Raw genomic sequence first — 51,478 nt, forward strand, 5'->3', positions numbered from 1 at the left:
ATCTGCGAGTGAGTGACTCTGGGCAGAAAACAGGACGACGCCGACTGACAAAACGGGGTTGCTCAGAAATCCGTCGCTTGCTGCACAATGCAGCGATGGCCGCTAGCAAGTCTACGGCCTGGAAAGGCATCTATGAACAACACCGCAACAGCGGCAAGGCAACGACCCAGGCCCTCGTGATCCTGGCAAGAAAGCTTGCTCGCGTAGCATTCGCCCTGATGAAAAATCAGGACGAATATGTCACCAAAGCGAGCAAACCGGCTTGCTGAAAACCATAGAGTCTCCCACAACGCCAAACCTGTGGGAGCGGGTTTACCCGCGAAGAGGCCGGTTCAGGCAACTAATGCCTTGAGGCCCTGCAGTTCCTGCTCGGTCAATGCCACGCCCTCTTCCTCGGCCACCTCGCGCTCGCGGTAACGCCGCTCCCCGGGCATCCGCGTCAGGCCCACGGCCTGCATCTGCTCCACCAGCTCGCGGCTGCGCTGGGCAAACCGCTCGCCTTCGGCCTTACTCGGGTCGATGACGATGATCAACTGCCCGGTCCAGGGCGTCTTGGCCCCAGGGTGCCCGGACCAGTCGAACTCCCAAGAGAAGTTCCCGCCCGTCAGCGCCGCCGCCAGCAGCTCGACCATCATCGACAACGCCGACCCCTTGTGCCCGCCAAACGGCAGCAAGGCGCCGCCTTCGAGAATGGCCTTGGGGTCGGTGGTCGGCTGGCCGTTGGCATCTACGCCCATGCCCTCGGGCAACTGCTGGCCGGCCCGTGCAGCGATCTGCACATCGCCATGGGCCATGGCGCTGGTGGCCATGTCAAAGACGATCGGGTCATGTTCGGCACACGGTGCGGCAAAGGCGATGGGGTTGGTACCAAACAGCGGTTTGCGTGCACCATGCGGCACCACGCAGGTCATGCTGTTGACCACACTCAGGGCCACCAGGCCCTCTTCGGCGAACGGCTCTACATCCGGCCACAGCGCCGCGAAGTGGTGCGAGTTGTGGATCGCCAGCACTGCGATGCCGGCATTGCGTACCTTGGCCACCAACAGCTCACGGGCCGCCGCCAGCGCCGGCTGAGCAAATCCGCCCGCTGCATCGACACTCACATAGCCAGCCGCCACGTCGCTGACCTTCGGCCTGGCCTGGCCATCGACCCAGCCACTGGCCAAGGTCGAGACATAGCCCGGAATACGGAACACACCATGGCTGTGAGCGCCATCGCGCTGGGCGCTAGCGCAGTTGTGGGCCAGCACCTGGGCCACGGTTTCGCTGCAGCCATGACGCTGGAGGATTGCCTGCAACAGGTTCTGCAGCTCGGTAAAAGGCACACGCACGGCAGTGCCAGTGGAAGGTGCGGACATCTGAAGCTCCTTGTTGGAATTAGAGTGGCTACAGCGTTGCAACGACAAAAACTTTCCTGCATGTGACAGCTATCTGTCAAATATTGACTTGATGACAGAAAACATTCATTTTCTATCGCAAGCCTCACCCCCGGAGAAACAGCATGAGCCAACCGATCAAGCAACGCCTGGAAAACAGCCTGCAAGGGGCTGCCGCCTCAGGCCGCACGATCGCCAGCTACATGCTCGCCAACCTGCACGAACTGCCCTTTCAGACCTCGGCCAGCATCGCTGCCAAGCTGGGTGTCAGCGAATCCAGTGTCGGCCGTTTCTGCCGCTCGTTAGGTTATGCCCACCTCAAGGCGCTCAAGCAAGACCTGCAGAACGACCTGGGCGATGGCCCGTGGCTGGTTGGTGACCGCTTGCAAGACTACCGCCAGAACCATGATGCCAGCGACAACGCCGGCAGCCTGGAGCTGGAAATCGCCGCCCTGGTGCGTGTGCACGAGTACCGCCAGAGCGAGCCCTGGCACCGCGTGGCACAGCGCCTGGCAAGCAAACCACGGGTGTTCATCGCCGGCTTTCAGACCGAGCGCGGCGTCGCCATGTGCATGAGCCACCTGCTGCAGTACCTGCGCGACGGCGTGCAACTGGTCGACCTCAGCGCCGGGCACTTCGGTGAGGTGCTGTTGGGCCGCGCCGAAGACAGCGCCCTGGTGGTGTTCGAGGCGCGTCGTTATTCCCGCCACGCCCTGCAGCTGTGCCAGAAGGCGCGCGAGGCTGGCATTGCGGTCACCCTGGTGACCGATACCTTCTGTGACTGGGCCGATGCCAACGCCGACGAGGTGTTCCGCATCCCCACCGAATTCAACCTGTTCTGGGAATCCACCGCGACCATGCTGTCGTGGGTGCACCTGATGGTCAACGAGGTCTGCAAGAAGCTCGGGCCGGATGTTGAAAAACGCTTGGAAGCGACTGCCGCTCTACATAACGAATTCGTCGGCTACACCTCGTGGCCGGCGGGAAAACAACAATAGCAAGAGTGCAAGAGGTGCGAGATGAACAAGACCATGGCTATGGTAGGTGCGTGTGCCCTGCTGCTGGCGGGCGCCGCCAGTGCTGAAACCCTGCGTTTCGCCACCGAAGGTGCCTACCCGCCCTTCAACTATGTCGACGCCGATAACCAGCTGCACGGCTTCGACATCGACATCACCCACGCCCTGTGCGAACAGATGAAAGTCGAATGCACCCTGGTCGCCCAGGATTGGGAAGGCATCATCCCGGCCCTGATGGCGCGCAAGTACGACGCCGTGGTCGCGTCGATGATCAATACCGAAGAGCGCCGCAAGAAAATCGCCTTCACCGATCATTACTACCGTACCCCGCTGACTGTGGCTGTGGCCAAGGACAGCAAGATCACCGATGCCCAGAACAACTTCGTCGGCTACACCGTGGGCGCCCAATCCTCGTCGACCCAAGCCATCTATGCCGAAGACGTCTACGGCAAGGCCGGTGCCGACGTGAAACTCTACCCGACCATGGATGAAGCCAACGCCGACCTGGCCGCAGGCCGCCTGGATGGCGTGATCGCCGACAAGTTCCCCCTGCACGAGTGGATGACCAAGAACGGCCAGGACTGCTGCAAGATCCTCGGCGACGTGGCCGACACCAAGGCCGACGCGGCCATCGCCGTGCGCAAGGATGACGAGGCGCTGCGCCAACGCCTGAATACCGCGCTGCAACAGATCGTTGCCAACGGTACCTACCAGAAGATCGCCAGCAAGTATTTCGCCTTCGATATCTACAACTGATCTTCAGGAAACGACGCAATCCTGTAGGAGCAGCCTTGTGCTGCGAAAGGGCCACAAAGTGGCCCCCTGCAATCTGTGCCGCGGCATACACCCTGGGGCTGCTCCGCAGCCCTTTCGCGACACAAGGCCGCTCTTACCAAGAGAACGCGTTGCTCACCTTAGGGGTTTGTCATGCTCGATCAATTGTCCTTGCTGTCCTTCGCCAGCGGAGGCTGGGGCCAGGCGTTGCTGGCCGGCGCCCTGGTCACCGTTTCGCTGGCCCTCGCCTGCCTGCCCATCGGCCTGCCGCTGGGCCTGGCCGTAGCGTTTGCCGCACGTTCGCGCAAACGCCTGCCACGGGCCTGGGCCACAACCTTTTCTACCGTGTTCCGCGGCCTGCCCGAACTGCTGACGCTGCTGATCATCTATTACGGCTGCCAGATCGCCGCGCAAAAAGTGTTGGCCGCCCTCGGCTATCAAGGCGAATTCCTGATCAACACGTTCCTGGCCGCCATGATCGCCTTCAGCCTGGTGTTTGCCGCATTCTCCAGCGAAATCTGGCTGGCAGCCTTCAAGACCCTGCCCAAAGGGCAACTTGAAGCGTGCTCGGCACTGGGCCTGAGCAAGCGCACAGGCTTCTTCAAGGTGGTGCTGCCACAACTGACGCGCATCGCCCTGCCCGGCCTGTCCAACAACTGGTTGTCGCTGCTCAAGGACACCTCGCTGGTGTCGACCATCTCGCTGGTCGACCTGATGCGCCAGACCAACCTGGCTGTCAGCGTGACCAAAGAGCCGATGTTCTTCTATGGCGTTGCCTGCCTGGGTTACCTGCTGTTCTCGGCGGTCTCGGGACGGGTCTTTGCCTTCATCGAACGGCGCAGCAGCCGTCACCTGCAAGGAGCCCGGGCATGAATATCGAACAATGGCTGGCAGTCGTCCTCGACCCGGACCTGCTGGAACGCTACGGCCCGCGCTTCGTCGATGGGCTGCTGGTGACAGCCAAGCTGGTGGCGATTTCATTCACCCTGGGCGCCGTACTCGGCCTGCTGCTGGCACTGGCACGCTTGTCGCGCAGCCAGGTGCTGCAGCGCATGTCGGCCGGTTATGTGTACTTCTTCCGCGGCTCGCCGCTGCTGGCGCAGTTGTTCCTGCTTTATTACGGCCTCGGCTCGTTGAAAGGTTTCTGGCAGGACGTCGGCCTCTGGTGGTTCTTCCGCGAAGCGTGGTTCTGCACGTTGCTGGCATTCACCCTGAACACCGCCGCCTACCAGGCCGAGATCTTCCGCGGCAGCCTGATGGCCGTCGCGCCTGGGCAGCATGAGGCGGCGCGGGCACTGAACCTGAGCCGCTCGACCACCTTCTTCAAGGTGATCTTGCCGCAATCGCTGCTGGTGGCCATCGGCCCACTGGGCAATGAACTGATCCTGATGATCAAGGCCAGCGCGATTGCTTCGCTGGTGACCATCTACGACCTGATGGGCGTGACCAAACTGGCGTTCTCGCGCAGTTTCGACTTCCAGATCTACCTGTGGGCCGCCGTGCTCTACCTGGTGATCGTCGAGCTGGTACGTCGCCTCCTGAAACACCTGGAAGCCCGCCTGGGCCGCCACCTGAACTGACCGAAGGATACGTTCCATGCATTGCCAGACTCTCGTTCTCGGCGCCGGCATTGTCGGCGTCAGCACCGCGCTGCACCTGCAGGCGCGCGGGCGCCAGGTGATTCTGATCGACCGCGACGAACCCGGCAGCGGCACCAGCCATGGCAACGCCGGGCTGATCGAGCGCTCCAGCGTGATTCCGTATGCCTTCCCCCGGCAAGCGGGCGCGCTGCTGCGTTACGGCCTGAACCGCCAGCCCGACGTACGCTACAGCTTGCTGCACTTGCCCAAGGCCGCACCGTGGCTGTGGCGCTACTGGCGCCAGTCGGCGCCGGGGCGCCTGGCGGGTGCCGCCGCCGACATGCTGCCGCTGGTGCAGCGCTGCGTCGAAGAGCATGACGCGCTGATCGAAGCCGCCGGCCTGGAAGGGCTGGTTCAGGCCAAAGGCTGGATCGAGGTGTTCCGCGACCCGGCCCTGTTCAAGCAGGCGAAAGAGGACCTCAAAGGCTTGAGCCGTTACGGCCTGCAGTACGAGATTCTCGAATGCGGGCAGCTTCAGGCACGCGAACACCAACTGGACAGCACCGTGGTGGGTGGCATTCATTGGCTCGACCCGAAGACCGTGAACACCCCCGGCGCCCTCACCCGCGGCTATGCGGCGCTGTTCGTCCAACGTGGCGGGCAGTTCCTGCATGGCGATGCGCGCAGCCTGCGCCAGGTCGAAGGGCAATGGCAGGTCGACAGCCGTCGCGGCCCGGTCACCGCCGACGAAGTGGTGGCCTGCCTCGGCCCACAGTCGGCCGACCTCTATGAAGGCCTTGGCTACCAGATCCCGTTGGCGATCAAGCGCGGCTACCACATGCACTACGCCACCCGTGACGGTGCGCAACTCGAGCATTCGATCTGCGATACCCAAGGCGGCTATGTGTTGGCGCCCATGGCCCGGGGCGTGCGCCTGACCACCGGTATCGAGTTTGCTGCCAGCGACGCGCCAGGCAACGAAATCCAGCTGCGCCGCTGTGAAGCCTTGGCCCGGCGGTTGTTCCCGGCACTCGGCGAACGCCTTGATGACACGCCGTGGCTGGGCCGGCGCCCGTGCCTGCCAGACATGCGCCCAGTGATTGGCCCAGCGCCGCGGCACAAAGGCCTGTGGTTCAACTTCGGGCATGCACACCATGGCCTCACCCTGGGCCCGGTCAGTGGCCGGCTGCTGGCAGAACTGCTGACCGGCGAGCGCCCATTTACCGACCCTGCGCCCTACAGCGCGACACGTTTCGACTGAACCCTGCGGAGAACAACAATATGACCGCCCCTTTGAGCCTTGCCAGCCTTGCTCCAGCACCCGACCCGCGCCCGGTACTGATCCGTATCGAGGGTTTGAACAAGCACTATGGCGCGTTTCATGTCTTGCGCGACATCGACCTGCAGGTCCGCGAAGGCGAACGCATCGTCCTGTGCGGCCCGTCCGGTTCGGGCAAGTCGACGCTGATCCGCTGCATCAATCGCCTGGAAGTGGCCGAAAAAGGCAGCGTCCAGGTGGATGGCACCGACCTGGCCGCCACCACGCGCCAGGCGGCGCAGATCCGCAGCGAGATCGGCATGGTGTTCCAGCACTTCAACCTGTTCCCGCACATGAGCGTGCTCGACAACTGCCTGCTGGCACCCACCAGCGTGCGCGGGCTGTCGCGCAAGGACGCCGAGGAACGCGCGCGCATGTACCTGGCCAAGGTCGGCATCGAAAGCCAGGCGCACAAATACCCCAGCCAGCTGTCCGGCGGCCAGCAACAACGCGTGGCCATCGCCCGCGCCTTGTGCATGAAACCCCGCATCATGCTGTTTGACGAGCCGACCTCGGCGCTGGACCCAGAGATGGTCGCCGAGGTGCTGGATGTGCTGGTGAAACTGGCCGACACGGGCATGACGATGCTCTGCGTCACCCATGAAATGGGCTTTGCCCGGCAGGTGGCCGAGCGGGTGCTGTTCCTTGAAGGTGGGCAGATCATCGAGGACAGCCCGCCGCAGGTCTTCTTCAACCAACCGAAGACCGAGCGGGCCAAAGGGTTCCTGGCGCAGATACTGCACTGAATCCGTGTAGGAGCAGCCTTGCGCTGCGAAGAGGCCAGTGCAGACACGAAGATTTACGCTGCTGCCACTGGCCTCTTCGCAGCACAAGTCCATCGATTACAGGTGGCGTGCCAATGCATACGCCGCCTTCATTGCACCGCTGCAATGAACCAACTGCGTCGTTAAATATAATTGACCTCACCCCCTGCCAAACCCTTGCCGCCACAGGCCTGCAACGGTTTAACCCCCCTGAAATCGGCGTATACCCCCCTCTAAAGCCTCTACCAGTCGTTTGACATATCGAACGGCTCTGGCAAGCTAGCAACAAGTCCCGACCGGAATCGTCGCCTCTGACGAGCCGGCAGTGCTCGGGGCTTCAGGTCGCACTCAAGGCCCCGGCCGTGCGCCTGCACAACAACGACAGGTCGAACCTGTCCCAAGGTGACATATGTCCAACAGCAACATTGGCAACAAGCAACCTTCCCTGCGCAAACCCGTCGTTCTGATGACCATGGGCAGCCAAGAGCGCAAAGGCCATGACTATCAGGTCATGACCCACAAATACATTACTCCGCTGGTCGACTTCGCCGGTTGCGTCCCGGTCCTGGTGCCCACCTGCTGTGGCACTGAAGACCTCGAGACCTACCTGGACATGGCCGACGGCGTCTACCTGACCGGTGCCGGCAGCAACATCGACCCGGCCCTGTACGGCCAGGAGAACGAAACCCCCGGCAAAGGCCAGGACAAGGCACGCGACCTGTTCGACATCCCGCTGGTCAAGGCAGCCCTCAAGCGTGGCCTGCCGATCTTCGGCATCTGCCGTGGCATGCAGGAAATCAACGTGGCGCTGGGTGGCGACATCTACCAGAAGGTGTACGCCGAGCCAGGCTTCAACGATCACCGCGAAAACCCCGAAGACCCGGTCGACGTGCAGTACGCTCAAGTGCATGCCGTGAAGGTCAAGCCAGGCAGCTGGCTGCGCGACACCCTGGGCTGCGACGAGATCCGCGTGAACTCGCTGCATGGCCAAGGCCTGCGCAATTTGGGTATAGGCATCGAGCCGATCGCCCTCGCCGAAGACGGCCTGGTCGAGGCTATTCATGCCCCGAGCATTTCGCCCTTCCTGTTCGCGGTGCAGTGGCACCCCGAGTGGCAAGCCGCGAAAAACCCTGATTCGATCAAGATCTTCCAAGCCTTCGGCGACGCTTGCCGCGCCCAGGTTCGCAAGTCCCAGGTCAAGCACCATCAGGCTGCCTGACACAAAGCTTCGTTAGCTTTGATCGCGGGGCGGCGCAAGGCCGCCCCCGCTTCCCCGGTCACCCTCTGCTGGTCCCAGAACACTTCCCGTGGATGCGGGCGGCGGGCTTGTGCCTGTCTCCGCGATCGTTTTTTCCTCCCCCCTCAAGAGATACGATGACTGTTTGCCATGAACCTGAGTGCCAGGCTTCATGCATGATCGGTTGTCGCCTACTACGCACCATCCGCGGGCAAGCCCGCTCCCACAGGGTTTCCTAGGTGCTGAATGTTTGCCCTTTCCCTGTGGGAGCGGGTTTACCCGCGAAAGGGACGCCTGCAGAAACACGCCTTCCTCAGCCCACCAGGGAAAAAAAATGCATCGAGGGACTAGTCATCGTACAAGTTGTACGATAACTTACCTCCATCGCTTCTACACACCCTCACCCAAGCGCCACAGGATGCCTATAACAATGAATCCACAAGAACTGAAATCCATCCTCTCCCACGGCCTGCTGTCTTTCCCGGTCACCGACTTCAATGCCCAGGGCGACTTCAACCAGGCGGGTTACATCAAACGCCTGGAATGGCTGGCCCCTTATGGCGCCAGCGCCCTGTTCGCAGCCGGCGGTACCGGTGAGTTCTTCTCCCTGGCGGCCAGCGAATACAGCCAGGTGATCAAGACTGCCGTCGACACCTGCGCCACTTCGGTACCGATCCTCGCCGGCGTTGGTGGCTCGACCCGCCAGGCCATCGAATACGCGCAAGAAGCCGAGCGCCTGGGTGCCAAGGGCCTGCTGCTGCTGCCGCACTACCTGACTGAAGCCAGCCAGGACGGCGTCGCCGCCCACGTCGAAGCCGTGTGCAAATCGGTGAAGATCGGTGTAGTGGTCTACAACCGTAACGTCTGCCGCTTGAACGCCGACCTGCTGGAAAAACTCGCCGAGCGTTGCCCGAACCTGATCGGCTACAAAGATGGCCTGGGTGATATCGAGCTGATGGTGTCGATCCGCCGCCGCCTGGGCGATCGTTTCAGCTACCTGGGTGGCCTGCCGACCGCCGAAGTGTATGCTGCTGCCTACAAGGCCTTGGGTGTGCCGGTCTACTCGTCGGCCGTGTTCAACTTCGTGCCAAAGACCGCGATGGACTTCTACCACGCCATCGCCCGCGAAGACCACGCCACCGTTGGCAAGCTGATCGACGACTTCTTCCTGCCGTACCTGGACATCCGTAACCGCAAGGCCGGCTACGCAGTCAGCATCGTCAAGGCGGGCGCCAAGATCGCCGGTTACGACGCAGGCCCGGTGCGCACGCCGCTGACCGACCTGACTGCTGAAGAATACGAAATGCTCGCAGCCCTGATGGACAAGATGGGTCCGCAATAAGCGAACCCCCGCGGCCTGTCTCAGCCGCACCCGGAGTGGGAAGCCCCCACTCCGGTTACACCTCGTGAGCCCGCACAAAAATAACTAGTGGGAGTACTACCAGCATGCAAGCGACTAAGAAGACGCATGTGCGCTACCTGATCCTGTTCATGCTGTTTCTGGTGACCACGATCAACTATGCCGACCGCGCTACCATTGCAATCGCAGGCTCCAGCCTGCAGAAAGACCTCGGCATTGACGCCGTCACCCTCGGTTATATCTTCTCTGCCTTTGGATGGGCTTACGTGGCTGGCCAGATCCCTGGTGGCTGGCTGCTCGACCGTTTCGGCTCCAAGAACGTCTACGCCTTCAGCATCTTCACCTGGTCGCTGTTCACCCTGTTGCAAGGGTTTGTCGGTGGCCTGCCGGTGGCATGGGCAATCGTGACGCTGTTCACCCTGCGTTTTCTGGTTGGCTTTGCCGAAGCCCCGTCGTTCCCGGGCAACGCCCGCATCGTCGCGGCCTGGTTCCCCACCGCAGAACGCGGCACGGCCTCAGCCATCTTCAACTCGGCCCAGTACTTCGCCACCGCACTGTTTGCCCCGATCATGGGCTGGATTGTCTTCAGCTTCGGTTGGGAACATGTGTTCGTGGTCATGGGCGGCCTTGGCATCCTGTTCTCGTTCGTGTGGATGAAGACCATCTACAACCCCAAGCAACACCCGCGCATCAGCCAAAGCGAGCTCGAGCACATCGAGCAGAACGGCGGCCTGGTGGACATGGACCAGAAACGCGGCAACGACGGCCCGAAATGGGGTTACATCAAGCAGTTGCTGACCAGCCGCATGCTGCTGGGCGTGTACCTGGGCCAGTATTGCATCAACGCCATCACCTACTTCTTCCTGACGTGGTTCCCGGTGTACCTGGTGCAAGAGCGTGGGATGACCATCCTCAAGGCGGGCATCATTGCCTCGCTGCCGGCCATTTGCGGCTTCATCGGTGGCGTGCTGGGCGGGGTGCTGTCGGACTGGCTGCTGCGCCGCGGCAATTCGCTGACCTTCTCGCGCAAGCTGCCGATCGTCTGCGGCCTGTTGCTGTCGACCACAATGGTCTTCTGCAACTATGTCGACGCTGAATGGATGGTGGTCGGTTTCATGACCTTGGCCTTCTTCGGCAAAGGCATTGGTGCACTGGGCTGGGCTGTGGTCGCCGATACCTCGCCCAAGCAGATCGCCGGCCTTTCGGGCGGCCTGTTCAACACCTTCGGCAACATCGCCTCGATCACCACGCCCATCGTCATCGGCTACATCATCAGCGCCACCGGTTCGTTCAAGTGGGCCCTGGTGTATGTAGGCGCCAACGCCCTGGTCGCGGTGTTCAGCTACCTGGTGATCGTCGGCCCGATCAAGCGCATCGAGCTGCATGAACCCCCAAAGGCTGAAGCCGACGTCACCGCCAATGGTGACCTGGCAAGCGCCCGACACTGAGTGAACACGCCCGCGCCCGGCACCTGCCGGCCGCGGGCGGATGTATAAAGCCTGAGCAATCACAAGAAGGGCCCGAACATGCAGTTGATCGAACATTCCGACTCGCCCCGCTACGTCCGCCTGCACGATGACGACAATGTCGTGGTAGTGGTCAACGACGGCGGCCTGGGCGAAGGCGCCCGCTTTCCCGACGGCCTGACCCTGGTCGAAGGCGTGCCGCAGAGCCACAAGGTCGCCACCGTACTGATCGCCAAAGGCGAGCCGGTGCGCCGCTATGGGCAGATCATCGGTTACGCCCTTGAAGACTTGCCCCAAGGCAGCTGGGTTCAGGAAAGCCAGCTGGCCATGCCAGAAGCCCCAGCGCTGGACAGCCTGCCGCGCTGCGACGCCGTCCCTGACGCCTTGCCGCCACTCGAGGGGTTTACCTTCGAGGGCTACCGCAATGCCGACGGCACCGTCGGCACCCGCAACATCCTCGGCATCACCACCACCGTGCAATGCGTGACCGGCGTGCTGGAGCATGCGGTCAAGCGCATTCGTCAAGAGTTGCTGCCGTTGTACCCCAACGTCGATGATGTGGTCGCCATCACCCACAGCTACGGCTGCGGCGTGGCGATCAACGCCCGCGATGCCTACATCCCGATCCGCACCGTGCGCAACCTGGCGCGTAACCCTAACCTTGGCGGCGAAGCGCTGGTCATCAGCCTGGGCTGTGAAAAGCTGCAGGCCGGCCAGGTCATGCACGACAACGACCCCTCGGTAGACCTCAGTGACCCGTGGCTGTATCGCCTGCAGGACGCCAGCCTGGGCTTCGGCGAAATGATCGAACAGATCATGGCGCTGGCTGAAACCCGCCTGAAGAAGCTCGACCAGCGCCGTCGCGAAACGGTGCCCGCCAGCGAGCTGATCCTGGGCATGCAGTGCGGCGGCAGCGATGCCTTCTCTGGCATCACCGCCAACCCCGCGCTGGGCTATGCCTCCGACCTGCTGGTACGCGCCGGCGCGACCGTGCTGTTCTCGGAAGTGACCGAAGTGCGTGACGCCATCTACATGCTGACCTCCCGCGCCGAGAACCAGGACGTGGCCGATGCGCTGGTGCGCGAGATGGACTGGTACGACCGCTACCTGCAGCAAGGTGCGGCCGACCGCAGCGCCAACACCACGCCGGGCAACAAGAAAGGCGGCCTGTCGAATATCGTCGAAAAGTCCTTGGGCTCGATCGTGAAGTCCGGCAGCGGCGCTATTCAGGGCGTGCTCGGCCCTGGCGAGCGAGTCGCCCGCAAAGGCCTGATCTTCTGCGCGACCCCGGCCAGCGACTTTGTCTGCGGCACCTTGCAGCTCGCAGCTGGCATGAACCTGCATGTCTTCACCACCGGCCGCGGCACGCCGTACGGCCTGGCCATGGCACCCGTGGTCAAGGTGTGCACCCGCACCGAGCTGGCCGAGCGCTGGCCTGACCTGATCGACATCGACGCCGGGCGCATCGCCACAGGCCGCTCGAGCATCGAGGAACTGGGTTGGGAGCTGTTCCACTACTACCTGGACGTGGCCAGCGGCCGCAAGCAGACCTGGGCCGAACAACACCGGCTGCACAACGACATCACCCTGTTCAACCCGGCGCCGATTACCTGATGTAGCGGTTTGGCATGGCCCCTGTGGGAGCGGGCCATGCCGTCCTTCAGCTTTTTATTTCATCAAAGGAGCACCCCATGCCTGAGATCCTCGGCCACAACTTCATCGCCGGCCAGCGCAGCGCCGCTGGCGCGCAACGCCTGCAGAGCCTGGACGCCACCACTGGCGAGGCCCTGCCCTACAGCTTTGCCCAGGCCACCGAGGCTGAAGTGGACCAAGCCGCCCAAGCCGCCGCTGCCGCCTTCGCCGAATTCCGCCAACTGGCCCCGGCGCGCCGCGCCGAATTCCTCGATGCCATCGCCGCCGAACTGGATGAGTTGGACGACGCCTTCGTCGCCATCGTCTGCCGCGAAACCGCCCTGCCTGCAGGGCGTATCCAGGGCGAGCGCGGGCGTACCAGTGGCCAGATGCGCCTGTTCGCGCAAGTCCTGCGCCGCGGTGATTACCTGGGGGCACGCATCGACCTGGCCCTGCCGGATCGCCAACCGCTGCCTCGTGTCGACCTGCGCCAGATGCGCATTGGCGTAGGCCCGGTTGCCGTGTTCGGTGCCAGCAACTTCCCGCTGGCCTTCTCGACTGCCGGTGGCGACACCGCCGCCGCCCTCGCCGCAGGCTGCCCGGTAGTGTTCAAGGCGCACAGCGGCCACATGGCCACAGCCGACCTGGTCGGTTGTGCCATCCAGCGCGCCGCTGAGCGCACCGGCATGCCCAAGGGCGTGTTCAACATGGTCTTCGGCGGCGGGGTCGGCGAATGGCTGGTCAAGCACCCGGCGATCCAGGCCGTCGGCTTTACTGGCTCGCTCAAGGGTGGCGATGCGCTGTGCCGCATGGCCGCCGAACGCCCACAGCCGATCCCGGTGTTTGCCGAGATGTCGAGCATCAACCCGGTGATCATCCTGCCCGGTGCCCTGGCCAAACGCGGCGAAGCCATCGCCCGCGAACTGGCAGGCTCAGTGTGCCTGGGTGCCGGCCAGTTCTGCACCAACCCTGGCCTGGTGATCGGCCTGCAATCGCCGCAATTCAGCCAGTTGCTGGCCGACCTGGGCCAGCACCTCGACCAACAGGCTGGCCAGACTCTGCTCAACGCCGGCGGCCTGCGCAGCTACGTTGGCGGCCTGGAGCACCTGCACGCCCACGCTGGCATCGAGCACCTGGCCGGCCAGGCACAGGAAGGCAACCAGGCCCGCGCCCAGCTGTTCAAGGCTGACGCCCGCCTGCTGGTCGACGCCGACCCGTTGCTGCAAGAAGAAGTGTTTGGCCCAACCACTGTGGCCGTCGAAGCCCAGGACAACGAACAACTGCGCGCCGCACTGCTCGGCCTGCGCGGCCAACTGACCGCGACCCTGATCGGCGAGCCGGAGGATTTCGAAGCGTTCGCCTGGCTGGTGCCGCTGCTGGAAGAAAAGGTCGGCCGGATTCTGGTCAATGGCTACCCGACGGGTGTCGAAGTGTGCGACGCCATGGTGCATGGCGGGCCGTACCCGGCAACCTCGGATGCACGCGGCACGTCGGTCGGCACCTTGGCCATCGACCGTTTCCTGCGCCCGGTGTGCTACCAGAACTACCCGCAGGCGTTGCTGCCTGAGGCGCTGCGCGATGGCAACCCGCTGGGGCTGCGTCGCCTGGTGAATGGGCAGTGGAGCGAAGAGGCGATCTGATCGTCTTTAGAATGGAAAAAGCCCCGCACATGTCGGGGCTTTTTCTTTTGTCTGTACCGGCCCCTTCGCGGGTGAACCCGCTCCCACAGGGGTGGCACAGATTTCAGGGCTGCAGTGATCCTGTGGGAGCGGGTTTACCCGCGAAGGGGCCGGCCTGGGCGACAGAGGGCTCAGACCCCCTGCGCTTCCGCCTCTTCATGCGCCTGACGCAACCGCTCGCGGCTGTTGCTCAAGTGCATGCGCATGGCCATCTTCGCCCCTTCGCTGTCTTGCCGGGCAATCGCTTCGTAGATCGCCTCGTGCTCATGCATCAACCGGCTCATGTAGTGCGCCTGGTCATCATGGGCCAGGCGTGCCGAATTGAGCCGGGTACGTGGAATGATGCTGGTACCCAGGTGGTTGATGATGTCGGCAAAGTAGTGGTTGCCGCTGGCCTGGGCGATGCGCAAGTGGAACTGGAAGTCCGCGGAAACGGCATCGGTCGCATGGGCCGCGCCTTCGTTGAGCTCGTCCAGCGCTGCGCGCATGCCAACCAGCTGTTCATCGCTGCGCCGCTGCGCCGCCAACCCTGCCGACTCGATCTCCAGGGCAATGCGCAACTCCAGCACTGCCAGCACTTCGCGCAGGGTCACCACGGTCGCCGGGTCGATGCGGAAACCGCCCGTAGCCGGTGCGTCCAGCACAAAGGTGCCGATCCCATGGCGGGTCTCCACCTGGCCTGCGGCCTGCAGCCGCGAGATGGCCTCGCGCACCACGGTGCGGCTAACGCCCTCTTCCGCCATGATCTGCGATTCGGTCGGCAGCTTGTCGCCGCGCTTGAGCTGGCCGCTGCGAATTCGCTCGGTCAGCACCGTGACCAGTTCCTGGGCCAGACTGCGCGGCTTGCGCCGGGTCCTTGCCTGTACCTGCTGCTCTGTCATGCCCTGTATTTCACCTTGAAAGACAGCGCCCATGATAGCGCAAGCAGTTGTACGATCACATACACCCAATGCGGTATTTCACACTGTGTCTGCGACACGCGGAATGCGAAAAATCAGCGCCACATGCTGGCCCAAAGCCAGCGAAAGGCTGTACCGTGCGGCTTCGCGCTCACTTATCCATGGAAGGAAACGACAGCATGAAACCGCTCGACCGAATTCTGCTCGCCACTGGCCTGCTGATCCCCCTGTGGCTACTGGCTGGCGTCTGGCTGACCGCCCAGGCGTACCCCGGCTATGACCACCTGCAACAGGCCATGAGCCAACTCGGCGCCGTGGGTGCAGCCACCCAGCACTGGTCTGCGTTGGTCAACAACTTCCCACTGGCCGTGTTGTTCGCACTGTTTGCCTGGGGTCTGGCCCGTCGCTGGCAGGGATCGACCCTGGCGCGGGTCAGCGCGGCCCTGGTGCTGCTGCATGGCCTGGGCAGCCTGGGCTCCGGCTGGTTCCCCTGCGACCAAGGGTGTGCACCGGCACAGCCTTCGCTGTCGCAGCAGTTGCACAACCTCTCAGGCTTGCTGATGTTCCTTTCGTTGACTTGGGCCAGTGCGCTGTGGGCCTGGCTAGGCAACCGGGTGGCCGGCTCACGGGCCTTGAGCCTGTTCTCCTTGGCAGCCGTAGTGCTGGCGATCGTGACCGTCGCGCTGATGGGCCAGGCTGTTGAAAGTGGCCATCTGTTCGGCTTGTACCAGCGCTTGAACTACGGCGTATCGGTCATCTGGGTGGCAGGCCTTGCCTGGGCCAGCCTGCGTGCCCCCGCCTCAGCGCGGTTGCGAATGGCCACCGCCTGACGGCAAATTGCTGGCCCCCAGGCGTTTGAAGGGAAGGCAAACTCCCTTCTCCTTCAGATGCTTAGGACAGCAACATGCGAGTACTTCTAGCAACGATGGCCGGCTGCCTGCTGGCCACGGCCGCCTTCGGCGTGCAGGCCAGGACGCTGAGCCAGAATGATCGCCAGACCTGTGGCTGGGGCGCACAGATCGCCGCAGAAGCCCAGCAGGCCAAGCTATCAGGGGTAACCCTGTATGCCACGCGCAAGAAGTTACAGGCGCGCAAGTTCGCCAAGCCGTGGATGCGCATGACCGCCTTCGGCATTACCGAGCAGACTTACAACAGCCGTTCGCGATTGAAACCTGCGGCGATCAAGCAGACCTATTACGAGCAATGCGTGCAGCATGCCGTCGCAAGGCGATAAATCTATATTTTTCAGTAGGTTAGCCTGATTATTTTTAGCAAAACCTTAATAGTAGGCAGAAGCGACAAAATTAGTTTTATCGTTTATTTTCAATTACTTAAAGAATAAGATTAAAGCGAAATCTAAAGATGATCGCCCTGGTGCCGCCAGGGCGCTCCCGCACTGAACTGCTCAGTCACCCACGCCTTGAAAACCCCGAGTGCAGCGGTGTTCAACCGTGACGTAGGCCGCACCAGGTAGATCCCTGCCGCCACGTCGAGCTGCCACTGCGGCAGCACCCGCACCAAGCGCCCACTGGTCAAGTCCTCGCCCATCAGCCAGTCGCCGCCAGCCAATATGCCCACACCCCGGCGGGCAGCTTCGAGCAAGGCTTCATTGTCATTACTGCGCAACGAACCAGTGACTTTGACACTGACTTGCTGCGCTTGCCGGGTGAGGCGCCATTCGGGAAACGAACGCAAGCCGCTGAAGCCGAGGCAGTTATGCCCGGCTAGCTGCTCAGGCTGCTGCGGCGTGCCATGACTGGCCAAGTAGCCCGGCGAGGCGCAGAGGATGCGGCGGTGATCGCACAGCTTTTGCGCCACCAGGCGGTTATCGGCCAACTCGCCAATACGGATGGCAGCGTCAAAGCCCTCGCCGATCAGGTCAACGAAGCGATCGGCGTATTCGGCCTCCACTGTGACCTGCGGATAGGCCAGCACAAAATCCGCCAACATCCCGCTCAACCAGCGCCGCCCCATGGCCGCCGGCAAGGCGAGGCGCAAACGCCCCCGCACCGTTACCGCCCCTTGCGTGGCTTCCTGTTCGGCTTCGGCGATCAGCCGGCTGGCCTCGCGCACCCGCGCCACCAACCGCTCACCTTCGTCGGTGAAGCGCAGTTGCCGCGTGCTGCGCTCAACCAGGCGGATGCCAAGGCGTGCTTCGAGTGCGCTCAGGCGCTTGGACAGCACCGTGGGGTGGCGCGCCAGTTGCTGTCCAGCAGCCGCGAACGACCCCTGCTCGTGCAAGGCCAGCAAGGTGGCAAGTTCATCGGCGCGGCGGCTGTCGAAGGCGTCCATGGCAAGGCTCGGCAGAAGGTAGGAAAGTCAGGCAATGAGAATCAGCGCCCCTTCCGACAGCCCTTGCTCCAGGTCCGCGTGGGCCCTGGCCGCTTCGGCCAGCGGGTAGCGACGCCAGACCCGAGGCTGGATGATACCTGCGTCGACCGCCGCCAGCACATCGGCGGCGCGCTGCTGGTACTCCTCGACGGTGCGCGTATGGGCTGCCAGTGACGGGCGCGTCAGGTACAGGGAGCCCTTGGCATTGAGCGTGGCCACTTCAATGGCCGCCGGCGCGCCGGAGGTGCCACCAAACGACACCAGCAACCCGCGCGGGCGCAGGCTGTCCAGCGAGGCCTCCAGCGACACCTTGCCGACACTGTCATACACCACGTCCACGCCCTCGCCGTGCGTCAACTCACGCACCTCCCTGGCCAACGTGGCCGCCTCGAACACCATCACGTGATGGCAGCCCGCCGCCCGCGCCCGCTCGACGCTCTGCGGTCGCGACACCACGCCAATCACGGTCGCCCCCAGGTGCCTGGCCCAAGACGCCATGAGCTGCCCCAATGCCCCGCCCGCGCCATACAGCAGCACCTGGGTACCCGGCCCCACGCGGTAGGTGCTCTTCAGCAGGTACTGCGCGGTGATGCCCTTGAACAATACGGCTGCGGCGGCTTCGTCATCCAGTGAGTCCGGCAGCTTGACCAGGCGCTCGGCAGGGAACAGCCGCCCGCTGGCATAAGCGCCTACCGGGCCCATCGCATACGCCACCCGGTCCCCCACGCGCACATTGCTCACCCCTTCACCCACCGCGCTCACCCGCCCGGCGCCCTCCAGCCCCAGGCCAGACGGCAATGCCAGGGGCGCCCCGCCCTTGCGCTGCAGTACGTCCAGCGGGTTGACGCCCATGGCGGTCTGCTCCAGCCAAACCTCGCCTGGCCCTGGCACTTGCGGTTGGACGTGCTGCACCTGCATGACATCGGCAGTACCGGTGGCGTTGAGTGTTATACGGTTGGCCATGATCGACTCCTGTGAGGATGACGGTTTCGATACAGGCTAATTAGGCATGGCAAGTTGAACAATACGGCGCAGTGCAGATGATTTCTGCAACCCGTGCAGCAATAGCCGACCGCCATGCGCACCGCCGCGCACCCAAACCAGAGCATCTGTTAGGCTGATCAAAGCCCGCCCAACCAGCCTCGACTATTCGCCCCATGGATGAACTGCGCAAGATCGACCTCAACCTGCTGCTGGCCTTGCATGCACTGCTGACAGAGAAGCACGTGACCCGCGCCGCCCTGCGCCTGCACCGCAGCCAGCCGGCGGTGAGCCATGCGCTGGCACAATTGCGCAGGCACTTCGATGACCCCTTGTTGATTCGCCAGAACGGCCGCATGGCCCTGACCGCACGTGCGCAGGCACTGGCCAAGCCGCTGCAAGATGCCTTGGGCAACCTCAACGCGCTGCTGGCCGCTCCGCTGTTCGACCCTGCCAATGCGCAGCGTCGGTTCCGTTTGTCGTTGTCCGACTATGCTTCGCGCATCATCCTTCCGCCCCTGGTCCGCCACGTGCGCCAGGTAGCACCCGGTGTAGACCTGGCAATCAGCCAGGCCAGCCGTGAAACCATGCTGGCCCAGCTGCTCGACGGGGAGCTCGACCTGGCCTTGGGCCTATTCCCCGAGCTGCCGCAGAGCATCACCGCCCAGCCCCTGTTCGAGGAACACTTCATCAGTGTTGCCGACCGCCAGGTGCTGCCTGCCAGTGGGGGCCTAGCGTTGGCCGACTGGCTGGCTCGCCCCCATGTGTTGATGGCCATGCACCCCGATGCCCATGATGAAATAGAACGGGCATTGGCCGCCCACGGCCTTCAGCGGCGGATAGCCCTGGCACTGCCGCACTGGAGCGCAGCGGTCGAGGTGCTTGCGGGCACCGACCTGATTCTCACAGTGGCCAGCCGCGCGGTAGGTTCATTGCGCCAGCATCAGGCGTTGCGCCGGTTTGAGCCGCCACTGGCCATTCCTTCGTTTGCCTATCAGCAGGCCTGGCACAGCCGCAAAGACAGCGACGCCGGGCATCGCTGGCTGCGCGAGGCCGTGTGGGCCTGCAGCCAGCCAGGCACTTGATCAGCGCTGTGACTGCTCGAGCACCACAGGCTTGGCCGCAGCGCTGCTCCCCCAGTTCCCCTGGACCAGAAACACCCCACACAGGATCAGTACCACGCCGGCCACCCGAGCCAGGCTGACTGGTTTGCCCCCCAGCCCCATTACCCCGAAATGGTCAGCGATGACCGCCGTCAAGATCTGCCCTGCCACCACCAGCACCAGAAAGCCTGCAGCGCCCAGTTTCGGCGTCAGTGCTGCCGCGCCGGCCACGTAGAGCGCGCCCAGCACGCCGCCAATCCACAGCCACCACGGCCCTTGGAGGGCCTTGCCCAGATCTGGCGTTGGCACCCGCAGTATCAGCAGCGCCGCAATCACCACCACTGAACTGACCGTCAGCGAGGTGAACGCCCCCCATAACCAGTGGCCCAACGCCCGGCCAACAGCGGCGTTGCCAGCTGCCTGAAACGGCAGCACGGCACCCGCCAGCAACGCCATCGCCACAGGGATACCCAACAGAACCATCGACTTGCTCAACATGACTTGCCTCACCTTGTAGTGTGATGGAGGCCATGATCGATGGATCTGCACCGGTTATGGAAATCAAACACATGCACCCCGACTATTCGCCGCGTGAATAGCCGGGCACCTCACACGCCGAACCTAGCGTGAGGTCTCCACGCGCAGCACTTCGGTGTAGATGGCATCGACCGTCTGGCCGACCTTGAGGTTCTTCATGCGCGCCTGCAGGTCAGGGTTCTCGACCTTCACCACCTGCAGCTTGCCTTCCGGCGGCAGCAGGCTCACCTCATGCTTCTTGAGGTCGATCTTCTTGATCTGCGACGTGACCTTGACCTGGCGGAACGCCTCACCGCCGGGGTTGGGGTTGTCCTTGGTGGCGCGAATGCTGCCGGACTCATCACTCACTTTAGGCGCGCCGCCCACGTCGGTATTGAGCACATAAGCCACAGCGCGGGTCACGTAGATGTCGACCGTGTCGCCGACCTTGAGGTTGGGCAGCGCCTTGGCCTTCTCGGTCAGTTGGAAGGTCACAGGCTTGCCGTTGGCGCCCTCCACCGTGACCTGGCGGCTGGCCAGGTCGATAGCCTGCACCTTGGTGGTGACATGGCTTTCCAGCGCTTCGCTACCAATCGGCACATCAGCGGCCTGGGCCGTGAAGCTGCCAGCGAAGACCAGCGAGGCGAGTGCGACAGCGCGAGCGAGTGAGCTAATGGGTTTCATAGGCCTGCTTCCCTGTATTCGTTTCCGGGTTGGCGCGTGAAAGGTTCACGCGCCAACAAGCATAGTCATTACTGGCTGCGCGTCACCCGCCAGACCGTATTGGCCAGGTCGTCGGCAATGATCAAGGCACCGCGCGGGTCGACGGTGACCCCCACCGGCCGCCCACGCGTCTTGCCGTCCTCGCCCCGGAAGCCCGTGGCGAAGTCGATCGGTTCGCCTGCCGGCTTGCCATTGCTGAACGGCACGAAGATCACCTTGTAGCCCACGGGGTTTGGCCGGTTCCAGCTACCGTGCTCACCCACGAACACCCCGTCGGCGAAGCGCTCGCCCATGGCCGGTACCGAGAAGTCGACCCCCAATGCAGCCACATGCGAGCCAAGGCTGTAGTCCGGCTTGATTGCCGCCGCCACCTTGTCCGGGTTCTGTGGCCTGACCCGGTCATCGACGTTCTGGCCCCAATAACTGTAGGGCCACCCATAAAACCCACCTTCACGCACCGACGTCAGGTAGTCCGGGACCAGATCAGGGCCGAGCTCATCACGCTCGTTGACCACCGCCCACACCTGCCCGCTCTGCGGCTGAACAGCCAAGGCCGTCGGGTTGCGCAAGCCGGTCGCATAGGGCCGGTGAGCACCGGTCTGGGCATCGACCTGCCAGACCATGGCCCGATCGATCTCCACTTCCAGGCCGCGCTCGGTGATGTTGCTGTTCGAGCCGATACCCACATAAAGGAAGCGCCCATCAGCGCTGACGGCCAACGATTTGGTCCAGTGGTGGTTGATTTCGGCAGGCAGGTCGGTGACCTTGACCGGCGCACCGCTGGCCTTGGTCTGGCCCTCCTGGTAGTCGAAACGCACCAATGCATCCTGGTTGGCCACGTACAGCTTGCCGTTGGCAAACGCCAGGCCGTAAGGGGCGTTGAGGTTTTCAGCAAACACCGTCTGCACCTCGTAGGTGCCATCGCCGTCGGCGTCGCGCAGCAAAGTCAGGCGATTGCCGCCTTTGACCTGGGTATTGCCTTTGGCCTTGATCTGGCTGGCGATCACATCCTTGGGTTTGAGTTTTGCGGCGCTGCCGCCGCGGCCTTCGGCTACGAGAATATCGCCATTGGGCAGCACCAGGCTCTGGCGCGGGATGTTCAGGCCGGTGGCGATTGCCGTGACGCTGAAGCCCTCAGGCACAGTCGGCTTCTGCTCACCCCAGGCAACCGGCTCAGCGATCTTCATGCTCGGCAGCAAACCACGCTGGGGCTCAGGAAGCTTGGGGTCCGGGCCATGGGCTTGAGTGGGCGTGCCTTCCCCACCACAGGCACTGATCAGTAACGCCATGCTCAACAGGCTCAAGGTATGCAAAGGCTTCATGCCACACCTCCCGAACGCAGGTTGCTAAGGCCAGTCCACGCCGCGACAGTTGCGAGCGCGGTCACAATGACCGACAGCACCAACCCCGACGGCATCACTGCCCAGGCGTCCTTGGCATGCTCGAAGGCATTGACCACCCCCAACACCCAGGTCGCCAGCAACAGCACGAAATACAGGGTCGCACGCCCGCCCTTGCGCTCGGCGCGGATCAGGTTGACCAACGCGAACAGCAGCGCCAGCCCACAGAACACCAAGCCACCGGCGATCAGCCAGGCCGCGAAGTTGCTCCATTGGATCTGGTAGCTATTGAAGTAGGCGATATCGCTCAACAGCGCGCCAAGAAACAGCGGAACACTGCCGGCCAACAGCATGGCGTGCAATGGGCCTGGCGTGCAGCGGTAGAGGGTTTGCTCAGATGCGGTCACGGCGCCTCCTTATCGTTCAGTGACCCGGGCCTGATGACAAAGCCATCATCAGGCGTGCGCGGGGTGCGCTAAAGAAAGGAGCGTCTCTACGACGCGATAGTTCACCGTTTCGCTTGAATGGTATCCTGCAAGCACCCGCGCTGTGCTTTTCTACCTTCAGCGCTTTGGCATCACTCGAACAAGGAGAACAGCATGAGCGACTACCGGGAGCGCACGTGGGCGTTCTGGGCACTGAACACGCTGCTCATCCTCGGCCTGGGGCTGAGCGCAGGCTGCTCCAGCAAGAAAAACCAAGCCCGCTATGCGGCCTCCACCGTTGGCTCCAACTGCTTCGCCAAGGCCGTACCGACTACGGGCGAAGGTGGCCTGGCCTGGGGCAATACCCTGAGCATTGCCCGGCAGAAGTCGCTGAACAACTGTGTGCGCTATGCAGGCAGGTCTGGGGGGACGCCGAAGACCTGCCAGGTGGTGATGGCCAAGTGCAAGAACTAGGCAGCAGTCGCTGACGCTCAACGCCGCGTGATCACCACCTCCAGATACTCGCTGGGGACCACCAGCGAGGCCCCGCCCCCCACGTTGTTTTCATTCAACAGCGCAGTCAGGTCGCTTTCCAGCGCATTGGCGGCTTCAGGCGCCAATGCCGCAAACGCCTTGTGCACCGGCCCATACCAAGTGCGGAACACATCGATGAAGTGCGCTGCAGAGCGATAGCGGAAGTTGAAGTGTTGATGGGTGACCTGCATCTGGCCCAGCGCCCTGTCGAACAGTACCCGCAACTGCTCCTCGTCACCCCAGCGTGAAGGGGGCAATGCCCCGGCTGGCGGCGGAACGTGGCGCCCGAGCGTCTTGAACATCTGGCCAACGAAACCCTGGGGCGTCCAGTTCGCCAGGCCAATCCGGCCGCCGGACCGACAGACGCGGCTCAATTCCCGCGCGGCCTGGGCCTGATCGGGGGTGAACATCACACCGAAGGTCGACAGAACGGCATCGAATGCACCCTCGGCGAACGGCAGCGCTTCGGCATCGGCCACTTGAAACACCACGTTCAGGTGCTCGGCCTGAGCGCGTGCTTCACCGCGCTTGAGCAACTCGGCCACGTAGTCGGTGGAGGTGACGCGGCAACCGCGCCGCGCGGCGGCCAGGGTGGCATTGCCGTTGCCGGCCGCCACGTCCAGTACCTGCTCGTCCCAGCGCAAATCACAGGCTTCGGCTAGGCGTTCGCCCACCAGCTGCAGGGTGGTGCCGATCACGGCGTAGTCACCGCTGGCCCACGCTGCTTGCTGGCGGGCTTTCAAGGCATTGGTATCCAAAGGGGTGCTCATGGTCTGCGCCTTCTTGTTGTGCGCGGCCGAGGTCCTTCTGGCGGTCATCGCGCCATGGATAGGTTGAGGGGTCGAGCCCGTGGGGGTAGCAAAAAATTATGCGCCTGATGGGGGAAGCGGCAAGCGGTGGGGGGTGAGAGGCAAGACGGATTTGAGATAGCGGAAAGCATTAACCGCTATATGGGGATGGTTGCGAGGTGTACGGTTTGGGGGGGTTGGCGCTTGCGGGATCGAGCGCCGCTTGCGCGACGCTTCGCAGCACAAGGCTGCTCCTACAATTGTTTCGGGCCAATTAATCCTGCGGCAGTGGCGCGCGACATTCTTGGCGCCGAATCGGGCCTGTGTAGGAGCAGCCTTGTGCTGCGAAGCGCCGCACAAGCGGCGCTCGGTCTATCAGGCAAACTTGGCCCGAGCTGCATGCAGCTTCTTGTAGCTCTCGATCAAACGCAAATGACGATCCAGCCCTTCCAGCTTCATGCTGGTCGGCGTCAGGCCATGGAAGCGCACGCTGCCGTCCACCGAGCCCAGCACCGCGTCCATCCGCGGGTTGCCGAACATGCGGCGGAAGTTGGTTTCGTAGTCTTCCATCTCAAGTTCATCATCCAGCACCACTTCCAGCACCACGTTCAACGCCTGGTAGAACAGGCCACGCTCGACGGTGTTGTCGTTGAACTGAAGGAACGCCTCGACCAACTCCTTGGCATCTTCGAAGCGCTGCACGGCCAGGCAGATCAGTAGCTTCAGCTCAAGAATGGTCAACTGGCCCCACACCGTGTTGTCGTCGAACTCGACGCCGATCAACGTGGTGATGGTGGTGTAATCGTCCACATCGCAGTTGTCCAGGCGCTTGAGCAGCAACTTCAGCGAACGGTTGTCCAGGCTGTGCAGGTTGAGGATATCAGCGCGGAACGACAAGGCCCGGTTGGTGTTGTCCCAGATCAGGTCCTCGACCGGGTAGATCTCCGAGTAACCCGGCACCAGGATGCGGCATGCGGTGGCACCGAGGTTGTCGTACACCGCCATGTACACTTCTTTGCCCAGGTCTTCGAGGATGCCGAACAGGGTCGCAGCTTCCTGAACGTTGGAATCTTCGCCATGGCCAGAGAAGTCCCACTCGACGAATTCGAAATCGGCCTTGGCGCTGAAGAAGCGCCACGACACCACGCCGCTGGAGTCGATGAAGTGCTCGACGAAGTTGTTCGGCTCGGTCAGCGCGTGGCTTTCGAAGGTGGGCTGCGGCAGGTCGTTCAGGCCTTCGAAGCTGCGGCCCTGCAACAACTCGGTGAGGCTGCGCTCCAACGCCACTTCCAGGCTCGGGTGCGCGCCGAACGAGGCGAACACACCACCGGTGCGCGGGTTCATCAAGGTCACGCACATGACCGGGAACTCACCGCCCAGCGATGCGTCCTTGACCAGCACCGGGAAGCCCTGCTCTTCCAGCCCCTGAATACCGGCAACGATGCCCGGGTACTTGGCCAGCACTTCCTGCGGTACATCCGGCAGGCACAGTTCGCCTTCGAGGATCTCGCGCTTCACCGCACGCTCGAAGATTTCCGACAGGCACTGCACTTGCGCCTCAGCGAGGGTGTTGCCCGCGCTCATGCCGTTGCTGAGGAACAGGTTCTCGATCAGGTTGGACGGGAAGTACACCACCTCCTGGTCCGACTGGCGCACGAATGGCAGCGAGCAGATGCCCCGCGCAGTGTTGCCCGAGTTGGTGTCGTACAGGTGCGAGCCGCGCAGCTCACCGTCGGGGTTGTAGATTTCCAGGCAGTTCGCGTCGAGGATCTCGCTGGGCAGCGCGTCCTTGGGGCCCGGCTTGAACCACTGCTCGTTCGGGTAATGCACGAACGGCGCGTTAGCGATGTCCTCGCCCCAGAACTGGTCGTTGTAGAAGAAGTTGCAGTTCAGGCGCTCGATGAACTCACCCAGCGCCGAGGCCAGCGCGGCCTCCTTGGTCGAACCCTTGCCATTGGTGAAGCACATCGGCGACTGTGCATCGCGCACATGCAGCGACCACACGTTGGGCACGATATTGCGCCACGAGGCGATCTCGATCTTCATCCCAAGGCCCGCGAGAATCGCCGACATGTTGGCGATGGTCTGCTCCAGCGGCAGGTCCTTGCCCGGGATGTAGGTGCTGGTGTCCGACACCGGCATCAGTAACCCCTGGGCATCGGCGTCGAGGTTGTCCACCACCTCGATGACGAATTCAGGCCCGGTCTGCACGACCTTCTTTACCGTGCAACGGTCGATGGAACGCAGGATGCCCTGGCGGTCCTTCTCGGAAATGTCTTCGGGCAGCTCGACCTGGATCTTGAAGATCTGGTTGTAGCGGTTTTCCGGGTCGACGATGTTGTTCTGCGACAGCCGAATGTTTTCGGTGGGGATGTCGCGGGTCTGGCAGTACAGCTTCACGAAGTAAGCCGCGCACAGGGCCGAAGACGCCAGGAAATAGTCGAACGGCCCCGGGGCCGAACCGTCGCCTTTGTAACGGATCGGTTGGTCGGCGATCACCGTGAAGTCGTCGAACTTGGCTTCGAGACGGAGATTGTCGAGAAAATTGACCTTGATTTCCATGCGGGATTACCGTGAGTTAAGCGTGCAAAACGAAATTGGCCGGCATTATCCGGGTTTTTCGCCTGGAAGTCCTGTTTGCCTGCCGCCAACGCCCGCCTTGCGCATTCCGCCGAATTCCTTGCCTGATCCTCCTGACCTGTCGGCAGCGCCCGCTCGCCGGTCGTAGCGCTGTGCTAGCGTTTCTGGATTGGGGGCAACGTATCCCCACTCAAGACGACAACGCGACAGCAAACCGATGATGAGCAGGTGAACCATGGAACTACGCATCAACCAGAAGACCTACCAGGTCGAGGCCGACGCCGACACGCCCCTGCTGTGGGTGATCCGTGACGACCTGGGGCTGACCGGCACCAAGTATGGCTGTGGCCTGGCGCAATGCGGCGCCTGTTCGGTGCTGGTGGACGGCAGCGTGGTGCGCGCCTGCGTGACCCCGGTGGCAGGCGTGGTCGGGCGCGAAGTGACCACCATCGAGGCGATCGAGGACGACGCCGTTGGCAAGCGCGTGGTCGCGGCCTGGGTCGAGCACCAGGTGGCCCAGTGCGGCTACTGCCAGTCAGGCCAGGTAATGGCCGCCACGGCGCTGCTCAAGCACACGCCCCAGCCCAGCGACGCGCAGATCGATGCCGCGATGGTCAACCTGTGCCGCTGCGGCACTTACAACGCCATCCATGCCGCCGTCCACGAGCTTGCGGCCCAGCGGGAGGAGGCGTGATGAACACGCGTATCGATACCCCTGCCGAGCTGTCGGCGCTGCCGCTGGGTGAGCCGGTTAACCTGTCACGCCGCCGCTTCCTGCTAGCCTCGGCGGGCGCCGCCGCGGGCGCGCTGGTACTCGGGTTTGGGTTGCCGCTGGGCTCGGCACGGGTCCAGGCCGCCACCACCGCGGCCCAGGAGCGCGGCACACAAGTGCCGGCCTTCCTCGAAATTCGCCCGGACAGCACCGTGCGCCTGCTCTGCCCGTTCATGGAGGGCGGCCAAGGCACCTACACCGCCATGGCACAGATCGTCGGCGAAGAACTGGACGCCGACCCGGCCACGTTCCTGGTCGACAGCGCGCCGCCTGGCGAAGCTTACGTGGTGATGGAAAACGGCATGCGCATCACCGGCGGCAGCATGTCGGTTCGCATGAGTTACCCGACCATGCGCCGCCTCGGCGCCCTGGCCCGGGCCATGTTGCTGCAGGCAGGTGCCGAGCAGTTGGGGGTGCCGGTCGAGGAACTTTCCACCGAACCCGGCAAGGTCATCCATGCAGCCTCAGGCCGCTCGGTGCCCTACGGCGAACTGGCCGAGCGCGCCCTCGACCTGCCGGTGCCAGACCCGGCCAGCGTGAAGCTGCGCGACCCCAGCCAGTTCCGCTGGATCGGCAAACCGGTGCGCCGGGTCGATGCCTATGACAAATCCACCGGCAAGGCCGTGTACACCATCGACATCAAGCTCGACGGCATGCTCCACGCCGCCGTCCAGCACGCACCGCGCCTGGGCATGACGGTTGGCAGCCTGCGCAACGAAACACAGGTCAAGGCCATGAAAGGCGTGCATTCGGTGCATCAACTACCCGGCGCGGTGGCGGTGGTCGCCGAACGCTGGTGGCATGCCAAGCGCGCAGTCGAGGCCCTCCAGGTGGACTGGCAGGAGCCCGGCAGCGATTCGCCGGTAAGGCCGATGCCGGCCGACTTTTCCAGCGACGCCTATCGTGACCGCCTGGCCACCGAGCAAGGCCCGGCCCGCGACGAGGAAAACCAAGGCGATGTGGCCGGGGTGCTGGCCAAGGCCAAGACCAAGGTCGAGGCGACCTACCACAACCAGTACCTCAACCACGCCCAGCTTGAGCCGCCCTCGGCCCTCGCCCGCTTCAACCCCGACGGTTCGCTGGAGGTGTGGTTGCCTAACCAGGCGCCGGACATGTTCCGCGACGACATCGCTAAACGCACCGGCCTCGACCCTGCGCGTATCACCCTGCACTCACCCCTGCTGGGCGGCTTTTTTGGCCGGCACTTTCTGTACGACTCGGCCAACCCCTACCCGCAGGCCATCGCCCTGGCCAAAGCCGTGGGTCGCCCGGTCAAGCTGATCTGGAGCCGCGAAGAGGAGTTTCTGCGGGATGTGTTGCGGCCGCTGGCGGTGGTCAAGTTCCGTGGGGCACTGGATGACGATGGCCTGCCCGTCGCGATAGAAGCCGTGAGTGCCACCGAAGGCCCGACCGAGGCACTGGCCGGCAAACAAGGTGACAAGATCGACCCCACCGCCCTTGAAGGGCTGTCGGGCAAGTCGTACGCCATCGCCAACAAACGCATTGCCCAAATCTACGTCAAAGGCCCGGTCATGCTCGGCTACTGGCGCTCGGTGGGCAACTCGCTGAACGACTTCTTCTACGAAGCCTTCCTCGACGAGCTGGCCGACAAAGGCGGCAAGGACCCTTATGAATTGCGCCTGCATCTGTTGCGCGACAACCCGCGCCTGACCACCCTGCTACAGGCGGTCGGCGAGTTGTCCGGCGGCTGGAAGCGTGGGCCATTCACGGCCGAGGACGGCAGCAAACGGGCACGCGGTGTGGCCATGGCCTCGCCGTTTGGCTCGGAGGCGGCGGTTATCGCCGAAGTGTCGATCGAAAACGGTCAGGTCAAAGTGCACGACATCTGGCAGGCCATCGACCCAGGCAGCATCGTCAACCCGGCGATCATCGAAGCGCAGGTCAACGGCGCCGTGGCCCTGGGCCTGTCGCAGACCCTGCTGGAAGAAGCGGTGTACATCGACGGCAAGCCCCGTGCGCGCAACTACGACCTGTACCCGATCCTGCCGCCTTCGCGCATGGCCCGGGTGCATGTGCGCATCGTCGAAAGCGGCGCGAAGATGGGCGGCATCGGCGAACCGCCGCTGCCCGCGGTTGCACCGGCGGTGGCCAACGCGGTAGCGCGGCTGACCGGCCAGCGCATCCGCAGCATCCCATTGAGCCGCTACACCTTCACCTGACAGGACAAGGAACGCCCATGACCCACAGCCGACTCGCAAGAACCGCCGGCTGGCTGGCGCTGCCGTGCCTGATCGCGGCAGGCCTGCTGGCCTGGTATGTCACCCGGGAGCCCGCGTCGCCTTTCGTGGCCGAACAAAACGCCAACGTCGACCCGGCGCTGGTCAGCCGCGGCGAGTACGTGGCCCGGCTCAGCGACTGCGTGGCCTGCCACAGCCTGCCCGACAACAAGCCGTTCGCCGGGGGCCTGGAGATGGCCACGCCGTTGGGCGCGATCCATGCCACCAACATCACCCCAGACCGGGACACCGGCATCGGCGGCTACAGCCTCGCCGACTTCGACCGCGCTGTGCGCCATGGCGTCGCCCCCGGTGGCCGGCGGCTGTACCCGGCCATGCCCTACCCCTCCTACGCCAAGCTCAGCGATGACGATGTGCGTGCGTTGTACGCGTTTTTCATGCAGGGCGTGCAACCTGCCAGCCAGCCGAATATCCCCAGCGATATCCCGTGGCCGCTGAACCTGCGCTGGCCCATCGCGCTGTGGAACGGGCTGTTTGCGCCCACTACGCCCTACGTGGCCAAGGCTGGCCAGGACGCCCTGTGGAACCGTGGCGCTTATATCGTCCAGGGCCCCGGGCACTGCGGCAGTTGCCATACCCCGCGCGGCCTGGCTTTCAACGAGAAGGCTCTGGATGAAGACGGCAAGCCGTTTCTGGCTGGCGCGCTGCTCGATGGCTGGTACGCGCCGAGCCTGCGCGCCGATCACAACACCGGCCTTGGGCGCTGGAGCGAAGCCGAGATCGTCCAGTTTCTCAAGACTGGGCGTAACCGGCATGCCGTGGTCTATGGCTCGATGACCGAGGCGTTCAACAACTCCACGCAGTTCATGGCCGACGAGGACCTGGCGGCAATCGCCCACTACCTGAAATCGCTGCCAGGCGATCCGCAACGTGACGGCACGCCCTGGCAGTACCAAGCGGCATCGGCGGCGGCGACGCTTGAGCGCCCGGGCGCCCACACCTACGTCACGCGCTGCGCCTCTTGCCATGGGCTGGACGGCAAGGGCCAGGCCGAATGGATGCCGCCGTTAGCGGGCGCAACCTCGGCCTTGGCCGGCGAGAACGCCTCGGCGATCAACATCACCCTCAACGGCTCGCAACGCATTGTTGCCGCTGGCCTGCCCGATGCCTACCGCATGCCGGCCTTCCGCGAGCAATTGTCGGACCAGGAGGTTGCCGAAGTACTGAGCTTTGTGCGCAGCAGTTGGGGCAACCACGGCAGCGCGGTGGATGCACAGGCAGTGAGCACGTTGCGCGGGCACACCGACCCGGCCAGCAGCAGCCCAATCATCTTGCATATGCGATGAAGTGTCATCGAGAACGGCACGGTCTCTATAGGCGTTCACCTTGGGTTGCCGACCCTGTGGGAGCTGGCTTGCCGGCAAGCCGGCTCCCACAGAAGGGTGGATGAGTGATTTCCCCACATAACCCTGCTGAATCAGTAAAGGGTCGGCACAGGTATTACGCTTTGGAGAATGAGAATGGAAAGCATCGACCTGCTGGTATTGCGCACCGCCCGTGACTGGCTTGCCAGCGGTGAACGCGTCCTGCTGGCCACCGTGGCCCGCACCTGGGGCTCCTCCCCTCGCCCGGTTGGTTCGATGATGGCCCTGCGCAGCGACGGTCGCGTGGTCGGCAGCGTGTCCGGTGGCTGCATCGAGGACGATCTCATCCACCGTTACACCACCGCCTATGGCGGCCCTGGCATGCAGACCGGGCTGCCGGAGGTGGTTCGCTACGGCGTCAGCGCCGAGGACGCCCACCGTTTCGGCTTGCCCTGCGGCGGCACCCTGCAACTGATCCTCGAGTTCGAGCCATCGGCAGCACACCTGGCGCAACTGCTGGCCGGCCTGGACAGCGGTAGCCTGATACGCCGCGAGCTGGATGTGCGCAGCGGCGCAGCCACGCTTACGGCCAGCGCCACACCGGATCAGTTCAGCTTCGACGGCCAGCGCATGCTCAGCACCCTCGGCCCTGGCTACCGCGTGCTGCTGATCGGCGCCGGCGCGCTGGCCGAATACCTGGCGACCATGGCACTGTTCAACGGCTTCACGGTGTCGGTGTGCGACCCTCGGCCCGAGTACATGGGCGGCTGGAGCGTCGAAGGCGTGGTGAAGCTGGCCGGGATGCCGGACGACGTGGTTCGCGCCTTCGCCCCCGACCTGCGCAGCGCCGTCGTCGCCCTCAGCCACGACCCCAAGCTCGACGACCTGGCATTGCTCGAAGCCCTGCACAGCCCGGCGTTCTATATCGGCGCCATCGGCTCGCGGCGCAACAGCCAGCTGCGCCGCGAGCGCCTGATCGAGCACTTCGGCGAGACCGAAGCCAGCCTCCAGCGCCTGCACGGCCCTATCGGCATCTACATCGGCAGCAAGACCCCGGCCGAAATCGCCGTCAGCGTCATGGCCGAGATCCTTGCCGCCAAGAACGACGTGAGCCTGCCTGGCGCGGTCAACGTGACCAAGGCCAAGCTTGCGCGGGAGGCCGAGGCGTGCCTGCACACCCCATGACCTGCGCCGCGCTGGTGCTGGCGGCTGGGCGAGCGCAGCGTTTTGGCAGCGACAAACGCCTGGCACGGCTGCCTTCGGGGCAGACGCTGCTGGCAACGACGCTGGCGCGTGCATTCGAGCAGTTCGCCGTGGTGCACATCGTGCTGCGCCCGGACGACGACGCGCAACAACTGGGCATCGACCCGCGTGCCCGGATCGTATGGGCCGACCAGGCCGAGCACGGCATGGGCGCCAGCCTGGCAGCGGGGGTCACCGCCCTGTTGCAGACCCCCGCCCAGGCGGTGGCGGTGCTGTTGGCGGATATGCCGTGGATCGCACCGCGTACCTTGCACACGTTGTGCGAGCAGGCCAGTGCTACACGTATCGTGCTGCCGCTGTACCAGGGCCAGCGCGGGCACCCGGTGGTCTTCGGCCGTGCCTTCTGGCCGGCACTGGCGCAGTTGCACGGCGACCAAGGCGGCAGGCAGGTCATCCTGGACAATCCGCAGGCGTGTGCCAGCGTAGCCGTCGACGATGCTGGGGTGGTGCTGGACGTTGACGTGCCTCAAGCCCTGACGTCGATGTGAGGGTCAGTGAGCGAGCCCTTGCGACTGCTGTTGCTGCCAACGTGCCAGGTTCTGCCGCATTAATTGCTCCGGCAACGTGCTGGACACGACCTGGGTCATCTCCCGCGTCAGCGCTTCGCGCAACTGCGGCTGATTGCAGGGCGACTGATGTGACACCGCCAGGTACAAGCCTTCGCTGGACACGGGCGGGTCCAGCACCTGCAGCTTGTCCTGCATGCCCAGCGTCTGCGCCAACGCCATGCCGGGGTACTGCTCGAAGACCACGTAGTCGCTGCGTTTGAGCAACAGTTTCTCGAAGGCCTGCTTGGCGCTGGGCACCGCTTCGAGCGTGAGGTTGGCCCTGGCATAGTCATCGAACTGCTGGCCATGGCTATTATTGACCAGTGTCCCGCCTTTACGGCCTTGCAGGTCCGCCCATTGCTGATAGGCAAAGGCCCCTTGCTGGCGCACCCAGACCACGCTGGGCGTGTGCAGGAACGCGGGGCTTATGAAGTCCATCAGGTGGGTGCGCGCCTGGGTCAGAAAATACCCGGCCAGCAGGTCGATACGGCCCGTGCGCACTTCCTCCTGGGCACGCGACCAAGGCCCGCCATAGACCACCTCCACCTCCAGCCCGAGTTGCTTGCCCAAGTGCTTGAGCAAGTCGGCATTGGCACCGATCAACTGCTGAGGGTTGTGTGGGTCACGCCACAGGTACGGAGGGTATTCAGGGTTGCCAGTGGCCGTCAGGTGCTGGCATGCCGCCTGCGCACCCGCGCCCATCGGTAGCAGGGACCCGCACAACAACAGCAAGGCGTGGCGAACGCAACGCTCGATCATCTACAACCCTCGGCACAAGTGGCACCCGGCGACCCGGCGTGGTCGCCAAAGGCTGCCACATCCCGTGGAAGACTGCAGCATCTGGCTTCGCGTGGTGTAGACAGTCTGGCCCCATAATGGCGGGCAGGCAGGTTTTTCGTCAGTACGCAGATGCCCCGCCGTCGGCGGAATCGAGGGTACCCTGCGCCCACTGTAGCAACTGTGCGGCCATTCGGTCCCAAGCCTTCTCGACCTCAGCCACCCCGAAGGCGCGCAGGCTGGAATGCACCATCCCCTGGCCTACCCAGGCATCGGCCTGCACCCCATGCGCCGCAAGCGCGTCACAGTAGACGATGCCGTGATCGCGCAGTGGGTCGACACTGGCCACCAGCACCCAGGCCGGGGCCAGCCCGGCGAAGTCATCCGCCTCCAACGGCATCGCGCAGGGGTCATAACGGTCGGCCTTGACCGGCAGAAACCCGTCTAGGGACTTCATCAGCCCCGCCACCGTCATCATCGGTGCCTCTGCATGCTGCTGCATCGACGGCAACTGCCGCCGGGCAGTCAGTACCGGATACACCAGCAATTGCCCCACTGGCTGCGGCTGGCCGTCACGGCGCAGTGCCCTGCACAAGCCGGCCGCCAGGGTGCCGCCTGCGCTGTCGCCGGCGACCATCAAGCGGGCCTGGCTGAGGCGCGCATCGACCTGGCCACTGCGCAACGCCGACCACACCTTCAGGCAGTCCTCCAGCGGTGCAGGGTAGGCATGCTCTGGTGCCAGCCGATACTCGACCGCGACGATGGCGATCGGTGCCCGGCGCGCCAGGGCGTAAGCGAACCAGTCGTGGGTGTCGAGGTTACCCAGGTCCCAGCCACCGCCGTGCAGGTACAGCAGCGTTGGCCAGCCACCTTCCGGTGCCGGGCCGGCGGGTTGATAGCAGCGCAGGCGCAGGCCCTGCAGGTCGATGTCCTCGATACCCCAGCCTTCAGGCGGTGGCGGTGTGCAATTGCGGCAGGCTTGCAGGAATGCCGAGCGTCGAGCGGCCAGGCTGTTGTCGGTCGCGGTGAAACGCTTGCTGTTGTCGATGTAGGCCTGCATGGCGGGGTCCAAGGGCTGGGGCACTGGTGTCTTCCTGGGGGGTGTGAATCGGTTCGGGATTGCTGCTACAGGAGATCGCGATCCCTTGTGGGAGCGGCCTTGCGTCGCGAAGGGGCTGCAAAGCAGCCCCAGGCCAAAGGCTCAAAACAGCGGCAAGGTATAGGCAATGATCACGCGGTTCTCGTCGCGCCGCCCGGTCGCATCTCCGCGCAGTTCGACGTTGCGCCAGCGCAACGCCAGGTTCTTCAGCGGCCCGCTCTGGATCACGTAGGTGACATCCAGGTTGCGCTCCCACTCACTGCCATCCTCCCCCGCCACCTTGAAGTTGTCCCCGCGCACATAACGGGCGAACGCCGTCAGCCCCGGTACGCCGAGGGCGGCGAAATCAAGGTCGTAGCGGGCCTGCCACGAGCGCTCCTGGGCACGGTCGAAGCGCAGCACCTGTACGGCGTTGGCAACCCCCGGCAGGTCAGTGTCATGAATGAACGGCAAGGCGCTGTCGCCTGCGTTGTATTGATAGCCGAGGCGGAACGTCTGGGCCTTGAGGTTGGCGCTGAGCATCGCCGAAGTCATGCGGCTATCGAGATTGCCAGCCTTCTCACTGCCCGACTCGCCAGTATCGAGGTAGTTGAAAGTGCCGGAAAGGTTCCAGTCGCCGGCCTTGAACGCCTGGGTGCCGGTATACAAGGTTTGCTGGTAGACGTCGGCAAGGCGACCGGTCCACAGCCCCAGCGACGTCTGCGGGGTGGCGCGCCAGGTACCGCCCAAATAGTCGAAGCGGTCACTGAACACACTGTAGTAGTTGCCCACCTGAATGTCGCGAGCGCCGGCGAACTCGCGCTGGTTGACCTTGCGCATCTGGCCCAGGCCAATATCGAGGTTGTCCAGTTCGCGTATATCGAGCATCGCGCCTTCGAAAAACTGCGGCAGCAAGCGCGCATCGCCGGCGCTGACCAGGGGGATTTTGGGGAACAGCCCGCCCACCTTCAACTCGGTTTTCGAATACTTGAATTTGACCGCTGCCGTGGCCTCGGAAAACTCGTCAGCCGAACGCGGGTCAGCATTGCGGGGCCCACCCGCACGGTTGTAGGCGCCCGGCAGCAGCGCCGAGCCACTGCGCGATGGCGATGAATCCAGTTTTAGCCCCAGGCCGGCATAAACGTCCACGCCCACCCCGACCGTGGTGTCGGTGTAACCGGACTCACCTTTGAGGATGAAGCCCTGGGCCCACTCCTCCAGCTTGGACTGCGCAGGCTTGGTGGAGTCGCGCAGGTCGTGGTTGTAGTAGAAGTTGCGCAATGTCAGGTTGGCCTTGCCGTCCTCCAGAAAGGCCGCCTGGGCACACAGTGGGCCCAGCCCGAGCAGCAGCGACAAGGGTTTTGCAGCGCGAGCGAAGCCCGCTCCAGTCGAGGAGAGTTTCATTGTTGTTGTTCTCTTTTATTGTGGGTGTTGGATACAGCGCTCGGCAAAGCTGTCAGCGTCGCTGCCAGGTAAATTCGAGGGTGGCTTCAAGCCGCTGGCCAGGGCCCAGCACCTGGGTGCCGGTATCGCCCCAGGCCTGTTCAGGCTGGTTGAAGGCATTGGCCAGGTGCGAAACCGGCTCCAGGCACAGGTAGCGGCTGCCGGCCGGGGCAAAGGCAACGAAATGGCTCAGGGGTGGGCTTGCCTGCAGTTTCAGGCTGCCCGCCGGGTAATCGAGTTCCAGTAGCCCATCCCAGCAGGACTGGTAGTGCGCCAACGCCTGGGCGTCATCGGCGTCGATCGACACAGGCTGCGTGGCCTGCCGAAAGCCGCCGGTAGCCAGGTACTGATCATCGATCTGCCATTCCCGCCCAACCTGGTAACGTACTTTCAGCCCCGCATGGCGTTGAAAATACGGGTGCAGCCCCAGGCCCGCAGGCATGGGGGAATCCCCCTGGTTGAGCAGCGCCAGGACGATACTCAAGCGATTGCCTTCGAGCACGAAACGCTGTTCGGCACGAAATGCCCAGGGCCAGTGCTCGCCCTGGTAATCGCAGGCAAGGGTCAACTGCCCGGCACAGGGTTCCAGCACGTGCCACGCCAGTGTGTGCGCCACCCCATGCAAGGTGTGCGGCCGCGCTGCGGGGTGAGTCGGCAATGTATAGGCCTGCCCTGCAAACTGCAGTTGGGCATTGCGAATACGGTTGGAGTACGGCACCAGCGGGTACGCGCCAGCCCGCGGCCAGTCGAGCGGGTCGAAGTGCTCGGCCGAGATCGGCAGCAGCACGTCGAGCCCCTCGGCACGCAGGTGGGCGATACGCCCACCCCAGGCAGGAAGCAGCCCGACAGACCAGGTGGCGTTGCTCAGAACCAACGGTTGCATAGGACCTCCGATGCCCTTTCACGGGCACACGTCGCCCCTGCCGCCGCGCCGTGGCACAGCGGAGGGGAGCAATTACGGGATACGCGCCAGCGTCAGCGGCGGTAGCGCTCGGCGACTTGCACGTCGATGTCCAGGCCAAGGCCGGGGCCCTGCGGGATCTGCAACAGGTTGCCCTGGCGCAATTGCTCGACCGGGTACAACCAGGCCGCCGGTTCGACGAACAGGTACTCCACTTGTGGCACGCGTTGTTGCACCGCCGCCAGGTGCAAGGTGGCGATCAGGCCGGGGCCGAAGTACGGGCAGTGCGGCAATACCACGGCGTTGTGCTGGTCGGCGAGCGCGGCGATGCGCAGGCATTCGGAAATACCCCCGACCTTGGTCACGCTGGGCTGGATCGAATCGACCGCACCTGCCACCAGCGCCTGCTCGAACTGCACGGCAGTGCACCAGTTCTCGCCAGCCGACAACGGCACACCCTGGCCGCGCAAGCTGGCCAACGTGGCGAAATCTTCCGGTGGGAATATCGGCTCTTCCAGCCAGGCCAGTTGCAGGTCCGCCAATGCTGGCAGCCAGGCACGGGTGTCCACAGCTGTCCAGGCGCAGTTGACGTCGGTCGCCAGCGGTATGTCGTTGCCAACGGCGTCGCGGCAGGCGGCGATCTCTGGCAACGTCACCTCATGCAACTTGATGTCACCAAAGCCCATGCGCAATGCCTTTTCGCAGATCGCTGCGGCCACCTCATCATCGGCATAACGCACCAGGCTGGCATAGGCTGGCACCTGCTCGCGGTGGGCTTGGCCCAGCAGTCGATGCAAGGGCACGCCCTCGCGGCGGGCGGCGAGGTCCCACAGGGCGATATCGACCCCGGAAATGGCAAACATCGTCACCCCATAGCGCCCGAACAGGTGCAACCGCAACTGCAGTTCGCGGTTAAAGGCGGCAATGTCATCGACCTGGCGGTGCAGCAGCAGCGGCGCAATCAGGCGATCGATCAGGGCCTTGGTGGCATCGGCGACGAAGTAGCCAAAGGCTTCGCCCCAGCCGACGTTACCCTGCTCGTCTTCCAATCGAATCAGCACGTTTTCCAGCGTGTGCCAGGTGGTCGGCGTGATGCCCAGGCCCTTGCCGCCATCCTGGAAAGGAATTTCCACGACCTGGGTATCGATACGGACGATTTTCATGCTTGCTCCAGAACACTGGCCAAAGGCACACCGGCGTAGGCCCCCCCAACGTGATCGCGGCCAGAGCCTACCGGCGCCATGGCCTCGTAGGCCAGGAAGTCGTCGGCCAGATGATCGCTGGCATTATCCTGGGGGCAATAGCCCAGCGCACGGGCGCGGCGGTTATGGAAGAACGCATCCGGGCACTCCGACACGCCATAGACGATCTCGTGACGCACCTGCGGGTGCTCCAGGCCGATCAGCACCAACTGCGCCAGGTCGCGGGCGCTGGTCCACAAGCGCAGCCGACGGGCGTCGGCCACCTTGGGGTCGGCATTGCCGATGCGCACGACGAATGTGGCCAGGTCGCTGCGCTGCGAAAACATGGCGCAGGCCGCTTCGCCAAACACTTTGCTCAAGGCGTAGTAACTGTCCGGGGCCACCGGGCTGTCGTCGAAATGAGTGGCCGCCTGGCTGTGGTACTGGCCCAGCACATGGTGGCTGCTGGCAAACACGAAGCGCTTGGCGCCAGCCCGTTGCGCGGCCTCGAGCAAGTACAGGGTGGCATGGTAGTTGGGCTGCACAGTGCTCTGAAAGTGAATGTCGGTGCCGTGGGCGCAGGCCAGATGAAGCACCGCGTCAACGCCTTCGGTGGCTTGGCGGACGAAGGCCGGGTCGGTCAGGTCGCCGACCAGCGCAACTTCGCCTGCGTTCAACTCGGTGACCGGCCTGCGGTCCAGCAGGCGCAGGGTGAAACGCTCGCGCAGGTAAGGGCGCAGCGCGGTTCCGACGATACCGGCGGCGCCGGTGATAAGAAGCGTAGGCATGGCGAATTCCCAAAAACGTGTGAAGTGCAGAAGCCCAGCGGGTTGCCCCGCTGGAGGTGCCATCAAGTCAAGCGGTAGCGACGGCTGCTGCCTGTTTTGCCGGTTTCTGGCCGACGAACAAGGCGACGATCAAGGCCCCTACAACCCCTAGCGCCGCCGCCAGGCCAAAGCCGCTGGCGTAGGTGCCGGTGGACTGGATAATGAACCCGGTCACGGTCGGCGCAACGATGCCCGAAAGGTTGGCCAGCCCGTGCATGAAACCACCAGCCGTACCGACCTGATGATCGGGCACGGCATCCTGGATCAACGACCAGTAAGCCGGCGCAGTCAGCATCAAGAAGCCGATCGCCACGGTCATGACCGCGACCGTACTGGTCACGCTTTGCACCTGCCCGGTCAAACCGATGCACACTGCCGCAATCAGCAGGCACGTAACCAGCACCACCTTGCGCGAAAACAGTTGCTTGCCGGTGCGTTTGAACACCCAGTCGATCAGCAGCCCACCGCAGACGAAGCCGACAGTGCCCACCAGCCATGGCAACGCGGTGACAATACTCATGGCTTTCAGGTCGATGCCCTTGGCGTCGATCAGGTAACTGGGGAACCAGGTCATGAAGAAATACAGAATGTAGTTGTAACAGAACAGCGAGACACCGGTGACCAGCACCGAACGCTGCAGGATGATCTGCAAAACCGGCGTGCGCGGCGCTTCTTCCACGGCGGTCACGGGGGCTTCGCGGCCCTCGTTGATCAGCGCCAGTTCTTCGGCCGAAACCTGCGGGTGTTCCTTTGGCGTGGACGCTGCCATGCGCCACCAGGCAATGGCCCAGAGCACGCCGATCACTGCGATGACCACGAAGGCCACTCGCCAGCCCAGCCACAACGCGAGGAAACCGACGATGGGCCCGGCCAAGGCGCCGCCCAACGGGCCGCCCGCCTGGTTGATACCAATGGCGCGGGCACGCTCCTTGATCGGGAACCAGCTGTTCACTGTCTTGTTGGCCGTGGTCGAAACCGGCCCTTCACCTACACCGAACAGGGCGCGAACGATCAGCAGCGACCAGAAGTTGAACGCCAGGGCGGTAGAGCCACACAGCACCGACCAGAAGCTCATGGACCAGGTCAGTACGCGTTTGGGGCCGTAACGGTCGGCCAAGTAGCCACCGACGAAACAGAACAGCGCGTAACCGAAGAAGAAGCTGCTGAAAATCATGCCCTTCTCGGCGGGCGTGAGGTGGTATTCCTGGGTAATGAAAGGCATGGCGATCGACAAGGCAGCGCGATCGACATAGTTGATGATCATGGCCAGAAACAACAAGGTCAGGATCGTCCAGCGGTAGTTCTTTTTCTTGTTCATGTACGACTCCGCCCGGCACCTGTGATGCCGGATCTTTTTTGTTATAGCGCCTGGCCCCGTCAGCGAGCCGGGCGCTGATCAGAGGTCTAGACGCTGTAATCCACCGCTACCCACTCGAAGTACTGTTTAAGCTCGGCGACCAGGGCCTGGTGCGCCGGGTGTGGCAGGTAACGCTGCACGGCCTGGGCATCGTCGAAGCTGGACTCGAGGATGTAGTCCCAGCAGATCGGCCGATCCAGTTCGTTGGCGGCGACTCTCCAGTCGCGAATGAAGTCGATTTCTTCCGTGAGGCCGCGCATCCGCGCCACCAGCCTGCCTTCCAGTTCAGGCTGGGCATCCACCCCGGCCAGCCGGCGGAACAACACGATATGTCGCATCATCGCCCTGCCCTCCTCATCCCAGCACCCAGGCCGGTGCGTCCTGCAAGGTGACCGGGCGCAAGAACCGCTCGATGGCCGCAAAACCCACCGAGGTGGTCTGTGGTGCAGTGGAGGCCGGCCATGGCCCGCCATGCTGCTGGGCATGGCACACGGCAACACCTGTGGGCACGCCGGCGAACAATACCCGCCCGGATACCCGCTGCGCAGCACGCAACAACCGGCGGTTGTCCTCGCTGTCGGCGTCCAGGCCCCACAGCGTGGTGGTCAGGGTACCGCCCACCGCATCCAGCACGTCGGCGACCTGGCTGATCGACTGCGCGGTGACGACCAACGCGGCCGGGCCGAACATCTCTTCACGCAAGTGCGCATTGGCAATGAAAGCGGCCGCGTCGGTGGCAAATAGCCGCGGCGCGGGGCCGGCACCCTCGGGCTGCTGCGCGAACAACGGCCGGGCATGCTCGGCCACGCTGGCGGCAGCGGCCTCAAAGCCTTGCTGCATGCCGGGGGTGAGCATACGGTGCGTGCGGATTGGCGCAATGGCTTCGGCCAATTGAGCGATGAAGCGCTGGCTGAGCGGCGAATCCAGCAGCACGATCACACCGGGGCTTGTGCAGAACTGGCCACAGCCAAGGGTGATGGAGGCGGCCAGGGTCTTGGCCAGGCCTTCGCTGTCGTGCTGCAGGGCGGATGGCAGCGCCACCAACGGGTTGATCGACCCCAGCTCACCGAAGAACGGCACCGGGCGGGCACGGGCATTGGCCGCCTGCCACAAGGCTTTACCGCCTTGGTAGGACCCGGTGAACGCCACTGCGGTAATCGAGGGGTGCTGCACCAGGTAGGTACCCGCGGCGCGATTGGGGGCTTCGGCCAAGGTCAGCAGGCCTTCCGGCAAGCCCTGGGCACGCACCACGGCCGCCGCCAAGGTGAATACGGCGCGAGACAGCTCAGGGTGGCCGGCGTGCGGCTTGACCACCACCGGGCAGCCGGCAGCCAGCGCCGAGGCGGTGTCCCCACCGAGCACCGAGAAGGCGAACGGGAAGTTGCTGGCTGAAAACATCGCCACCGGGCCCAGTGGCCGCTGGATACGTGACAGCCGTGGGCGGCCAGCGGGAGGAGCCCCCGCCACTGCGGCATCGTCGACTCGGCGGTAAGGCACGCCGGCTTCTACTTCAGTGGCAAAGCCGCGCAGCTGAAACGCGGTACGGGCGACTTCACCGTTGAGGCGTGCCTCGCCCAGCCCGCTCTCACGGTCGGCGATAGCGACCAGGTCCGGCTGGTGCTGCTCCAGCGCATCGGCCAGGCCGCGCAGCAACGTGGCGCGCTGGCTGGCGCTGGCGTCAGCCCAAACGTGCGCAGCGGCAGCAGATTTGGCCACGATGGCGTCGATGGCGGCCAGGTTGGGGTCTTGATGAGAGGTCATTGCTTTACTCCTGAATCGTTCAGTGCAGCCACCGTGCTCAACGAGCCTTCGGCTCCAGGTGATAGCCACGGCCGACGTAGTCGAAATCGACCAGTTCGTTGATTTCCACGTCCTGCTGCGCTGGCGAGGCGTAATAGGCGCGGATTTCCTTGATCAACCCGGTCTGCTCATCGAACAGGTACCACTCGTCCCCACGCACCGCAGTGCCAAGCTTGCGCTTCCAGTGGGTCCACTCGATCACCGCTTCGTCGCTGTCATGGCTGACCAGGATCTTTTCGATGGTCCACTGCGAGCCCAGCTGTTCAACGCACCACACCCATTTGCGGGCGATGGTGTCTGCGCTGCGCCAAGGGATTTCTGGCAAGCCCGCCGGAAAGTAGTGCACCGCGTCAGGCGTGAAGCAGGACACCAGTTGGTCGTAATCACCTGCGTTGCAGGCAGCGAAATAACGGCGGATCAGTTGCGCATGCTTGTGCTCGGCCATGGTTCAGACCCCCTGTTGGGTGATGATCGACGGGATCGCCGGGCGGCCAGCGGCAACCCAGGCATGGTAGTCGGAGACCGACGCCGGGCTCGGCGGGTACACGCCCCACAGCGCTTCGCCGGCCGCGATGCGCATGGCCAGGTAGTGCTCGATGTCGTCTTGCACGCTGCACACCTCGGCCATTTCCTCGGCCAGGTGCGCAGGCACCACGGTCAGGCCATCGGCATCACCGACGATGATGTCGCCGGGGTACACGGCCACGCCGGCACAACCGATCGGGACCTGAAGGTCGGCCACGTGGTGGTAGGAGATACGCGTGGTGGCGGTAATTTCCCGGGCATAGGCCGGCAGGTTCATGGCAGCGATCTCGCTGCCATCGCGCAGGGCGCCATCGGTGACGATGGCCTTGGCCCCCCGGGCCAGCAGGCGGGTTACCAGAATATTGCCGGCCGAGGCGGCAGCCGGGTCGTTGCGGCTGTCGATGACCAGCACGTCACCCGGTTGAATCTGCTCCACACCCACCCATTGCAGGTTGTCGTCATTGGGCTTGGTGGTCATGGTCGAATAGGTGTCGATGTCTTCACGGGCCGGGATGAAGCGCATGGTGAAGGCACGCCCGGCAAACGGTTTTACATCACGGGTCATGGCACGCAAGCCAACCAGCGCCGGCTGGCGGAAGCCACGCTTGAACAGTTGAGTGGTCAGCGAGCCGCTGCTGCACGTGGCGAGCTTGGCAAGCACTTCGTCGCTCACCTCGACCTGTTTGGCAGAGACACTCTCGTGGGCATCGGCGTAGTTATGGATGACGGACATTGTTGTAGGTTCTCCTCGCGGGTTCATCCGATGATCGGCCCAGGCGAAATCCCACAATGTGGGACACATAATCGCTTCAAGCCCTGCTGAGGCTGATTCTATGGCGGAAAATCCCGCTGAAAAGAGGCAGACTGTGCCCCTTGGCAACCGAGTTCCAAAGGGTGGGAAAACAATGAAAACGGGTGAAGGCACCGCAGCACTGGAAAAAGCCCTGGATGTGTTGCAGGCCATTGGCGCTACCGCTTCGGGCATCAGCCAGGCTGCACTGGCCGAGCAAGTACCGCTGCCGCGCACCACGCTGTACCGCATCATCGCCACCTTGGTGGAGCGCGGCATGATCCGCCGCGACCCGACCCGCAAGGTCTATCGCCTGGGCTTCAAGTACCTGGAGATGGTCCGTAACGCCTACCTGGAACCTGACCTGGTGGCGGCGGCCAGCGAAGAGCTGCGCGCGCTGCGCGACCTAACCGGGGAGACCTCGTACCTGGCGGTGCTCGATGGCAACCAGGTGTTATCGCTGGAGCGCTGCGAGGGCGCGCATACCCAACGCTCGGCGGCCAGCCTCGGCCAAGGCAAGCCGGTGTACTGCACGGGGCAAGGCAAGGCGATTTTGTCGGCGCTCCCTGCAGCCGCTCGCGATGAAATTCTCAAGGGGCTGGTTTTGGCACCGTTGACCCCTCTGACCATCACTGACCGCCGTCGGCTGCTGGCTGAGCTGCAGATCACCCAGACCCGCGGCTACGCCCTGGACGACGAGGAAATCCGCCTGGGTGTGCGCTGCGTCGCCGCACCGATCGTCGACAAGCAAGGCCAGGTGCGTGGCGCCCTGAGTGTCGCAGGGCCAGCCTACCGGCTGACCCTGGAACGCCTGACGCTGCTCGGCCCTGAACTGGCCGAGGCCGCACGCCGGGTAGGCGAGCAATTGCGCCCCGACAGCGCACCGCAAGCCGCGGGCGAACTCAGCGTGGTACCCGGGCCTTGGGCATTCCATGGCGCGTTTCCGCGCTGGCATGCGGGCCAGAAGCGCTTGTACTGGGCCGACACCCTGGCACCGGCGATCCACTGCTGGGACGGGCACACCAGCCGCCAGCTGACGCGCCTTGACCTGCCGGTACGCGGCATGGAGCTGCACCCCGACGGGCTGCTGGTGGCCCAGGCTGGCGGGTGGTCGTTGGTCGACTGGGAAGGCCATGAGCACCCGCGTCAGGACCTGCTCGGCAGTCGTCTGCTGGCGTTGGCCACGCACCCTTCGGGGGCCTTGTGGGCGTGCGCGAAGACTGCCAGTGGTTGCCTGATCGGCGAACTGAGTGCTGAGGGCGAGTTGCGCCATGGCTGGTCGTTACCGGAGCAAGTCAGTGCTTTCCGCTGGGACGCCAAGGGCACAGCGGTGTATGCACTGGCCCCGGAAGCCGGTGACATCCTGCTGCTGCAGCCGGGCAGCAGCAGCGTGCGCAGGCTCGCCTCGCTTCCCCTGGGGGGTGGCCGGCTTGGCGGTTTGGCGCTGGACAGTGAAGGTGGGGTGTGGACCACCCAACTGGACGGTTGGAGCGTGGCACGCTTCGATGCCGACGGTAATCTGGACCGCATGATCGGCCTGCCGGTGCCGTGCCCTACAGACCTGTGCTTTGGCGGGGAAGCAGGCGCTACCTTGTTCATCACCAGTGCGCGGCAGGCCCTGAAGCTCGAAGCGTTGGGCAATGCACCGGACTCAGGTTGCCTGCTGCAAATGCATACACGGGTTTGAGGGCCCTGCAGTTAACCTTTACGCGGCCTGACGACGCATGGTCAAAATGGCCGCACCGAAGCCAATGAAGGTCGTCCCCACCACCCGGCTCACCCAGCGCGAAAGGCTGGGCCGGGTCAACACGCCCTTGGCACGCGAGGCCAGCGCGGCGTACAGGGTCAGCGAAACGAGCGACAAGGCGACAAAGATCCCGGTCAGGATCAGGAACTGCGGCAGCAACGCTGCACCCTGATCGATGAACTGCGGGAACAGCGCCGTGAAGAACATGGTCGCCTTGGGGTTGGTCACCGCCGTCAGGAACGCCGATTTGTACAGCTTCATCGGCGTCGGGCGTTGCTTGGCCACCCCGGCGTCAGCCCCCGCCTCGAGCATCGGGCCTTTCTTCAACAACTGCCGTGCGCCGAGGTAGAACAGGTACGCGGCACCGATGATCTTGACCGCATTGAAAAGGACTTCAGAGCTGGCCAACAAGGCGCCCAGCCCGAGCATGGCCGCTGCCGACAGGCAGAACAGTCCCGAACCATTGCCCAGCGAGGACCAGACAGCGCTGCGCTGCCCGTGGGCCAGGCTGTTGTTGATCGCCATCAGCGTTGCAGGGCCAGGGCTGGCGATGGCGATCGCAGCGACCAGGGTAAAGGCGAGAAGCGAGTGAGAATCCATTTTCCAGGCTCGATTTAACGTTCAGGGAGTTGAGTGTTGAGGCAGCAGACAACGGTCAGTCGGTATTCTGCCGTTTCGCGTTCTTCTTGACGATGGCCTTCATCCGCGTGGCCGCGCGCTGCACGGTGGCCATTTTCTCAGGGCGCTTCATGCCGCGCCACTTGCGGATTTCTTCACGGGTGCGGCCACAGCTTACGCACAGCTCGCTGTTGAGCTGGCAAAGCGAGACGCAGGGGTTGTCGATGTCTTTGGCCATTACACGCTCAAGACCAATATTCAGGCCGGCATTTCAGCGCGCACACGTTCGGCGGCTTCTTCAAAGACTTTGCGAAGCTCTTCGGACTTGGCCTTGGTAATCGACTTGGCGGCCAACAGTTCCTCCACCACACGAACGCACTGTGCCTCGGCAGTTTTCAGTTGCTCACGGTCAGAGGCGTCGGCGATATCACCCAGATAAGGAGCAACGAGGTACACGTACCGGTCCTGCAGCTTGAGTGTTTCCAGGGCATCGAGGGCAGTCTGGAACCGTTGGGCAGCGGCAGGGCTCATGCTCAATTTATCGAAATGAATCAGGCTCACACGGTCAGTGGCCATTGACGAATCTCCGTTTCCTGATAAGGCCAGGCTCGCAGGCAGCGCCGCTTCTACGGTGCTCGGGAGTGCGGGCCAGGGTAATGCCCATCAGGGTACCAGAACGCGGGACAAATAGGGCCATCGCGCCCGGAACTAAAAGTATTAAACAGGTCGTTCAATGGATGCCCCACGGCGCATTCGGGACAGGAAGCGCTGTGACTCGCACAGGATAATCGGCCCGGCAAGACTCCCCCGCCGAGACCGTCATCGACCCCGGCAGCCCACAACAACAAGCCTGCACGCGCAGGTAAGCCACAAAGGGGCAACACCATTCATGGCAAAGGAACACATTACCGAAACGCTCGACCTTGGCGTGACGGACCCCTCGAAGACTGCAGAAGCGCGCCAGGACCGGCACCTCGAGGGCAAGATCGACTGGATCGTCTTTGGCATCACCAGCATCCTGGCCATCGGCTTCGTCATCTGGGGCTTCATCAGCCAGGCCAGCCTGGCCGCCAGCGCGTCCTCGGCACAATCCTGGGTCATTCTCAACTTTGGCTGGTTTTTCGTACTTACTTCGACCGTGTTCGTCATCTTCGTGCTGTGGCTGGCCGCCAGCCGCTACGGCAGAATTCCGCTAGGGCGTGATGGCGAAGCGCCAGAATTCCGCACGGTTTCCTGGGTAGCCATGATGTTCAGCGCCGGCATGGGCATCGGCCTGATGTTCTTCGGCGTTGCCGAACCCTTGTCGCATTACGTGTCGCCGCCTCCCGGGTCGACCACCGGGCAATCGAGCGAAGCCATGCAGGTGGCCATGGCCACCACCCTGTTCCACTGGACCCTGCACCCCTGGGCCATGTATGCCATCGTTGGCCTGGTGATCGCTTACGGCACCTTCCGACGCGGCCGCTCGCAGCTGATTTCCACCGCCTTCCGGCCCCTGATCGGTAAACACGCCAACGGCCCAATTGGCCGTGTGATCGACATGATGGCGATTTTCGCCACCTTGTTCGGCTCTGCCGCCTCGCTCGGCCTTGGCGCCCTGCAGATCGCCGGTGGCCTGGAATACAACGGCTGGATCGAGAGCCCCGGCAAGCTGTTCTACATCTCGATCATCACCCTGCTGACCATCGCCTTCGTCACCTCTGCGGTCTCTGGCATCGGCAAAGGCATCCAGTGGCTGTCCAACACCAACATGGTGCTGGCGCTGGTGCTGGCAGTGTTTGTGTTCCTGGTTGGCCCGACGCTGTTGATGCTCAACCTGCTGCCCACCTCCATCGGCATCTACATCAAGATGCTGCCAGAGATGATGGCCCGCACCAACGCCAGCGGCGGTGAGCAGATGGACAGCTGGCTGGCCGGCTGGACAGTGTTCTACTGGGCTTGGTGGATCTCTTGGACGCCTTTCGTCGGCATGTTCATTGCCCGCATCAGCCGCGGCCGCACCATCCGCCAATTCGTCACCGGCGTGCTGCTGGTACCGAGCCTGGTCAGCCTGGTGTGGTTCACCATCTTCGGCGGTGCCGCCATCGACGCCCTGCGCGAAGGCAGCTTCGCACTGGTCAATGGCGCCGTGAACAGCAACCATGCCCTTTATCAGTTGCTGGACAGCTACCCGCTGGCCTCGGTGACCTCGGTACTGGTGATGATCCTGGTGGGTATCTTCTTCGTGTCCGGTGCCGATGCCGCGTCGCTGGTCATGGGCACCCTGTCGGAGCACGGCACCACCACGCCATCACGGCGCACCGTGATCTTCTGGGGGGCGCTGACCGGCACGGAGGCGGCGATCATGCTGGCGATCGGCGACCCACGCGACCCCGGCGAAGCGCTCACCGGGCTGCAGAACCTGACCATCGTGGTGGCGCTGCCCTTTGTCGTGGTGATGGTGCTGCTGTGCCTGGCGCTGTACCGCGACCTGCGCAAGGACCCGATGATGCTGCGCCACCTGCGTGGCACTGAGCTGATCGAAAAGGCCGTGCTGTATGGCGCGGTGAAACACGGCGAGGAGTTCTACATCGTGGTGCAGGAGAAGAAGTCTGCGAGCAAGCAGGCGCAACCCCTGGCCGACGCCGAGCTGAACGGATAACCCCTACGCTGCAACGACCCGGGGCCGCCAAGCGGGCCCGGGCCACTTCAGTCACTCGGCGAGAAAACTGCCTTCGAATGGGTAATGGGTCAGCACTTCATACCCCGTCTCCGTCACCAATAGCTGGTTCTCCAGTTTTATCCCGTCCCGCCCTCCCACCTCCCCCACATAGGCCTCTACGCACAGCGCCATGCCAGGCTGCAGTTCCCCTTCGTAACCGTAGGCGTCGAAGTCTTCCGGGTAACGAATGCAGGGGTACTCGTCGCACAGCCCCACGCCATGGAACATCACCCCGTAACGCTGGGCACGGCAGCTTTCCGGCAGACGATGCCCATTAGCGGTGAGCTCGGAGAAACGCACGCCAGGCTTGACCATGTCGGCGTTGACCTGGATGTGCTCATGGGCGATTCGATACAGGCGTTTTTGCTCGGCCGTCGGTTCAAGCCCGCCACACATCCAGCTGCGCGACATGTCGACGCAAAAGCCGTACACGCCGATCAGGTCGGTGTCGAACGACAGCAGGTCGCCGTCGCTCAGCACCCGTGGGCCGGACTCCTGATACCACGGGTTGGTACGCGGGCCGGAGCTGAGGATGCGGGTTTCGATCCACTCGCCGCCACGGCGGATATTACCGCTGTGCAACGCCGCCCAGACGTCGTTCTCGGTTACCCCGGCGCGCATGGCCTGGCGCATTTCAGCGATGGCAGCTTCACAGGAAGCCACCGCGCAGCGCATGGCGAGGATTTCATCGGGGCCCTTGATCAAACGCGCGAACTCAGTCACTGCCTGGCCGTTATGCACCTGCACGCCCAAGGCGTCCAGAGCCCGCAGGCCGGCGACCTCGATGCGGTCCACGGCCAAGCGGCGGTTGTCGCCGGCATGGGTTCGCAGCAGTTCGTCGACCTGGGCACAAAAACGCCGGGCATGTTCGTCGGTACGCTCGCCCGTTTCGAAGTAGAAGAACGACGCGCCACTGCGCAGCTCACGCACCAACGGCAGGTGTGCCGAGAGGTGGTCGCAGCCATGAAAATCCCACAGCACCACATGCCCGCTGGCAGCGACGAAACAGGCACGGGCGGGGTTGTGGGTGGTCCACAGCTGCATGTTGGTGCTGTCAGTGGCGTAGCGGATGTTCAACGGGTCGAATAGCAGAATGCCGCCGAGGTCACGGGCCACGAGCTGCTCGCAGATGCGTTGCAGGCGGTACTCACGCATCGTCGCCAACTGCGGCACCTGCAGGCCGAGCACGGCCCACTCGGCGAACGCCAAAGGGGTCGGGCCGATTTCGCTGCGGTCGTTGTCATCGACCGAGCCGTCGGCCCTGAGCGCGGCAGCACGCTGGCGCGACGGGTCGATACGGCGTGACTGGGCGGGGATCGAGAACGGCGAAGTCATCATGGTGCGAGGGCTTCCTTGATCGTAGTGTTGGAAGAATCACCCACCTGCAAGGTGGCGCCGCTAGTTGCTGGCTTGCACCGCTGTCGCTCGCGCGGCCTGCAGCCATTGATCAAACTGCTGACGATGCGCTGCAATCCACGCCTGGGCGTGGCGCTGAATGTCGCTCAGGTTCTTCTCGCCGTTCTGCATCTTGAGGTTCTGCGCGCTCTCGTCCGCCGCGCTGATCTGCACCAGCGACAGAAACTTCAGTGCCGCCGGGTTCTTGTCGGCGAACGCTCGGTTGAGTACCGCTTCGACCTTGTCCACCGCAAAGCCCAGGTTCTTGCCCTCGAACGTGGTATCGACGCTGTTGCCACCGCCCGGCAAGTCGGTGTTGGGCACTTGCAGCCAAACCACGTCGCGCCCCTCCACCATCACCCCGGCCACCCACTGGGGTACCCAGGTGTAATAGAGCACCGGTTTGCCTTCTTTGAAGCGGGTGATGGTGTCGGCCATCAAGGCGAAATACGACCCTTGGTTGACGTGCACGGTCTTGTCCAGGTCATAGGCCTTCATGTGGTGGGCGATGACCAGTTCGCAGCCCCAGCCCGGGTTGCAACCGGTCAGGTCGGCCTTGCCATCGCCGTCGGTGTCGAACAGCTTGGCCAGCTCGGGCTTCTTCAGGTCGGTGATGTACTTGATGTTGTATTGATCGGCGGTTTTCTTGTCGATCAGGTAGCCCTGCAACACGCCAGGCATGATATCGCCGGCCTTGACCATGTTCTGGTCGCCGCCGGCCTTCTCGTAGAAGCTGGCGTGCAGCTTGTCCCACAGGTTGACGCTGAAGTCGGCGTCGCCGTAACCGACTGCCAGAATCATCGTGGCGTATTCGGTTTCCTTGGGTTTCTGCACGTTGTAGCCCAATTCGCGCAGGCCCTGCATGGCGATTTCGCCGCGGAAGCGTTCTTCATCCACCGAAGGGAACGACGGGGTGATCTTCACCCCCTCCCCTGGCTTGTCGGTGGAGGCGCTGGCGCCCAGGCACGTCACGGAAAGTGCCATGGCACAAGCGCACTGAAGCAAACGACGGGTGAACGGGGACTCGTACATCTTCGCGTACCTTTTCGGGTTGTTGTCGAGGGTTGCGGCAGATAGAACGCGGTGTTTCAGGCGGCCTTGCGCTGCCCTTGTGGTTGCGCCGCGCCACACAGGCGCAGCACCAGGCCCACCGGGCCGGTGTGGTACCAGCGCAGGCTCGGGTCGGCATTGGTGCGCGCGCCCATGGCTTGGGTCAGGCGGTCGAGGAAGATCGCCAACAGCACCAGCCCCATGCCCCCGACGGTAGCCAGGCCCATGTCCAGCCGGCCGATGCCGCGCAGCACCATCTGGCCCAGGCCGCCGACCGAGATCATTGAGGCGATCACCACCATCGACAGCGACAGCATCAGGGTCTGGTTGAGCCCGGCCATGATGGTCGAGGTGGCCAGCGGCAGCTGCACGCGGGTCAGCATCTGGCGCGGCGTGCAGCCGAAGGCGCGGGCCGCTTCGATCTTGTCTTCCGGCACCTGGCGGATGCCCAGGTTGGTCAGGCGCACCAGCGGCGGCAAGGCAAACACGATGGTCACCAGCACGCCCGGCACGTTGCCGATGCCGAACAGCATCACCACCGGCACCAGGTAGACGAACGCCGGCAGCGTCTGCATCGCATCGAGCACGGGGCGGATAATGCTTTCCAGGCGGTTGCTGCGGGCGCAGACGATGCCCAGCGGGATGCCGATCACCGCGCAGAAAAACACCGAAGTGAGCACCAGCGCCAGGGTGGTCATCGACTCCGACCACACGCCGATCA

The 51,478-nt window shown here is 63.8% G+C and carries 50 protein-coding genes; 23 read left to right on the top strand and 27 right to left on the bottom strand.

Going from position 1 to position 51,478, the window contains the following annotated elements; all coding sequences use genetic code 11:
* Positions 1-269 (top strand): transposase (locus tag QOS90_RS26765; protein ID WP_283600567.1); only part of this gene is annotated, 269 nt, incomplete at its 5' end.
* A 63-nt stretch (positions 270-332) separates the two neighbouring features.
* Here the strand turns inward: QOS90_RS26765 and QOS90_RS26770 are convergent.
* Positions 333-1,358, bottom strand: a complete 1,026-nt coding sequence (locus tag QOS90_RS26770) for an Ldh family oxidoreductase (RefSeq protein WP_085274375.1) — start codon at positions 1,356-1,358, stop codon at positions 333-335.
* A gap of 143 nt (positions 1,359-1,501) precedes the next feature.
* Between QOS90_RS26770 and QOS90_RS26775 the strand changes: the two genes are divergently transcribed.
* The 11 genes from QOS90_RS26775 to QOS90_RS26825 all read left to right on the top strand — a co-directional run bounded on the left by QOS90_RS26775 (position 1,502) and on the right by QOS90_RS26825 (position 14,163).
* Complete coding sequence (locus QOS90_RS26775) at positions 1,502-2,374, top strand: MurR/RpiR family transcriptional regulator (RefSeq protein WP_027593599.1); 873 nt, start codon at positions 1,502-1,504, stop codon at positions 2,372-2,374.
* Positions 2,375-2,395: 21 nt separating this feature from the next.
* Positions 2,396-3,148: a transporter substrate-binding domain-containing protein gene (locus tag QOS90_RS26780; protein WP_027593600.1), complete on the top strand. Its 753-nt coding sequence runs from the start codon at positions 2,396-2,398 to the stop codon at positions 3,146-3,148.
* A gap of 171 nt (positions 3,149-3,319) precedes the next feature.
* On the top strand, positions 3,320-4,039 hold the full coding sequence (locus tag QOS90_RS26785; protein ID WP_027593601.1) for an ABC transporter permease: 720 nt from the start codon (positions 3,320-3,322) through the stop codon (positions 4,037-4,039).
* Entirely contained in the window at positions 4,036-4,746 is a 711-nt protein-coding gene (locus QOS90_RS26790; protein WP_085274374.1) for an ABC transporter permease, read from the top strand. Before QOS90_RS26785 ends, QOS90_RS26790 begins: the two co-directional genes overlap by 4 nt.
* 16 nt (positions 4,747-4,762) lie before the next feature.
* Complete coding sequence (locus tag QOS90_RS26795) at positions 4,763-6,007, top strand: NAD(P)/FAD-dependent oxidoreductase (RefSeq protein WP_085274373.1); 1,245 nt, start codon at positions 4,763-4,765, stop codon at positions 6,005-6,007.
* 20 nt (positions 6,008-6,027) lie between these two features.
* Complete coding sequence (locus tag QOS90_RS26800; protein WP_027593604.1) at positions 6,028-6,810, top strand: amino acid ABC transporter ATP-binding protein; 783 nt, start codon at positions 6,028-6,030, stop codon at positions 6,808-6,810.
* 427 nt (positions 6,811-7,237) lie between these two features.
* On the top strand, positions 7,238-8,047 hold the full coding sequence (locus QOS90_RS26805) for a gamma-glutamyl-gamma-aminobutyrate hydrolase family protein (protein ID WP_027593605.1): 810 nt from the start codon (positions 7,238-7,240) through the stop codon (positions 8,045-8,047).
* 448 nt (positions 8,048-8,495) lie between these two features.
* Entirely contained in the window at positions 8,496-9,407 is a 912-nt protein-coding gene (gene kdgD / locus QOS90_RS26810; RefSeq protein ID WP_027593606.1) for a 5-dehydro-4-deoxyglucarate dehydratase, read from the top strand.
* 104 nt (positions 9,408-9,511) lie between these two features.
* Entirely contained in the window at positions 9,512-10,873 is a 1,362-nt protein-coding gene (locus QOS90_RS26815) for an MFS transporter (protein ID WP_027593607.1), read from the top strand.
* 78 nt (positions 10,874-10,951) lie between these two features.
* Entirely contained in the window at positions 10,952-12,505 is a 1,554-nt protein-coding gene (gene garD / locus QOS90_RS26820; protein WP_085274372.1) for a galactarate dehydratase, read from the top strand.
* Between the two features lie 77 nt (positions 12,506-12,582).
* Positions 12,583-14,163 carry an aldehyde dehydrogenase (NADP(+)) gene (locus tag QOS90_RS26825; protein WP_085274371.1) on the top strand — a complete coding sequence of 527 codons (1,581 nt, stop codon included), beginning with the start codon at positions 12,583-12,585 and terminating at the stop codon, positions 14,161-14,163.
* 170 nt (positions 14,164-14,333) lie between these two features.
* Here the strand turns inward: QOS90_RS26825 and QOS90_RS26830 are convergent, their stop codons facing one another.
* Positions 14,334-15,083, bottom strand: coding sequence for a FadR/GntR family transcriptional regulator (locus tag QOS90_RS26830; RefSeq protein WP_027593610.1), 750 nt, complete (start codon positions 15,081-15,083; stop codon positions 14,334-14,336).
* A 197-nt stretch (positions 15,084-15,280) separates the two neighbouring features.
* Between QOS90_RS26830 and QOS90_RS26835 the strand changes: the two genes are divergently transcribed.
* Together QOS90_RS26835 and QOS90_RS26840 are read left to right on the top strand one after the other, a co-directional pair.
* Complete coding sequence (locus QOS90_RS26835) at positions 15,281-15,931, top strand: DUF998 domain-containing protein (RefSeq protein ID WP_027593611.1); 651 nt, start codon at positions 15,281-15,283, stop codon at positions 15,929-15,931.
* Between the two features lie 74 nt (positions 15,932-16,005).
* A complete protein-coding gene (locus QOS90_RS26840; protein WP_085274370.1) occupies positions 16,006-16,335 on the top strand; it encodes a hypothetical protein in 330 nt (109 codons plus the stop codon).
* 122 nt (positions 16,336-16,457) lie between these two features.
* Here the strand turns inward: QOS90_RS26840 and QOS90_RS26845 are convergent, their stop codons facing one another.
* A complete protein-coding gene (locus QOS90_RS26845; protein ID WP_085274369.1) occupies positions 16,458-17,393 on the bottom strand; it encodes a LysR family transcriptional regulator in 936 nt (311 codons plus the stop codon).
* Positions 17,394-17,420: 27 nt separating this feature from the next.
* Complete coding sequence (locus QOS90_RS26850; protein ID WP_027593614.1) at positions 17,421-18,395, bottom strand: quinone oxidoreductase family protein; 975 nt, start codon at positions 18,393-18,395, stop codon at positions 17,421-17,423.
* A gap of 194 nt (positions 18,396-18,589) precedes the next feature.
* On the opposite strand from QOS90_RS26850, the gene QOS90_RS26855 reads away from it, so the two are divergent.
* A complete protein-coding gene (locus QOS90_RS26855) occupies positions 18,590-19,498 on the top strand; it encodes a LysR family transcriptional regulator (RefSeq protein ID WP_085274368.1) in 909 nt (302 codons plus the stop codon).
* Here QOS90_RS26855 and QOS90_RS26860 read toward each other — a convergent pair whose 3' ends face one another.
* The 4 genes from QOS90_RS26860 to QOS90_RS26875 form a co-directional block, all read right to left on the bottom strand.
* Positions 19,499-20,014: a DMT family transporter gene (locus QOS90_RS26860; protein ID WP_085274367.1), complete on the bottom strand. Its 516-nt coding sequence runs from the start codon at positions 20,012-20,014 to the stop codon at positions 19,499-19,501.
* A 123-nt stretch (positions 20,015-20,137) separates the two neighbouring features.
* Positions 20,138-20,716: a hypothetical protein gene (locus tag QOS90_RS26865; RefSeq protein ID WP_027593617.1), complete on the bottom strand. Its 579-nt coding sequence runs from the start codon at positions 20,714-20,716 to the stop codon at positions 20,138-20,140.
* Positions 20,717-20,784: 68 nt separating this feature from the next.
* Positions 20,785-22,077 (bottom strand): PQQ-dependent sugar dehydrogenase, encoded by a 1,293-nt coding sequence (locus tag QOS90_RS26870; RefSeq protein WP_027593618.1) that lies wholly within the window; start codon positions 22,075-22,077, stop codon positions 20,785-20,787.
* Positions 22,074-22,448: a DUF2231 domain-containing protein gene (locus QOS90_RS26875; RefSeq protein WP_097151376.1), complete on the bottom strand. Its 375-nt coding sequence runs from the start codon at positions 22,446-22,448 to the stop codon at positions 22,074-22,076. Before QOS90_RS26875 ends, QOS90_RS26870 begins: the two co-directional genes overlap by 4 nt.
* A gap of 246 nt (positions 22,449-22,694) precedes the next feature.
* On the opposite strand from QOS90_RS26875, the gene QOS90_RS26880 reads away from it, so the two are divergent.
* Positions 22,695-22,994 (top strand): hypothetical protein, encoded by a 300-nt coding sequence (locus QOS90_RS26880; protein ID WP_085274366.1) that lies wholly within the window; start codon positions 22,695-22,697, stop codon positions 22,992-22,994.
* Positions 22,995-23,011: 17 nt separating this feature from the next.
* On the opposite strand, the gene QOS90_RS26885 is transcribed toward QOS90_RS26880, so the two are convergent.
* Together QOS90_RS26885 and QOS90_RS26890 are read right to left on the bottom strand one after the other, a co-directional pair.
* Positions 23,012-23,824 carry a class I SAM-dependent methyltransferase gene (locus QOS90_RS26885; protein WP_027593621.1) on the bottom strand — a complete coding sequence of 271 codons (813 nt, stop codon included), beginning with the start codon at positions 23,822-23,824 and terminating at the stop codon, positions 23,012-23,014.
* 393 nt (positions 23,825-24,217) lie between these two features.
* Entirely contained in the window at positions 24,218-26,404 is a 2,187-nt protein-coding gene (locus tag QOS90_RS26890) for an OsmC domain/YcaO domain-containing protein (protein ID WP_027593622.1), read from the bottom strand.
* A 253-nt stretch (positions 26,405-26,657) separates the two neighbouring features.
* Here QOS90_RS26890 and QOS90_RS26895 point away from each other — a divergent pair, with 253 nt between their 5' ends.
* The 5 genes from QOS90_RS26895 to QOS90_RS26915 all read left to right on the top strand — a co-directional run bounded on the left by QOS90_RS26895 (position 26,658) and on the right by QOS90_RS26915 (position 32,507).
* Complete coding sequence (locus tag QOS90_RS26895) at positions 26,658-27,116, top strand: (2Fe-2S)-binding protein (RefSeq protein WP_085274365.1); 459 nt, start codon at positions 26,658-26,660, stop codon at positions 27,114-27,116.
* On the top strand, positions 27,116-29,374 hold the full coding sequence (locus QOS90_RS26900) for a xanthine dehydrogenase family protein molybdopterin-binding subunit (RefSeq protein WP_085274364.1): 2,259 nt from the start codon (positions 27,116-27,118) through the stop codon (positions 29,372-29,374). Before QOS90_RS26895 ends, QOS90_RS26900 begins: the two co-directional genes overlap by 1 nt.
* Positions 29,375-29,391: 17 nt before the next feature.
* Positions 29,392-30,738, top strand: coding sequence for a c-type cytochrome (locus QOS90_RS26905; RefSeq protein WP_085274363.1), 1,347 nt, complete (start codon positions 29,392-29,394; stop codon positions 30,736-30,738).
* A 174-nt stretch (positions 30,739-30,912) separates the two neighbouring features.
* Positions 30,913-31,941, top strand: coding sequence for an XdhC family protein (locus QOS90_RS26910; protein WP_027593626.1), 1,029 nt, complete (start codon positions 30,913-30,915; stop codon positions 31,939-31,941).
* Positions 31,938-32,507: a nucleotidyltransferase family protein gene (locus tag QOS90_RS26915; RefSeq protein WP_085274362.1), complete on the top strand. Its 570-nt coding sequence runs from the start codon at positions 31,938-31,940 to the stop codon at positions 32,505-32,507. Before QOS90_RS26910 ends, QOS90_RS26915 begins: the two co-directional genes overlap by 4 nt.
* A 3-nt stretch (positions 32,508-32,510) precedes the next feature.
* Here QOS90_RS26915 and QOS90_RS26920 read toward each other — a convergent pair whose 3' ends face one another.
* The 11 genes from QOS90_RS26920 to QOS90_RS26970 all read right to left on the bottom strand — a co-directional run bounded on the left by QOS90_RS26920 (position 32,511) and on the right by QOS90_RS26970 (position 43,189).
* The gene (locus QOS90_RS26920; protein WP_085274361.1) at positions 32,511-33,326 is read right to left on the bottom strand and encodes a substrate-binding periplasmic protein; all 816 of its coding nucleotides are present in this window, start codon (positions 33,324-33,326) and stop codon (positions 32,511-32,513) included.
* A 139-nt stretch (positions 33,327-33,465) separates the two neighbouring features.
* Positions 33,466-34,428 (bottom strand): alpha/beta hydrolase, encoded by a 963-nt coding sequence (locus QOS90_RS26925; protein WP_097151374.1) that lies wholly within the window; start codon positions 34,426-34,428, stop codon positions 33,466-33,468.
* A gap of 117 nt (positions 34,429-34,545) precedes the next feature.
* Complete coding sequence (locus QOS90_RS26930; protein WP_027593630.1) at positions 34,546-35,826, bottom strand: OprD family porin; 1,281 nt, start codon at positions 35,824-35,826, stop codon at positions 34,546-34,548.
* 52 nt (positions 35,827-35,878) lie between these two features.
* A complete protein-coding gene (locus QOS90_RS26935) occupies positions 35,879-36,748 on the bottom strand; it encodes an aldose 1-epimerase (protein ID WP_085274359.1) in 870 nt (289 codons plus the stop codon).
* Positions 36,749-36,840: 92 nt separating this feature from the next.
* Entirely contained in the window at positions 36,841-37,929 is a 1,089-nt protein-coding gene (locus QOS90_RS26940) for a mandelate racemase/muconate lactonizing enzyme family protein (protein WP_085274358.1), read from the bottom strand.
* A complete protein-coding gene (locus QOS90_RS26945) occupies positions 37,926-38,735 on the bottom strand; it encodes an NAD-dependent epimerase/dehydratase family protein (protein ID WP_027593633.1) in 810 nt (269 codons plus the stop codon). Before QOS90_RS26945 ends, QOS90_RS26940 begins: the two co-directional genes overlap by 4 nt.
* Before the next feature lie 67 nt (positions 38,736-38,802).
* A complete protein-coding gene (locus tag QOS90_RS26950; RefSeq protein ID WP_027593634.1) occupies positions 38,803-40,092 on the bottom strand; it encodes an MFS transporter in 1,290 nt (429 codons plus the stop codon).
* A gap of 86 nt (positions 40,093-40,178) precedes the next feature.
* Complete coding sequence (locus QOS90_RS26955; protein ID WP_027593635.1) at positions 40,179-40,472, bottom strand: Dabb family protein; 294 nt, start codon at positions 40,470-40,472, stop codon at positions 40,179-40,181.
* 13 nt (positions 40,473-40,485) lie between these two features.
* A complete protein-coding gene (locus QOS90_RS26960) occupies positions 40,486-41,892 on the bottom strand; it encodes an aldehyde dehydrogenase (NADP(+)) (protein WP_027593636.1) in 1,407 nt (468 codons plus the stop codon).
* 37 nt (positions 41,893-41,929) lie between these two features.
* Complete coding sequence (locus QOS90_RS26965) at positions 41,930-42,376, bottom strand: nuclear transport factor 2 family protein (protein ID WP_027593637.1); 447 nt, start codon at positions 42,374-42,376, stop codon at positions 41,930-41,932.
* Between the two features lie 3 nt (positions 42,377-42,379).
* On the bottom strand, positions 42,380-43,189 hold the full coding sequence (locus tag QOS90_RS26970; RefSeq protein ID WP_033694028.1) for an RraA family protein: 810 nt from the start codon (positions 43,187-43,189) through the stop codon (positions 42,380-42,382).
* Positions 43,190-43,361: 172 nt separating this feature from the next.
* Here QOS90_RS26970 and QOS90_RS26975 point away from each other — a divergent pair, with 172 nt between their 5' ends.
* Positions 43,362-44,933, top strand: coding sequence for an IclR family transcriptional regulator domain-containing protein (locus QOS90_RS26975; RefSeq protein WP_027593639.1), 1,572 nt, complete (start codon positions 43,362-43,364; stop codon positions 44,931-44,933).
* 18 nt (positions 44,934-44,951) lie between these two features.
* On the opposite strand, the gene QOS90_RS26980 is transcribed toward QOS90_RS26975, so the two are convergent.
* Genes QOS90_RS26980 through QOS90_RS26990 form a run of 3 tightly spaced genes read right to left on the bottom strand, consistent with a single transcriptional unit; the run spans position 44,952 to position 46,187 of the window.
* Positions 44,952-45,593 (bottom strand): LysE family translocator, encoded by a 642-nt coding sequence (locus tag QOS90_RS26980; protein ID WP_085274357.1) that lies wholly within the window; start codon positions 45,591-45,593, stop codon positions 44,952-44,954.
* A gap of 55 nt (positions 45,594-45,648) precedes the next feature.
* Positions 45,649-45,849 (bottom strand): DUF1289 domain-containing protein, encoded by a 201-nt coding sequence (locus tag QOS90_RS26985; protein WP_027593641.1) that lies wholly within the window; start codon positions 45,847-45,849, stop codon positions 45,649-45,651.
* 20 nt (positions 45,850-45,869) lie between these two features.
* Positions 45,870-46,187, bottom strand: a complete 318-nt coding sequence (locus QOS90_RS26990) for a hypothetical protein (RefSeq protein WP_027593642.1) — start codon at positions 46,185-46,187, stop codon at positions 45,870-45,872.
* 313 nt (positions 46,188-46,500) lie between these two features.
* Between QOS90_RS26990 and QOS90_RS26995 the strand changes: the two genes are divergently transcribed.
* Complete coding sequence (locus QOS90_RS26995; RefSeq protein ID WP_085274356.1) at positions 46,501-48,252, top strand: BCCT family transporter; 1,752 nt, start codon at positions 46,501-46,503, stop codon at positions 48,250-48,252.
* 51 nt (positions 48,253-48,303) lie between these two features.
* On the opposite strand, the gene dddP is transcribed toward QOS90_RS26995, so the two are convergent.
* The 3 genes from dddP to QOS90_RS27010 all read right to left on the bottom strand — a co-directional run.
* Positions 48,304-49,650 carry a dimethylsulfonioproprionate lyase DddP gene (gene dddP, locus QOS90_RS27000; RefSeq protein ID WP_085274355.1) on the bottom strand — a complete coding sequence of 449 codons (1,347 nt, stop codon included), beginning with the start codon at positions 49,648-49,650 and terminating at the stop codon, positions 48,304-48,306.
* Between the two features lie 60 nt (positions 49,651-49,710).
* Entirely contained in the window at positions 49,711-50,739 is a 1,029-nt protein-coding gene (gene proX / locus QOS90_RS27005) for a glycine betaine/L-proline ABC transporter substrate-binding protein ProX (protein ID WP_085274354.1), read from the bottom strand.
* A gap of 56 nt (positions 50,740-50,795) precedes the next feature.
* Positions 50,796-51,478 (bottom strand): ABC transporter permease subunit (locus tag QOS90_RS27010; RefSeq protein WP_097151375.1); only part of this gene is annotated, 683 nt, incomplete at its 5' end.

The sequence above is a fragment of the Pseudomonas sp. LAIL14HWK12:I10 genome (genome assembly GCF_900184205.1).
In the GTDB taxonomy this organism is placed as follows: Bacteria; Pseudomonadota; Gammaproteobacteria; order Pseudomonadales; family Pseudomonadaceae; genus Aquipseudomonas; species Aquipseudomonas kermanshahensis.

What these genes read in the sequence shown, in the direction of transcription:
- QOS90_RS26770 (WP_085274375.1), bottom strand. Translation starts at nt 1,358, where the DNA reads ATGTCCGCACCTTCCACTGGCACTGCCGTGCGTGTGCCTTTTACCGAG.
- QOS90_RS26775 (WP_027593599.1), top strand. Translation starts at nt 1,502, where the DNA reads ATGAGCCAACCGATCAAGCAACGCCTGGAAAACAGCCTGCAAGGGGCT.
- QOS90_RS26780 (WP_027593600.1), top strand. Translation starts at nt 2,396, where the DNA reads ATGAACAAGACCATGGCTATGGTAGGTGCGTGTGCCCTGCTGCTGGCG.
- QOS90_RS26785 (WP_027593601.1), top strand. Translation starts at nt 3,320, where the DNA reads ATGCTCGATCAATTGTCCTTGCTGTCCTTCGCCAGCGGAGGCTGGGGC.
- QOS90_RS26790 (WP_085274374.1), top strand. Translation starts at nt 4,036, where the DNA reads ATGAATATCGAACAATGGCTGGCAGTCGTCCTCGACCCGGACCTGCTG.
- QOS90_RS26795 (WP_085274373.1), top strand. Translation starts at nt 4,763, where the DNA reads ATGCATTGCCAGACTCTCGTTCTCGGCGCCGGCATTGTCGGCGTCAGC.
- QOS90_RS26800 (WP_027593604.1), top strand. Translation starts at nt 6,028, where the DNA reads ATGACCGCCCCTTTGAGCCTTGCCAGCCTTGCTCCAGCACCCGACCCG.
- QOS90_RS26805 (WP_027593605.1), top strand. Translation starts at nt 7,238, where the DNA reads ATGTCCAACAGCAACATTGGCAACAAGCAACCTTCCCTGCGCAAACCC.
- kdgD (WP_027593606.1), top strand. Translation starts at nt 8,496, where the DNA reads ATGAATCCACAAGAACTGAAATCCATCCTCTCCCACGGCCTGCTGTCT.
- QOS90_RS26815 (WP_027593607.1), top strand. Translation starts at nt 9,512, where the DNA reads ATGCAAGCGACTAAGAAGACGCATGTGCGCTACCTGATCCTGTTCATG.
- garD (WP_085274372.1), top strand. Translation starts at nt 10,952, where the DNA reads ATGCAGTTGATCGAACATTCCGACTCGCCCCGCTACGTCCGCCTGCAC.
- QOS90_RS26825 (WP_085274371.1), top strand. Translation starts at nt 12,583, where the DNA reads ATGCCTGAGATCCTCGGCCACAACTTCATCGCCGGCCAGCGCAGCGCC.
- QOS90_RS26830 (WP_027593610.1), bottom strand. Translation starts at nt 15,083, where the DNA reads ATGACAGAGCAGCAGGTACAGGCAAGGACCCGGCGCAAGCCGCGCAGT.
- QOS90_RS26835 (WP_027593611.1), top strand. Translation starts at nt 15,281, where the DNA reads ATGAAACCGCTCGACCGAATTCTGCTCGCCACTGGCCTGCTGATCCCC.
- QOS90_RS26840 (WP_085274370.1), top strand. Translation starts at nt 16,006, where the DNA reads ATGCGAGTACTTCTAGCAACGATGGCCGGCTGCCTGCTGGCCACGGCC.
- QOS90_RS26845 (WP_085274369.1), bottom strand. Translation starts at nt 17,393, where the DNA reads ATGGACGCCTTCGACAGCCGCCGCGCCGATGAACTTGCCACCTTGCTG.
- QOS90_RS26850 (WP_027593614.1), bottom strand. Translation starts at nt 18,395, where the DNA reads ATGGCCAACCGTATAACACTCAACGCCACCGGTACTGCCGATGTCATG.
- QOS90_RS26855 (WP_085274368.1), top strand. Translation starts at nt 18,590, where the DNA reads ATGGATGAACTGCGCAAGATCGACCTCAACCTGCTGCTGGCCTTGCAT.
- QOS90_RS26860 (WP_085274367.1), bottom strand. Translation starts at nt 20,014, where the DNA reads ATGTTGAGCAAGTCGATGGTTCTGTTGGGTATCCCTGTGGCGATGGCG.
- QOS90_RS26865 (WP_027593617.1), bottom strand. Translation starts at nt 20,716, where the DNA reads ATGAAACCCATTAGCTCACTCGCTCGCGCTGTCGCACTCGCCTCGCTG.
- QOS90_RS26870 (WP_027593618.1), bottom strand. Translation starts at nt 22,077, where the DNA reads ATGAAGCCTTTGCATACCTTGAGCCTGTTGAGCATGGCGTTACTGATC.
- QOS90_RS26875 (WP_097151376.1), bottom strand. Translation starts at nt 22,448, where the DNA reads ATGCTGTTGGCCGGCAGTGTTCCGCTGTTTCTTGGCGCGCTGTTGAGC.
- QOS90_RS26880 (WP_085274366.1), top strand. Translation starts at nt 22,695, where the DNA reads ATGAGCGACTACCGGGAGCGCACGTGGGCGTTCTGGGCACTGAACACG.
- QOS90_RS26885 (WP_027593621.1), bottom strand. Translation starts at nt 23,824, where the DNA reads ATGAGCACCCCTTTGGATACCAATGCCTTGAAAGCCCGCCAGCAAGCA.
- QOS90_RS26890 (WP_027593622.1), bottom strand. Translation starts at nt 26,404, where the DNA reads ATGGAAATCAAGGTCAATTTTCTCGACAATCTCCGTCTCGAAGCCAAG.
- QOS90_RS26895 (WP_085274365.1), top strand. Translation starts at nt 26,658, where the DNA reads ATGGAACTACGCATCAACCAGAAGACCTACCAGGTCGAGGCCGACGCC.
- QOS90_RS26900 (WP_085274364.1), top strand. Translation starts at nt 27,116, where the DNA reads ATGAACACGCGTATCGATACCCCTGCCGAGCTGTCGGCGCTGCCGCTG.
- QOS90_RS26905 (WP_085274363.1), top strand. Translation starts at nt 29,392, where the DNA reads ATGACCCACAGCCGACTCGCAAGAACCGCCGGCTGGCTGGCGCTGCCG.
- QOS90_RS26910 (WP_027593626.1), top strand. Translation starts at nt 30,913, where the DNA reads ATGGAAAGCATCGACCTGCTGGTATTGCGCACCGCCCGTGACTGGCTT.
- QOS90_RS26915 (WP_085274362.1), top strand. Translation starts at nt 31,938, where the DNA reads ATGACCTGCGCCGCGCTGGTGCTGGCGGCTGGGCGAGCGCAGCGTTTT.
- QOS90_RS26920 (WP_085274361.1), bottom strand. Translation starts at nt 33,326, where the DNA reads ATGATCGAGCGTTGCGTTCGCCACGCCTTGCTGTTGTTGTGCGGGTCC.
- QOS90_RS26930 (WP_027593630.1), bottom strand. Translation starts at nt 35,826, where the DNA reads ATGAAACTCTCCTCGACTGGAGCGGGCTTCGCTCGCGCTGCAAAACCC.
- QOS90_RS26935 (WP_085274359.1), bottom strand. Translation starts at nt 36,748, where the DNA reads ATGCAACCGTTGGTTCTGAGCAACGCCACCTGGTCTGTCGGGCTGCTT.
- QOS90_RS26940 (WP_085274358.1), bottom strand. Translation starts at nt 37,929, where the DNA reads ATGAAAATCGTCCGTATCGATACCCAGGTCGTGGAAATTCCTTTCCAG.
- QOS90_RS26945 (WP_027593633.1), bottom strand. Translation starts at nt 38,735, where the DNA reads ATGCCTACGCTTCTTATCACCGGCGCCGCCGGTATCGTCGGAACCGCG.
- QOS90_RS26950 (WP_027593634.1), bottom strand. Translation starts at nt 40,092, where the DNA reads ATGAACAAGAAAAAGAACTACCGCTGGACGATCCTGACCTTGTTGTTT.
- QOS90_RS26955 (WP_027593635.1), bottom strand. Translation starts at nt 40,472, where the DNA reads ATGATGCGACATATCGTGTTGTTCCGCCGGCTGGCCGGGGTGGATGCC.
- QOS90_RS26960 (WP_027593636.1), bottom strand. Translation starts at nt 41,892, where the DNA reads ATGACCTCTCATCAAGACCCCAACCTGGCCGCCATCGACGCCATCGTG.
- QOS90_RS26965 (WP_027593637.1), bottom strand. Translation starts at nt 42,376, where the DNA reads ATGGCCGAGCACAAGCATGCGCAACTGATCCGCCGTTATTTCGCTGCC.
- QOS90_RS26970 (WP_033694028.1), bottom strand. Translation starts at nt 43,189, where the DNA reads ATGTCCGTCATCCATAACTACGCCGATGCCCACGAGAGTGTCTCTGCC.
- QOS90_RS26975 (WP_027593639.1), top strand. Translation starts at nt 43,362, where the DNA reads ATGAAAACGGGTGAAGGCACCGCAGCACTGGAAAAAGCCCTGGATGTG.
- QOS90_RS26980 (WP_085274357.1), bottom strand. Translation starts at nt 45,593, where the DNA reads ATGGATTCTCACTCGCTTCTCGCCTTTACCCTGGTCGCTGCGATCGCC.
- QOS90_RS26985 (WP_027593641.1), bottom strand. Translation starts at nt 45,849, where the DNA reads ATGGCCAAAGACATCGACAACCCCTGCGTCTCGCTTTGCCAGCTCAAC.
- QOS90_RS26990 (WP_027593642.1), bottom strand. Translation starts at nt 46,187, where the DNA reads ATGGCCACTGACCGTGTGAGCCTGATTCATTTCGATAAATTGAGCATG.
- QOS90_RS26995 (WP_085274356.1), top strand. Translation starts at nt 46,501, where the DNA reads ATGGCAAAGGAACACATTACCGAAACGCTCGACCTTGGCGTGACGGAC.
- dddP (WP_085274355.1), bottom strand. Translation starts at nt 49,650, where the DNA reads ATGATGACTTCGCCGTTCTCGATCCCCGCCCAGTCACGCCGTATCGAC.
- proX (WP_085274354.1), bottom strand. Translation starts at nt 50,739, where the DNA reads ATGTACGAGTCCCCGTTCACCCGTCGTTTGCTTCAGTGCGCTTGTGCC.